Below are 56,462 nucleotides of genomic sequence, written 5' to 3'. Positions count from 1 at the left end.
TTCTCCGCGTTCTTCGAGGGCCTCGACCTGGTCGAGCCCGGGGTCTCGCTCTCCGCCGACTGGCACCCGGAGCTGGGCGAGGTCGTCGAGGTGCCGGGCGACGAGCCGATCCCGGGGTACGCGGGCGTGGCCCGCAAGCGCTGACCGGCCCGGCGGCGGGGGAGCGGCCCGTACCGGGGACAATGGACGCATGTCCCGACGCACCGCACGCCCCCGCAGGCCCGCAGCCCCTCCCGCTCCCCGGATCACGGCCGCCTCACCGTGCCCCTGCGGGCTGCCGTCCTCGTACGCGGAGTGCTGCGGACGGTTCCACGCGGGCGCGCCCGCGCCCACCTGCGAGGCGCTGATGCGCTCCCGCTACTGCGCCTTCGTCGTCCGCGACACCGGATATCTGCTGCGCACCTGGCATCCGGACCACCGCCCGGCCGTCCTCGACCTGGACCCGGAGCAGCGCTGGGAGGGGCTGGAGATCCTGGAGACGACGCAGGGCACCGCCTTCCACACCACCGGGACCGTCACGTTCCGGGCGCGGTTCACGGCCGGCGGGCAGGCGGACGCGCTGTACGAGAAGAGCCGCTTCGTGCGGTACGAGGGCGCCTGGGTCTACGAGACGGCCGTCTTCGCCGGCTGAGACCGGGGCCGGGAGCGGTCCCGTCCGCCCGTCAGGCGGGCGCCCCGGCCGGGGTGACCGGGGCCAGTTCCTGCGCCAGGTCCTCCGCCAGCAGCCGCTTGGCGATCACATCGACGGCGGCCCGCAGCCGGTCGTGGTCGGGGCGGCCGATGTCGTCGTCGCCGAGCTGGTCGTTGAGCCAGGACGCCCAGGCGTCCGTGATCGTCGCGGCCTCCCGGCGGCCCGCCTCGGTGTGGGTGAACAGATGGCCGTCCCCGGTCAGATACCCCTCCTCGATCATCCGGTCGAAGACCGGGACCAGGACCTCCGGCGGGATCCGGTGCCGGGTGGCGATCAGCCGCAGCCCGGCATGGCCGACCATCCGGGTGAACAGCTCCACCTGCATGACCGCCCAGGCCCCCGCCATGTCGAGCCGGGTGTCGGAGGAGGCGACGATCCGGCGCGCGGTGTCCGGGTCCACCCGGCGCAGCACCTTCGCCACGGAGAACTCCAGCAGCCGGGCGGAGTCGCCCGCGCTGGGGGATGCGAAGCCCTCGCCCATGTCCGTGGAGCCGGCCCGGACCGTGTCCCGCAGCTTCACCTCCTTGAGGAAGAGCGCCACCAGGAAGCCGATCAGCGCGACCGGCACCGTCCACAGGAACACGGTGTGCAGGGTGTCGGCGTAGGCCTGGGCCAGCGGCGCGGACTGCGCGTCGGGCAGGTTGTGCAGCCCCTCCGGGCTCTGCGAGGCCTTCGCCAGGACCGCCGGGTCGCCGCCCGCCCGTACCGCCTCGGCGATGCCGTCCCTGAGGTGCGGGCCGAGCGCGTTGGCGTAGATCGTGCCGAACACGGCGGTGCCGAAGGAGCTGCCGAGCGTACGGAAGAAGGTCACGCCCGAGGTCGCGGTGCCCAGGTCCGCGTAGTCGACCGTGTTCTGCACGGCGATCGTCAGCACCTGCATGGACAGGCCGATGCCGAGGCCCAGCACCAGCATGTACAGCGACTCCAGCCAGACCCCGCTGTCCGGGCCCATCCGGGAGAGCAGGAACAGGCCGAGCGCCATGACCAGGGAGCCGACGATGGGGAAGACCCGGTAGCGGCCGGTCTTGCTGACCACGTTGCCGCTGAAGATGGAGGCGGCCAGCAGACCGACGACCATCGGCAGCGTCCGGACGCCCGAGAGCGTCGCCGAGTCGCCGTCCACGTACTGGAGGTACGTCGGCAGGAAGATCATCGCGCCGAGCATCGCGAAGCCCACGATGAAGCTGAGGATCGAGCACACCGTGAAGACCGGATTGCGGAAGAGCCGCATCGGCAGCATCGGTTCCTTCGCCCGGAACTCCACCAGGCAGAAGGCGGCCAGGGCGGCCAGGCCGAGGACGAACAGGCCGATGATGACGCCGGAGCCCCAGGCGTACTCGTTGCCGCCCCAGCTCGTCGCCAGGATCAGCGCGCTCGCCCCGACGGTGACCATGGCGATGCCCAGGTAGTCGATGACGGGGCGGCCCGCAGCCTTCACCGCCGGGATGGTGCGGGCGGCGGCGATGACCACCAGGATGGCGATCGGCACATTGACGTAGAACGCCCAGCGCCAGCTCAGATGGTCGGTGAACAGCCCGCCGAGCAGCGGTCCGACGACCGTGGACACACCGAAGACCGCGCCGATCGCGCCCTGGTACTTGCCCCGGTCGCGCAGCGGGATGACATCGGCGATCAGCGCCATCGAGGTGACCATGAGCCCGCCCGCCCCGATGCCCTGGAGACCGCGCCAGACGATCAGCAGCGTCATGTTGGTCGCGAGACCGCAGAGGAACGAACCGGTGATGAAGATGACCGCGGAGAGCTGGAAGATGACCTTCCGGCCGAACATGTCGCCGAACTTGCCGACCAGGACCGTCGCGACCGTCTCCGCCAGCAGATACGCGGTCACCACCCACGACATATGGGCGGCGCCGCCCAGGTCCGAGACGATCGTCGGCAGCGCGGTGCCCACGATCGTCTGGTCCAGGGCGGCCAGCAGGATGCCCAGCACGATCGTGGCGAAGACGATGTTGCGACGGCGCGGATCGAGCACGGGCGGCGCGGCGGCACTCCGCGCGGCGGGGGCGGTCTCGCTGGCAGTGGTCACCCTTGCACCTTCACACCGCCCCCTGTCACCCGCATGCGGGAGGCGACCGGACGTGTCAGCCCAGCAGTTCCCTCAGCGAGACCGTCATCCGGGCCGCGAACGCCTCCCGCGTCTCCGGTGCCACCCGGTCCAGCGAGAGGTACGGATTCAGGTCCTCCAGCTCGACGAGCAGCAGCTCGCCGGAGGCGGTGCGGCAGGCGTCGACCCGCTGGATGCCGTGGTCGAGGGTGTTCCACTCGATGAACGCGCGGGCGAAGTCCAGGTCGGCGGGGCTCGCCTCGTACGGCTCCAGCACCCACCGCCGGTCCGGGTGCGGCGCGTGCAGCGCGTACTGGAAGTCGTGGTCGACGAAGTAGAAGGACACCTCGTAGCGGAAGTCGATCCGGGGTTGGACCAGCAGCGTGCCGTCCGTGCCGGGCTCCAGTACGGGGGTGTCCGTGAAGCGCAGCCCGACGGAGTCCGCGCCCAGCTTCGGCTTGACCACATAGCCCGCGGCCTCCGGCAGCAGCCCCAGGTCCGCCGCCCGGTCCACGGTCGGTATCACCGGGTACCCGGCCCGGCTCAGATCCACCAGGTACTGCTTGCCCGCCATGTCGCCCCGCCCGGTCAGCGGGTTGTAGACCCGGGTGCCGCGCTCCAGGGCGCGTGCCCGGAAGGCGTCGTACGCCTCCTGGTAGTGCAGCACCGGACCGCTGTTGCGGACGACGACGCCGTCGAAGCCGTCCATCAGGGCCGCCGCGTCGCGCGGATGGCACAGCGCGAGGTCGACGTCCTCCCGCAGCCGCGCGGTGAGCGCGATGTCCTCGTCGCAGTAGCGGCGCCCGCGCGCCTCGTAGGCGAGGTCGGTGACGAACAGGACGGACGGGCGCGGACCGGCGGGCATGGCTCTCCAGGGGTTCGGCGGCGGGGGCGGTCGAGGTCCCGGCATTGTCCCGCCCGGCCCGCCGCCGGTTCGCGCAGGGGTGGTCATTCGATGAGGGCGCAGACGTCGTCCACGGACCCGTGGTGCATGCGCAGGGTGCGGTAGCCGTCGGCGGCGATGTCCAGCGTGTACACCCCGTCCACCCGGTACTCCCCGCGCGGCAGGTTGCCCTGGTGCGCGCCGACGCCGAGGAGGACGGGCCCGACCGCGTGCCAGCGCTGCGAGCCGTCGGTGCGGTGGTCGACGAGCGCGCTGCCCCCGGCGTCCACGTCGGTGTACGCGCCGGTACGGGTGTTGGTGACCCGGATGAGCAGGGCCCCCTTGTAGGCGATCTCGGACGGGGAACCGTCGGGGTGGGTGGCGAGCACCTTCTGGACGACCTCGTCCACGAGCGGTTCGCCGTGAACGGGGGCGTCGCAGCGGGTGCCGGCCGGTGCGTCGAAGGGGGCCGTCGGCGCGGGCTCCCACCCGGCCGGGGCCGGGGCTGCCGAGGCGGGGGCGGCGGTGAGGAGCGAGGCGGCGAGCGCCAGGGCGGTCAGGACGGTGGTCCGGAGCATGCGGTCTCCCGGTGGCGGGGGCACCCGGACGGGCCGTGTGGCCGGTGGCCCCCGTGCACCGGCCGCCCGCTCACCGCACGAGCATGCACCCGCGCGGGGCGCGCGGTCCGGGAGACGCGCGAGGACGGCGTCCGTACGGGTGCGCCGCCCCGGTCAGCGGATGTGGCGTCCCGAGATCGCCCGCGCGATGACCAGGCGCTGGATCTCGCTGGTCCCCTCGAAGATCGTGTAGATCTTGGCGTCCCGGTACATCCGCTCCACCGGGTGCTCCCTGCTGTATCCCGCGCCGCCCAGGATCTGGACGGCCTTCTCCGTGGCGGCCACCGCGAGTTCGCCCGCGCGGAGCTTGGACATGGAGCCCTGTCCGGCGTCGAAGGTCCGGTCGTTGCGGGCCATCCACGCGGCCTGCCAGATCAGCAGCCGTACGGCCTCGATCTCGGTCCGCAGATCGGCCAGGGCGAAGGCGATCGACTGGTTCTCGATGATCGGCCGGCCGAACGCCTCGCGGGTCCCGGCGTACTCCAGCGCGTATTCGTACGCGGCGCGGGCGATGCCCAGCGCCTGGGCGCCGACGGTGGGGCGGCTGACCTCGAAGGTCGCCATCGCGGCCTGCCCCTTGGCGGTGGAGCCCTCGCGGGCGCGGGCGAACCGGGCGTCCAGCTTCTCCTTGCCGCCGAGCAGGCAGTGCCCGGGGACCCGTACGTCGTCGAGGAAGAGGTCCGCCGTGTGCGAGGCGCGCAGCCCCAGCTTCTTGACGGTGCGGCCCGCTTCGAGGCCCTTGGTGCCGGGCGGCACGATGAACGCGGCCTGCCCGCGCGCGCCGAGCGCCGGATCGACCGAGGCGACGACCACATGGACCTCGGCGATCCCGCCGTTGGTGATCCACGCCTTCTGGCCGTTGAGCACCCATTCGTCCTTGGCCTCGTCGTAGCGGGCCCGGGTGGCCATGGCGGAGACGTCGGAGCCGGCCTGCGGTTCGGAGACGCAGAACGCGGCGACCTTGGGGTCGTCCGCGTCGCCGTAGCACTGCGGCACCCACTCGGCGAGCTGGTCGGGGGTCCCGGAGGCGAAGATCCCGGCGACGGCGAGCGAGGTGCCGAACAGGGCCATGCCGATGCCGGCGTCGCCCCAGAACAGCTCCTCGTTGGCTATCTGGAGGGAGAGCCCCGAGGGGTCGCCGTACATGTCGGCCAGCGACTCGAAGCCGTAGAGCCCGATCCGGGCGGCCTCCCGGATGACCGGCCAGGGCGTCTCCTCGCGGGCGTCCCATTCGGCGGCGGCCGGGCGCACCACCTCGGCGGCGAAGCCGTGCACCCAGTCGCGCAGGTCCTGCTGCTCCTCGGTGAGGGCGAGGGAGAAGTAGCTCATCGGCTCACGCCTTCGGGATGTCGAAGTAGCGGGTGAGGCCCGAGGCCAGGCCGACATCGCCGGCCACCTTCAGCTTGCGCATCATGAACATGGTGATGGGGTTGCCGTTGCCCGAGACCAGCTTCAGGAACTCGGTGTCCGCCATGATCAGCGTCGTACGCGGCTCGGCGTCCGAGCGGCCCTCGCTGACGGTGCAGCGGCCGTCCGCGATCGCGGTCTCGTAGACCACGTCGCTGTCACCGGTGATCTTCCAGCGGATGAGCGCCGTGAGCGTGCCGGCTGCCTCGGGGCGGAACTGCTGCTTCATCCGGGCGAAGACCTCGCCGAGCACCCGGGTGCGCAGCTCGCCGTGCATGACCTCGCCGAGCTGCTTGGCGGACAGTCCCTTCACGATCCGCGCGAACTCCGGCGGGGAGACGGCCGCGAAGTCGAGGGCGGCCAGTTCGTCGGTGAGGTTGCCGCTGCTGTTGTCGGCCACGCCAGTTCCTTACTCCGGAGTAAACTTACTTTTGAGTAAGGTAAGGGCAGGGCGCCGCCTCCGCAAGGCGACGGGGTTCGCCGGGTGAGGGAGAGTGCGAGGGGGCTACCAGGCGTCGCCCGGCCGCACCATCAGCCGCGGGTCGTGCGCGGCCAGCACCTTGTTGGCGCGGGCCAGCTCGGCGAGGGCCTGCTCCCGGTCGGCCTGGTCCTCGATGCCGAGCCGCGGGCCGCGGAACCGGCGGACCTCGCGCGCCGCGCACTCCGCGTCGAACTCCGCCTCCAGGATCCGGGCCGGCACACAGGAGCCGATCAGTGCGGCGACGCTGTCCGGGATCGGGACGGGGACGAGCAGATGTGAGGCGGTCATGGGGGGTTCCCTCTCGATGGTGGCCAGAAGGTCGGGCGCCGGGCCGCCGGGTGGGCGGCCGACTCCTCTCCATATAACGGGACGCAGTTCCGTGTTTCTCGTTGAGAACGTCTCCGTGTGGCAACCGTTTGGGAATGACCGGCTATTTCCCCTTACCAGCAAGTAGGTTGACTTCGCGTGAGCTGTTCGTCGGATCGAGGCCGCGTCGCGCTGTTCAGATGGGTGCGTCGTTGCTGCGGGCGCGCAGCTGCATGGCGCGGAGCACGGTCTCCGTCGAGAACCGCGCCTCCGGATCGACCAGTTGATCGCCGAAGATCGATTCCAGATTGCGCATCCGGTAGCGGACGGTCTGGGGGTGGACGTCGAGCAGCTCGCCCATCTGGGCCGCGGTGCCGCGGGTGTCGAGCCAGATCCGCAGCGTTTCGATGAGCCGTTCGCGCCGGTTGACGCTGATGTTCGCCATCGGGGCGAGTTCGCGGCGTGCGAGCTGGTCGAGCAGGACCGGGTCGGAGAGCAGCCACAGGGTGATGAGGTGGTCCTCGCAGAGGATGGCCGGCGCGTCGTCGATGACGCCGGCGTCCACCAGTTCCAGTACCCGCCGGGCCCAGCGGATCGAGTCCGACGCCAGGGAGGCGGGGACCGTCAGGCCGACGGCCGCGCGGACCCCGGGAAGCGCGTGCTCCAGCATGCGTCTTCGCATGTCGTCGAAGGGGCCCGGGATCAGTAAATGCGGCTGCGGATCGGTGAAGTCCACCAGGACGTCCCGGTCGATCGCCAGCCGGTCCAGATCGGGGGACGGCCGCACGGCGACGAGCGTCACCTCGTCCGGCAGCGTCCATCCCGTCTGCTCGCAGAGTTCCGCGATGGCCACCCGGGGCACCGGCCGCCCCGCCAGGATCAGATGCAGCAGCCTGCGCCGCAGGGTGTCCGTGTGGTCGTCGGACGCCGACCTGACCTCCAGATACCCCTCCCGCGACAGCGCCTCCAGCTCGTCCACATAGGAGAACAGCGCGTCCGCGAACGTCAGCATCATCGTGGGGGAGAGGTTGTAGCGCCTGCCGATCTTCTTCGCCCGCCGCAGTGCCACCCGCGCGCCCAGCCGGTACGCCCCCTGCAACTGGTCCATGCTCCGGCCCTCGTAGGCCTCGAACCGGCCGAACCTGCGGCACATCTCGTCGCGCAGCGCGGAGGGCGCGGTCGGCTCGGCCACCTGGTCCACGAAGACCGAGATGCTCTGCTCGACACCGACCCGGATGCCCTGCCCGTACGGGCCGTCGAGGAGTCGCGCGTACTCGGGGTAGGCGCGGGTGACCTCAAGGCCGATCTCCTTGATGAGGCTGGGGAGTTCGGGCCGCACGATGGCGGCGAACTCCTGCGGCAGCGGTCCCAGTGGCTCTCCCAGTTCCGAGGGTTGCGCAACTCCCGGCATACCTCTACCCCTTGCTCTTCGGCGCCCGATGGGGGGTGGGCGGACGGGAGAGCGCTCCCATCCGTCGTCAGGTGCGTAGCGACATCGGCTGTCGAAGATAGTCCACGTCATGTGGCCCTGAACACAGGCAGGACAAGACGAAATGTATGGGGCACGTATCGGCCGGTTTCGGCCAACTGCCCGATCGGTCTCCGCGCTCGGGAACGGCTCGCGAACCACTCGTGCGGTGTTGATCCGGGGGCCCGTATTCCGGTAATGCGGCGGTGGCTCCGGCCGCTGTTCCGGATTCCCCGAACAATGTCGTCCTCGCTCTGCGTCGTGAATTCCACTGCCTACCCGGGCGGAAGTCAAGAGGCCGGCCGGGCGCCGGAGGGCGGGGGTGCGGGTGGTGGCCGAACCCGTACGGCAGGGCTGTGACGTGGGGTGTTGGGCCGGCCTGAGGGGCGTACCGTCATCGGGTGAGCAACCCCCGGCCCCCGTGTCCGGCCGGAAGTACTCACTTCTGGATAAAAATCCGGAGGGCCGTACTCGCCGCGCAGCAAATTTCTCACGGACGGGGCCGATTACGGAGATTCTTTCTGCCTGTGTGTTGCGGAGCGACATTACCCGCCCGTAGCGTCATCGCCGAACGCAAGAGGTCGTGCAGTCCGTCAGGCCGGACTGCCGCATTCCTGTCCTGTGACCCCCGCTCCGGGGGCGCCACTGACCCGGCCGGAAGTGGCCCCCCGGAGCAGGTCACGAACCCCTCGAAGGGAACTGGATCCGTGAACACCCTTGCACGTAGAGCCGCTGTCGTCGCCGCCTCCATCGGAGCGGCGGTCGCCATGACCGTCTCGTCGGCCTCCGCCGGCGTCCTCTCCCCGTGGACGGTGACGCCCTCGGGCGCCTTCACCGCTCACGCGAACGGTCCCACGCTGTCGGTCCCGGCGGCGCTGCTCGTCTGTGACTCGTCCGACGCGTCCGGCACGCTCAAGCCGTCGAGCGCCGATGGTGTCAAGATCGGCACCATCGACGACATCACCTTCACCGACTGCAACGTCGGTGGCATTCCGTTCGACGTGACGATGAACGTGACGCCGTGGTACATCAACGCCATCGCGCCGAACGGGTCGAACGTCGACGGCAGCATCAGCGGCATCTCCGCCCACATCTCGGGTATCGGCTGCACCGCGGACTTCACCGGGACGGTCTACGGGGACTACAACAACAGCGCCGGCACGCTGAACGTCTATGGTCCCACCACGGACCTGGTCGCCTCCAACGCCAGCTGCCTGGGGCTCATCAACGATGGTGACGAGGCCGTGTTCGACGCCTCGTACCTCGTCAAGATGGTCGCGACCGGCACGTCGCCGACCATCACCACGCCGTAAGGCGGCAGGAGCACACGGGTACGGGCCGGCCGCGGAGCCTCTCCGCGGCCAGCCCGGCCTTCTCGTTATGGGCGCCGGCGCGACTGCCATCGTGGCAACTTCCGAGGAGATGCAACCATGGGGACCTTTGTGCGCAGAGTCGTACTTGTTGCAACCGCCGCTGGAGTCGTGGTGGGCATGGCGATGTCTTCGGCTTCGGCCGGAACGGTGTCGTCATGGGCGGTGACTCCGTCCGGGCCCTACACCGCCCACGCGGACTACCCCACGCTGTCGGTTTCGGCTGGGACCTTTGAATGCGCGGCCTCCGATGTGACGGCAGGGTCGTTTCAGTCGGTCAGCCCCGACGGTGCAGAAATCAGCGCCATCGACGCGTTCACTTCGACGGGCTGTGGGGTGGGTGGCATCGATTGGAGCATGACCATGAGCGAAACGCCTTGGAAGATCAATGCTGTTCGGCCGAGTGAGTCCCATGCGAACTGGGTTGACATCACGATCAGCGACTTCTCTGCTCACTTTGGCGGCCTAGCTTGTGACGTGGACGTCAGAGGTCTGCTTCGCGGTCACTACGAGAACGACAGTGGCAAGCTTGTTATTCAGGGAGACATCAGCGATCTGGTCGCATCCAATGCAAGTTGCCTGGGGCTCTTCAACGACGGCGAAGAGGTCGTGTTCGACGCCTCGTATCTCGTGACCATGTCATCGACTGAATCGTGGCCGGTGATCAGTCCCTCGTAGGGCCATCTCCGGCGCCACGCCACTTGACCACTGACCGCATCCCGTGGAGGACACGCCCGATATGCACACCCAGATCCCCATGACCCGTGCGGGGCGTTCCGTCAGGGTCGCCTCCGTCGCCGGCCTCGCCGTGCTGGCCGGCCTCTTGTCCGGCACCGGATCGTCCGCAGACGAAGGCGCGGAGCCGGCCAGTTTCGCATCCGAGTGCGGTGTGAAGGATGCGACCGTGGCTGCCACGATCGACATCTCGGCGGACGTGCCGGCCACCGGTGAGGTCGGGCGGCCGGTGCAGCCGGCGAACGCCACGCTGACGCTCACGCTGGCGCGGGCGGACCTGGACAGTCTGCTGCCCGCACGCACCGATTCGGTGGTGAGTCAGGCCGAGCTCGCCGTGAAGGTGACACAGGGCGGCAAGTCGGCCGAGGCCCGTTGGGCTCTCGCTGCGCCGAGCACTCCTCTGCCTGCCGATGGTGAGGTGCGGCTCGTCCATTCCGGTGAAGTTCCGTACGTCACCTTCGACTCGGCGGGCAAAGTTACCTTTCTCGCAGGGGAGTTGACGGTCGACCTTCTCTCCACTTCGGCCGCGGACGGCGGCACCCCCACGGTCACCACCTTGACGTGCCGTCCCGGGGACGGGCAGGCAGGATCGTTCGCGAACACGCAGGTGGCTGACGTCACCTCTTCCGGGCCCTCCGGCACGCCAGAGCCATCAGCCGGTGCGGAGGACCCGGAGGAGGAGACCGAGCGCGGGATCGCGGTGGAACGCCGGGAGGCACTGGCCGACGACGACAGCAACCCTTGCCCTGTTGACCTGCCCGTAGGTGAGATGGATGCGAGTGAGGCACCCCCGCCGCCGCCGGGAGATCCGGTCAAGGTCTTCGACGTTCCCACGGGTGGGACGTTCGGGTGTGCCTACGCGGTGGGTCTCGCCAATGTGCGCAAGCTGAACGGGGCCATGATCATCAACGATCCCGCACGCAACCCGGCGCTCATCAGCGTACTGGGGGTGAAGCGCACGGCGACTCGCTCACCGACGGCGAAGGGGGGGTACTACCTTCGGATCGACTCCCTCGGAAATCTGAAACTCAGGGACGCCGAGTCGACGTTTCTGACCTTCGGATTCCAGCCGGTGACGGCAAAGGTCTCGTTCGAGAACGGGCCCATCACGATCTCCACGGGCAACATCGGACTCGCTCCGAACCAAATCAAGTTCTCCACCGCCTTCTTTCGGCAGTCCCTGCGCATTCACGATGTCGAAATCAACGGCACCCCCCTCGATGTCGGACCTGACTGTCGGACGTCTAAATCGTTCAAGGTGGTTCTGAACGGTGGCGCCAAGTACACGCACGTATTTGCGGGCGGTTTGCTCGAAGGAGAAGTCGATATCCCTGCCTTCGTTGGATGTGGCACGGCGGGGGAGGACCTGAGTCCGCTGTTCACCGCTTCCCTCTCCGGACCGGGCAACGGCATCTTCATGAACCAGGGCACGACATGTCTCCCGAACACCCCCAATAACGTCTGCCCGCCCACCATGCCGGCCCTGCCCAACGCGAAGAAGCCCTGACCGCCCCCCCTCAGCCACACACCGAAGGGGCCACCCTCCGCAAGGAGAGTGGCCCCATCGCTCTGCGCCGACGGCCCCTACTGCGCCGCCGAGTGCCAGTACTCCGACAGCATCTTGCCCTGGTTCGGCGCGATGATGCGGGGGTTGTTGATCGTCGCCACGTAGGTCTGCGCGTTGTCCAGCGTGACGTTGTTGTTGCCCGAGGCCGACGGCAGGCCCGTCTTCAGGTTGACGGCCCAGTTGAGGGCGCCCAGGAGGCCGCAGCCGTTGGTGCCGGGGACCGCGTACGTCGTGTCGGTCTGGGTGGCGCCCAGGAGGTTGATCCGGCCCAGGGGGCCGGTGGCGTCCGTGGTGCCGTCGCCGGCGAACTTCGTCGTGCTCACGGCCGGCTTGGTGAGGTTCTGCGGACGCAGCAGAATCGGGTCGGAGGAGGAGCCGATGTAGCAGTTGTCACCGAGGATCGGGTTGTCCAGGTGGATGCGCACGGGGAGGGTCACGATCGGTTGCCCGGTGGTCGTGCCCGCCAGGAGCTTGAAGTCGGTCGGGTTGTTGACCGATTCGATGGTCGCCGTCACCCGGTTGAGGCTGACGTCGGTGAGGGTCTTGCAGATGCTGCTGACGACCGGTACGTCGTTGGGGCACATCAGCCCGAGCAGCCCGCCGGGGACGGTGGCCGAGTCCGCGACGAGTGCGCCGCCCTTGGGGGAGACGACGGTCGTTCCGCCGTTCGGGTGGGTGATCACGCCGATCTGCAGATCGCTGGCGCCCACCGGCACGACGGTGTTGCCGAGCTTGATGGAGCCGCTCTCCGAGTGCGAGGCGACACAGGTGGCGCTGTCCACCGCCCCGTCCGCCGCCAGCATCGCCGGGTCGTCGACCGGGCAGCGGCTGAACGGAGCCCAGTTGCCGTTCAGCGTCGTGGCGGCCGTGGCCGAGCCGATCGACGCGACGGCGGCGAGCGCGGTGAAGGAGGCCAGCAGCCCCACACGTACCCGGTTCGAGCCAGTTCTCATGTCTTCCCCTTGTTTGGGATGGGAGGCGGCCGTCGTCGAGGTGCCCGGGTGAGTCCGGAGTACTCGACGGACGGCGGAATTGAGCACGGAACGCAGAAATGCGGAATGCGGGTGCCGGGAGCGCGTCGGACGCGACGGACACGGCCGGTGCGAAATCCCTTTCACCGAGCCGTGAGGTTACTGGCGGGAAACACCGTGACACAATCCCGGCGTATGAGAATCTGGGGGAGGGACCGGCATCTCCTCCGCCGATGAGTACGAGATCCGGCCTTCTTGTCACTTCCTGCGCAGCGCCCCGCGGGTGCCGAGGGCCGTCGCACCGGCCACGTATACGGAATGCCATCCGCCGTTTGTGTATTCGAGCCGGTCCCGAGCGTGTCTCAGTCGCCGGGGCGCGGTTCCGGCGTCCGCCGGCCCGTAGAGGAACTTGTCATCAGGAGACAGGTTTTCCCGGCGCTCTGCTCAACCGGTGCGAAAGAACGGACCGCTTTGCGCTCTCGCGCGAAAACTTGATGACCTGGTATTGCGGGCCAGGTTACCCACCCGTAGCGTCGCCTCCGTCAGCAACGCGTCCGGCGCGCCCGGAGGTTGCTCACCCGTCGGGAGGGATTCCGGACGCATCCCCAGTGTCCGGTTCCCGGATCCAGCAGGGTCTCCCTCTCGGAATCTTCACACCGGCGGAGCTCTTCCTCCGGAACCCCACGGCGCAGGCCCCTCTGGGCCGCGGGGTTCCGGCCTGCACCGACGGACGGGAGTGCGCAGTGCTTCACAAGATCGGGAACGGAATTTGTCATCCGATGACAAACGGGCCGGATCTTTGCGAATGGGCTGTTCAAGGGCTTGTCCTGGCGGTGTCGGTGAACTTAACGTGCGCCCCTCGGTGCACTTCTGTCACTTCGTGAGCGCATGCAGGAGGTGGGATGGGAATCGAAGTAGTGGTCGAAGGCCTCACCAAGTCTTTCGGCAAGCAGAACATCTGGCAGGACGTGTCGCTCACGCTTCCCGCAGGCGAGGTCAGTGTCATGCTCGGGCCCTCGGGCACGGGAAAGACCGTCTTCCTCAAATCCATCATCGGCCTGCTCAAACCCGAACAGGGCCGTGTTCTCGTCAACGGCGTCGACATGGTGAACGGTGCCGAACGGGACATCATGGAAGCGCGCAAACTCTTCGGGCTGATGTTCCAGGACGGTGCCCTTTTCGGGTCGATGTCGCTTTTCGACAACATCGCGTTCCCGCTCCGGGAGCACACCCGCAAGAAGGAGTCCGAGATCCGCCGCATCGTCATGGAGCGGATCGACGTCGTGGGTCTGCTCGGTGCGGAGAACAAGCTGCCGGGCGAGATATCCGGCGGTATGCGCAAGCGCGCCGGCCTCGCCCGCGCCCTGGTGCTGGACCCGCAGATCATCCTCTGCGACGAACCGGACTCCGGCCTCGACCCGGTCCGCACCGCGTACATCTCCCAGCTCCTGGTCGACCTCAACGCGCAGATCGACGCGACGATGCTCATCGTCACCCACAACCTGGACATCGCCTCCACGGTCCCGGACAACATGGGCATGCTCTTCCGCCGCAACCTGGTGACCTTCGGGCCGCGCGAGGTGCTGCTGACCAGCGACCTGCCCGTCGTCTCGCAGTTCCTCGCCGGACGCTGCGAGGGACCCATCGGGATGTCCGAGGAGAAGGACGCCGCCACCCTCGCCGCCGAGGAGCGCAACGGCTACGGCCAGGGCATCAGCTCGGCCAACGCCCCGCGCACCGTCGTCCCCCAGCTGGAGCCCTCCGCCGGACTGCCGGTGCGCCAGGGCGCCCTGCGCCGCCGGGAGCGGGTCATGGCGATGCTCGGGCAGCTGCCGGAGGCGGCCCGTACCGCCATCCTCAACAGCTACAGCCCGGCCGCCGGCGGTGGGCGCCCATGACGGCCCCGATGCCGCTCCTGCCCCCGGGGCAGCCGGCCGACCAACCGTCCGCGCCGGCGGAGAAGGCCGCCCCCGCGGCCCCGCGTCCCAGCAAGGCCCTCGCCCCGCTGCGCCAGACCGGGCAGCTGTTCGCTCTCGCCGGGACCGTCTGCCGCGACACCTTCCGACGGCCGTTCCAGGTACGGGAGTTCATCGAGCAGTTCTGGTTCGTCGCGAGCGTCACCATCCTGCCCGCCGCCCTCGTCTCCATCCCCTTCGGCGCGGTCATCGCCCTCCAGGTCGGCTCGCTCACCCAGCAGCTCGGCGCCCAGTCCTTCACCGGCGGCGCCAGCGTCCTCGCCGTCATCCAGCAGGCCAGCCCGATCATCGTGGCGCTGCTGGTGTCCGGCGCGGCCGGCTCCGCGATCTGCGCCGACCTCGGCTCGCGCAAGATCCGCGAGGAACTGGACGCGATGGAGGTCATGGGCGTCTCGCCCGTCCAGCGCCTCGTCGTCCCCCGCGTCCTGGCCACCATGCTCGTGGCCGTCCTGCTCAACGGACTCGTCTCCGTCGTCGGCACCCTCGGCGGCTACTTCTTCAACGTGATCATGCAGCACGGCACGCCGGGCGCGTACCTCTCCAGCTTCTCCGCCCTCGCCCAGCTGCCCGACCTCTACGTCAGCGAGATCAAGGCGCTGATCTTCGGCTTCATCGCCGGGATCGTCGCCGCCTACCGCGGTCTCAACCCGCGCGGCGGCCCGAAGGGGGTCGGGGACGCGGTCAACCAGTCCGTCGTCATCACCTTCATGCTGCTGTTCTTCGTGAACATGGTCCTCACGGCGATCTACCTCCAGATCGTCCCCGCGAAGGGGAGCTGACCCATGTCGATGCTCGGCTGGCTGGACCGCTCCGGCGACCAGCTCACCTTCTACGTACGGGCCCTGCTCTGGATCCCGCGCACCCTGCGCCGCTACCTCAAGGAGGTGCAGCGGCTGCTGGCCGAGGTCGCCTTCGGCAGCGGCGGGCTCGGCGTCGTCGGCGGCACCATCGGCGTCATGATCGCGATGACGCTGGCCACCGGCACCGTCGTCGGCCTCCAGGGGTACGCCGCCCTCAACCAGATCGGCACCGCCGCCTTCACCGGCTTCATCTCCGCGTACTTCAACACCCGCGAGATCGCCCCGCTCGTCGCCGGTCTCGCGCTCTCCGCGACCGTCGGCGCCGGCTTCACCGCCCAGCTCGGCGCCATGCGGATCAACGAGGAGGTCGACGGCCTGGAGTCCATGGGCGTGCGCTCCATGCCCTACCTCGTCACCACCCGCATCATCGCCGGGGTCGTCGCCATCATCCCGCTCTACGCGATCGGGCTGCTCTCCTCGTACGTCGCCTCCCGCTACGTCACCGTCCTGTTCAACGGCCAGTCCGCGGGCACGTACGACCACTACTTCAATCTCTTCCTCTCCCCGCAGGACGTCCTGCTGTCGGTGCTCAAGGTGCTCATCTTCTCCGTGATGGTGATCCTCGCGCACTGCTACTACGGCTACCACGCCAGCGGCGGGCCCGCCGGGGTGGGCGTGGCCGTGGGCCGCTCGGTGCGCAACGCCATCGTGCTGATCAGCGTCACCGACTTCTTCCTCTCCCTCGCCATCTGGGGCGCCACGACGACCGTGAAGGTGGCCGGCTGATGAGTAACCGGACCACGCGGACCGCGGGCCGCAGAACCGCCGGGATCGCCTTCTTCCTCGTCCCCGCCGTGCTGATCTGGGTCTCGGTCGCCGTCTACGACAAGAAGTTCACCGACGACGCGACCGTCACCGTCCGCGCCTCCAGCGTCGGCAACGAGATGCACGACAACGCCGACGTGAAACTGCGCGGCGTCGTCATCGGCCAGGTCCGCCGGATCGAGGCCGACGGCGACGGAGCCCGCCTCACCCTCGCGATCCAGCCCGACAAGCTCGACCGCGTCCCCGCCGACGTCACCGCCCAGATGCTGCCCACCACGCTCTTCGGCGAACGCTTCGTGGCGCTCGTCCCGCCCGCCGTCCCCTCCACGAAGACGCTGCGGGCCGGGGACGTCATCCCGCAGGACCGCTCCAGCAACGCCCTGGAACTGGAGCAGGTCCTCGACAACGTGCTGCCGCTGCTGACCGCCGTCAAGCCGGAGAAGCTCTCCGCCACCCTCAACGCCGTCTCCGAGGCGCTGAAGGGCCGCGGCGACAAGCTCGGCGACACGCTCACCACCCTCGACGCCCACCTCAAGAAGTTCAACCCCCAGCTCCCCACGCTCAACGAGGACATCAAGCAGCTCGTGAAGGTGAGCACGCTCTACGCGGACGCCGCACCCGACGTCCTGGACGCCCTCACCGACTTCACCACCACGAGCGGCACCCTCGCCGAGCAGGAGGCACAACTGGCCGACGTCTACGGCTCCACCACCGCCTCCGCCCGGGACTTCACCGCCTTCCTCCAGAAGAACAAGGACAACCTCATCCGGCTCGCCGCCTCCGGCAGGCCGACGCTGGAGACGCTGGCGAAGTACTCCTCCGAATTCCCCTGCACCCTGCGCACCGTCGTCGGCTTCGTCCCGGCCATGGACAAGGCGCTCGGCAAGGGAACGAACGAACCGGGCCTGCACGTCACGCTCAAGACCGTGCCCTCCAAGGGGAAGTACGTGGCCGGACGGGACACCCCCGTCTACAACGCCTCCGGCGGACCGCGCTGCTACTCCGTCCCCTACGTCGGTGACACCGTCCCCACCGCCGACGCCCGGACCTCCGCCGAACTGCGCACCTCCGGCGCGGACACCGAAGCGGCCCCGGAGGAAGTGCCCGCCGCGAACCCCTCGCTCGGCATGCCCAACTCCCCGCAGGAGAGCCGGCTCGTCAACGAGCTCGTCGCTCCCTCCCTGAACGTCCGGCCGCAGGCCCTGCCCGAGTGGAGCAGCGTGCTCATCGGACCGGCCTTCCGCGGTGTGGAGGTGAATCTCAAGTGAAGCGCCGCTCCCTCGCGGGACCGCTCGCGAAATCCCTCGTGTTCGTCGTGGTCACGGTGCTGGCCACCACGGTGCTCGGCCTGTCCATCGCCAACACCGGGGTCGGCGACACCCGTTCGTACCGGGCCCGGTTCACCGACGCCACCGGTCTCATCGTCGGCGACAGCGTCCGCATCGCCGGCGTCAAGGTCGGCCAGGTGAAGTCCGTCAGGATCGCCGACCGGCGGGTCGCCGAGGTGTCCTTCACGGTCCAGAAGGGCCGCAGTCTGCCCGCCTCGGTCACCGCGTCGATCAAGTACCTCAACATGGTCGGCCAGCGCTACATCGACCTCGGCCGGGGCACGGGCCCCGTCGGCGAGAGCTTCGCCCCGGGCGCCACCATCCCGCTCTCCCGCACCACCCCGGCCCTGGACCTCACCCAGCTCTTCAACGGCTTCCAGCCGCTCTTCGAAGGGCTCTCCCCGCCCGACGTCAACCAGCTGGCCGGCTCCATCGTCCAGGTGCTCCAGGGCGAGGGCGGCACCGTCGACAGCATTCTTCAGCACGTCGGCTCGCTGACCGGCACAGTCGCCGCCAAGGACAAGGTGATCGGTGAGGTGATCAAGAACCTCAACACGGTCCTGAAGACCGTCAACGACCGCGAGGCGGGCTTCGACGACCTCGTCGACACGCTCCAGGAACTCGTCACCGGCTTCGCCGGCGACCGCAAGCCGCTCGGCCAGGCCGTCACCGCGATGGGCGCCCTCACCACCGTCACCGCCGACCTCTTCCAGGACGGACGGGCCCCGCTCAAGAAGGACATCAAGGAGCTCGGCCGGCTCTCCGAGAACCTGGCCGACAACCAGCCCCAGATCGAGAACTTCCTGACCAGGACCCCGCAGAAGATGGCGGCGATCACCCGCCTCACCTCGTACGGCTCCTGGCTCAACCTCTACCTCTGCGAGGCCAAGGTCAGCGGTGTGACGACCAGCGACGGCAGCACCCCGCCCACCGGCATCGAGATCACCGATCCGGCGAGGTGCACCTCATGAGAATCAAGCCGCTGCGCCACCGCAACCCCGTCGCCGTCGGCGTCGTCGGACTGCTCGTGCTCGCCCTCCTCGGCTACGGCGCCTACCGCGCCGACTCGCTGCCCTTCATCGGCGGCGGCACCACCTACACCGCCGACTTCACCGAGTCCGCCGGACTCGACGAGGGCGACGAGGTCCGCATCGCCGGGGTGAAGGTCGGCAAGGTCACCGGGGTGTCCCTGGACGGCGCCAAGGTGAAGGTCACCTTCGAGGTGAAGGACGCCTGGATCGGGAACGCCAGCACCGTCGGCATCGCCATCAAGACGCTCCTGGGCGACAAGTACCTCGCCGTCGACCCGCTCGGCGAGTCCCCGCAGGACCCGGACGAGCGCATCACGGCGAGCCGCACCACCTCCCCGTACGACGTCACCCAGGCCTTCAACGGACTGGGCGAGACCATCGGGGAGATCGACACCGAACAGCTCGCCAAGAGCTTCGAGACGATCTCCGCCACCTTCAAGGACTCCCCGCCCGACGTGAAGAGCGCCGCCCAGGGACTGTCCGCCCTGTCGAAGACCGTCTCCGAACGCGACGCCCAGCTCGCCACCCTGCTCAAGGGCAGCAAGCAGCTCACCAAGACCCTCGACAGCAAGAAGAGCGGCTTCGAGACCCTGCTCAAGGACGGCAACCTCCTCCTCGGGGAGATCCAGGCCCGCCGCGACTCCATCCATCTGCTGCTCACCGGCACCCGCGATCTGGGCACCCAGCTCACCGGGCTCGTCGCCGACAACAACAAGCAGCTGAAGCCCACCCTCAAGGCGCTCGGCCGGGTCACCGCCGTCCTGAACAAGAACCGCAAGAGCCTGGACAAGGTGCTCTCGCTGGCCGGCTCGTACAACCGGCTGGTCGGCAACACCCTCGGCAACGGGCGCTGGTTCGACAACTACGTCTGCGGCGTCGTCCCGAAGAACTACCTGCCCGCGGACACCCCGCCCGCCACCGGCTGCATGCCTCCCAAGCAGGAAGGCGGGAGCTGAGATGAGACTCACCCGCGTCATCGGGATCGGCGCCGGCCTCGCCGTCGTGGCCGTCGCGGCCACCACCGGGGTCATGGCCCTGGACGAGGAGGGCACCACCACCGTCACGGCCTACTTCGACCGGGCCACGGGCATCTACGCCGGATCCGACCTGCGGATCCTCGGCGTCAAGGTCGGCTCCGTCGAGTCGGTCAAGCCCCGGGGCAAGGAGGTCAGGGTCGTCCTCCGCCTCGACAAGGGCGTCCAGGTCCCCCGGGACGCCCACGCCGTCGTCGTCGCCCCCAGCCTCGTCGCCGACCGGTACGTCCAGCTCACCCCCGTCTACACCGGGGGAGCGGTCCTCGCCGACGGGGCCGAACTGCCCGCCGCGAACAACGCCACCCCCATCGAGGTGGACCAGCTCTACGAGTCCATCACCGAACTCTCCACTGCGCTCGGCCCCGACGGGGCGAACGCCCAGGGGGCCTTCGCCGGACTCCTGGACACCGGGGCGAAGAACCTCAAGGGCAACGGCAAGGACATCGGCGACTCCATCGAGCAGTTCGGCAAGGCCACCAAGACGCTCGACAAGAGCAGCGGCAACCTCTTCGACACGCTCGCCTACCTCCAGTCCTTCACCACCATGCTCAAGGACAACGACGGCAATGTGCGCGCCGCCGAGGACCAGCTGAACACCGTCACCGGCTTCCTCGCCGACGACAAGCAGAACCTGGGCGCCGCCCTCAAGGAACTCGGCACCGCGCTCGCCCAGGTCAAGACCTTCATCAAGGACAACCGGGGCGAGCTGAAGAAGAACGTGGACGCCCTCGTGCCGATCACCCAGACCCTGGTCGACCAGCGCGCCTCGCTCGCCGAGTCGATGGACGTCCTGCCGCTCGCCGCGGGCAACGTCCTCAACGCCTACGACCCGGCGAACCGCACGCTCAACGGCAGGACCGACCTCAACGAGCTCAGCATGGGCCGGCTCCCCGTCCTCCAGGGGCTCGAACCCGTGGACGCGGCACGCCAGGAGGACCTGCCCGTCCTGCCGCTGCCCGCCGTCGGAATGGTCTACGGCACACCGAAGGACGCCGCGGGCAAGAGCGGCGACGACACGAAGGGGGCCACCCGATGAACCGGACCCCGCGCCGGCCCCGGGCCCTGCCGGGGATCACCCTGGTCACCCTCGGCCTGAGCTGCACCCTGCTCCTCACCGGCTGCGGCGCGCCCAGCTTCACCGGCATCGAGGACATCCCGCTGCCCGGCGGCGCCGACCTCGGCGACCATCCGTACGAGATCACCGCCGACTTCGCGGACGTGCTCAGCCTCGCCCCGCAGTCCTCGGTGAAGGTCAACGACGTCGCCGTCGGCCGCGTCACCAAGATCTCCCTCGCCCCGGGCACCTGGCAGGCCCGGGTCACCATGAAGGTCAACGGGAAGATCAAGCTCCCGGCCAACGCCTACGCCCACCTGGAGCAGTCCAGCCTCCTCGGCGAGAAGTACGTCCAGCTCTCGCCCCCCGCCAAGGGCACCGCCGTCGGCACCCTGGCCTCCGGCGACCGCATCCCGCTCGCCCGCACCAACCGCAACCCCGAGGTGGAGGAGGTGTTCGGCGCCCTGTCCATGCTCCTCAACGGCGGCGGCGTCCAGCAGCTCAAGACCATCACCACCGAGCTGAACAAGGCCCTGACCGGGCGGGAACCCCAGGTCAAGTCCATGCTCCACCAGGTCGACACGCTGGTCACCAACCTCGACGACCACCGCGGCGACATCACCGCCGCCCTCGACGGCGTCAACCGCCTCGCCACCACGCTCGCCACCCGCAAACAGGACGTCGGCACGGTCCTCACCAAGCTCAGCCCCGGCATGAAGGTCCTGGAGAAGCAGCGCGGCTCCCTGATGACCATGCTCCGCTCGCTCGACACCCTCTCCGGCGTCGCCGTCACCACCATCAACAAGTCCAAGGCGGACACCATCGCCGACCTGAAGGCCATCGCCCCCACCCTGCGGGCCCTGGCCGACTCCGGCAAGGATCTGCCCGACTCCCTCCAGGTGCTGCTCACCTACCCGTTCACGGACGAGGTGCTGCGCGGCGTGAAGGGCGACTACCTCAACGTGTACCTGGACCTCACCGCCGTACCGGGCACCCAGATCATCCCCGCCTACGAGCCGGACCCGGAGACCCCGGCCGGGGCGAAGACCACGGCGGCCGGTGCCGGCCTGCCGCTGCCGCTGCCCGCCACCACGGCTCCCACCACGTCCTCGGCCCCGGACGGGAGCACCCGATGATCACCCTCGCCATCCGGCTGAAGAACCTCGCCTTCCTGATCATCGCCGTGCTGGTGCTCGGCTTCCTCGGCATCCGCTACGCCGACCTCGGCCACTACGTCGGCATGCGCGACTACTACACCGTCAAGCTGCAACTCCCGCGCACCGGAGGCCTGTTCACCCACTCCAACGTCACCTACCGGGGCGTCTCCGTGGGCCGGGTCGGCCCCATCGAACTCACCGACGACGGAGTCGAGGCCGAACTGCGCATCGACAAGTCGGCACCGGACATCCCCGACGACCTCAAGGCAGTCGTCGCCAGCCTCTCCGCCGTCGGCGAGCAGTACGTCGACCTGCGGCCGGCCCGCAACGAGGGCCCCTACCTCGCGAACGGGTCGGTCATCGAACAGGCCGAGACCACCGTCCCCGCCCCGGTGACCAACGTCCTCACCAGCGTCAACGACCTCGCCTCCTCCGTCGACCTGGAATCCCTGCGCACCGTCGTCGACGAGTTCGGCACCGCCTTCACCGGCCGGGGCGACGACCTCCAGGTCCTCCTGGACACCGGAAGCGACTTCGTCCAGGCGGCCGACGACGCCCTCCCCGTCAACACCAGGCTCATGGAGGACGGCGAGAAGGTGCTGCGCACCCAGGTCGAACAGGGCCAGGCCCTCAAGGGCTTCGCCTCCGGGGCCAAGGAACTCGCCGAGCAGCTCAAGGGCTCCGACACCGATCTGCGCAAGCTCATCGCCGTCACCCCCGACGCCACCGGCCAGATCAGCGGGCTGCTGCGCGATCTCGACCCGGCCTTCGGCGTGGTCGTCGCCAACCTCCTCACCACCTCGGACGTCGCCGTCACCCGGCAGCGCGGACTGGAGGAACTGCTCGTGAAGCTCCCCGCCGTCGTGGCGGCCGGCGCCAGCGCCGTCGACGAGGACGGAGCCCGGTTCGGCATGTCGATCACCTTCTTCGAACCGCTGCCCTGCACCTCCGGCTACGGCGGTACGACCTACCGCAACGGCCTCGACACCTCACCGGGCCCCGCCGTCAACACCAAGGCCCGCTGCGCCTCCTCGCCCGGCACCGGCATCAACGTCCGGGGCAGTGCCAACGCCCCCAAGGGCGGACCGCTGCCCGCACCGGCCAGGCCCGGCACCCTGCCGCTGCCCGGCGACAGCGACCGGCTGCCCGGCGCGCTCGGGGTGACGGCGGACTCCGGCACCCCGGTCGACGGCATGGCCGGACTCCTGGGCCTCGGCACGGGGAGCGGCGCATGAGGGCCGGCGGACGCGCGCTCGGCGGCTGGGCGGTGCTGCTCGTCGCGGCCCTGGTCTGCGGCCTCGGCGGCTGGTCGTACGCCCGCGCCCGGGGCGACGACGATCTGGCGTACGCCAAGAGCCGGGACGCCGCGCTCGCGGACGGCAGGGCGGGACTGGCCCGGCTCAACAGCCTGGACGGCAAGGACGCGGCGAGCGTCGACGCCGGACTCGCCTCCTGGCTGGACTCCTCCACCGGGCCGTTCCACGACCAGCTCGCCCGCACCCGCGCCAAGGACGCCGCCGAGCTGAAGAAGTCCGGCACCACGGCCCGGGGCAAGGTCACCGACGCGGCGCTCACCGAGGTCGACGCGCGCAGCGGCACGGCCCTGATGATCGCCACCGTCGACATCGAGGTCACCCCGCGCGGCGGGAAGCCCGCCACCGAACGCAAACGCTTCGAGGCCACCCTGGCCCGGACCGGCGACGGCTGGAAGGTCAAGGCGCTCACGGCACTCGGCATAGGGAGCGGCGCATGAGCCACAGGAGCGGAACCACGACGGACCTGGCGAAGGCATCGCCGGAGGAGCCCGTCGACGCCCCGGAAGCCGTCGACACGGAGCGGGATCAGGCCGGCGCCGACGGCCCGGACACATCCGAGGTCCCGGAGTCCTCCGACTCCTCCGATGCCGCAGACGTCTCCGAGGCCTCCGAAGTCCCGGACGCCTCCGACGCCTCCGGTGACGACGACGCCGGGGCCCGTCCCCGGCGTCGCTGGACGCGCCCCGTCGGCGCGCTGCTGGCGGTCGTCCTGCTCGCGGCCGGTGCCGTTTTCTACGTCGCGGGACGACAACTGCGCGACACCCCCGCCACGGACAACCTCGCCCTGACCGACAGCGCGGCCACCACCCAGGTCGCCGGCGAGGTCACCAACGCCCTCGGCAAGGTCTTCTCGTACGGCCCCGGCGAGACCGCCGCCACCAAGGAGTCCGCCCAGCGCTATCTGGCCGGCAAGGCGCTCCAGCAGTACGCGGCGCTCTTCGGACAGGTCGAGAAGCAGTCCGCCGACCAGAAGCTCACCCTCACCACCCATGTCGTGCGCGCCGGTGTCACCCGGCTCACCCGCGACAGCGCCCATCTGCTGGTCTTCCTCGACCAGGTCTACGAGCGCAAGGACAAGCCCGCCTCCCGCGCGGCGGCCCAGCTCTCCGTGACCGCCCAGCTCAGGGAAGGGCACTGGACGATCGTCGCGATCGACCCCCGATGACGGACGGGCGCCCTCCGGGGCACGTCAGCACAGACGCACAGTACGGAACGGCCGGCAGGAAGAGGCAGTGATGGCACGGGCACGGATGACGAGGAACCCGCTGACGGCGACGGCGATCGTGCTGACGCTGGCGGCGGCCTGCGCCGCGGGGTGGGGCGGAGTGTCCTGGTACCAGGCGGAGCACGACGACTCCGCCGCGTACGCGCGGGCCCGCGACGAGGCGCTGGCCGCCGGCGAGCAGGCCGTGCAGAACATGAACACGCTCGACCACGCCCGGGTCGACCAGGGGCTCGACGTCTGGGAGGACTCCACCACCGGCGACCTGCACCAGCAACTGGTGGACGGACGCGACGGGTTCGTGAAGCAGATCCAGGAGGCGAAGACGGTCAGCACCGCCAAGGTGCTCTCCGGCGCGGTCACCGAACTCGACGAACGGGCCGGCAAGGCGGGCGTCATGGTGGCCCTGCGCGTCACCGTGACCGCCCCCAAGGGCAAGCCCGCGGTGAAGGAGAGCCGGATGCTGGGGCAGCTCACCCGCACCCCCGACGGGTGGAAGCTCAGCGCCCTCGGCCAGGCACCCGTCGGCAACACCGCCGGCTAGCGGCCGCCGGCACCCCCGCCCGCCACCCCGCACCGAGAGGACCCCCGGACATGTCGACGACCCGTCACCTCGTCAACCGGCAGCGCCGTCTGGCCACCGTCGCCGCCGACCGCGCCGCCGTACCCACCGCCCCGCACCGCCCCGCCGACCCCGGCACCGAGACCGGGGCCGCCACCGACGAAACCTTTGCCGACGCACCGGTCGACCCGGACGCGGCCGACGGCGACGACGAACCCGGGAAGCCCGCTGAGCCCGACGGGAAGGAAGCCGGGGAGAAGGAGATCCGGGAGAAGAGAACCGGACCCGCCCGGCTCTCCCGGCTGCGCGTCACGCTGCCCGCCGTGCTCTGCGCCGCCACCGTGCTCCTCGGGGCCTTCGCCGCCTGGGCGTTCACCGAGTCCGGCAGTCTGCGGGACGATCCGAGCCGGCAGAACACCGCGCTCACCGACATCAGCCGCACCAGCGAGGTGAAGGGCCAGATCACCGAGGCCGTCGGGGCCGTGTTCTCGTACGACTACGCCTCACCGGCCAAGTCCGAGGCGGCGGTGAAGAAGTACCTGACGGGCAAGGCGGTCGGGCAGCACACCGACATGCTCGCCGCCGTCCGGGCCCAGGCGCCCAAGCAGAAGCTGGTCCTCACCACGACCGTCACCGAGAGCGGCGTGGAACTCCTCGACGGCGACCGGGCCCGGCTCCTCGTCTTCGCGGACCAGCGCAACACCCGTACGGGCACGTCGGAGGAGACCACGTACGCGGCGGCCATGTTCGCCGTGGACGCCGTTCGCCGGGGAGGCACCTGGCGGATATCCGCCATCGATACGTTCACCCGGTGACCCGGGGGAGAGGAGAGCACGCATGAGGTTCAACGGCACCATGCGCCGCGGACTCGGCGGCACCGCGGCCGCCGTCGCCGCGATGGCGGCGCTCACCGCGTCCCAGGCACCGGGCACCGCCGCCCACGAGGACACGGCGCGGCGGCAGAACACCGGGACGGACGAGGTCCGCTGGTCCGAGGTCCCCAACGACGACTCGTACCACACCGAACTCCCGCCCCTGAAGAGCCCCGAGCCGCCGAAACCGGGGGCCGGGCAGAACAAGGCCGCCGTCCAGTCGTGGGCCCAGGCGGGCATCCCGTCCACGGTGCTCGCCGCCTACCGGGACGCGGAGAGCCGGCTGCGGCGCGACGACCCCGGCTGCCGGCTGCCCTGGCAGCTGCTGGCCGCCATCGGCAAGGTCGAGTCCGGGCACGCGGCGGGCGGCCGGGTCGACGTCCGGGGGACCACCCTCACCCCGATCCTGGGTCCGGTGCTCAACGGCGTGGGCTTCGCCAACATCCCGGACACCGACGGCGGCGCGTACGACGGGGACAAGACGTACGACCGGGCGGTCGGCCCCATGCAGTTCATCCCCTCGACCTGGGCGCACTGGGCGAGGGACGGGAACGGCGACGGGATCAGCGACCCGAGCAACGTCTACGACGCCTCGCTCGCCGCGGGGGCCTACCTCTGCGCGGGCGGCCGTGATCTCGCGGTCTCCGCCGACCTCGACCGGGCGGTCCTGAGCTACAACCACTCGGACACCTATCTGCGGACCGTGCTGTCCTGGCTGGAGTTCTACCGCGGCGGTGTCCATGCGGTGCCGGACGGCAAGGGCGTCGTACCGAAGAGTCCGGGGGCCGGCGGCCCCACCGAGCCCGAGCACGCGGTGGGCGGCCCCGGCACCGAACCGGCCCAGAGCGGCGGGGGCGGCGGCATCCAGGTCGGCCCGCAGCCCGGCCACTCCACGCGCCCGACCACCCCCGGCACCGTCGACCCGGGCACCGGCCCCTCGCCCGGCACCGAGTCCCCGGAGCCGGGCAACCCCACCGGCCCCGGCACCCCCGACCCCACGGACCCGGGCACCCCGGACCCCACCGACCCCGGAACCCCCGATCCCACCGACCCCGGCACCACGCCCGACCCGGGCACCACCCCCGATCCCGGCACGACGCCCGACCCGGGGGAGACCGGCTGCCCGTCACCCGATCCGACGGACACCACCGGAACGGCCCCCGACCCGTCGGCCGATCCCACCGGAAGCACGGAGCCCTGCCCGACGGAGACGCCCGCTGCCTGAGGACGCGCCGGGCCGCCGTGCTCAGCCCGAGAGCACCGCGGCCAGGTCGTACCGCACCACCTCTTCCAACTGCGCGTAGGTGCAGCTGGAAGGGGTGCGGTCCGGGCGCCAGCGGCGGAACTGGGCGGTGTGCCGGAAGCGGTCGCCCTCCATGTGGTCGTACGCGACCTCGCAGACCCGCTCCGGACGCACCGCCACCCACGTCATGTCCTTCTTCCCGGACCAGCGGCTCGGGGCGCCCGGCATCCGGGAGTGCTCGTGCGCCTCGGCGTCCGCCCACGCGCCCCAGGGGTGGTCGGCCGCGTCCGTCACCAGCGGCTCCAGTTCGGTGACCAGCTCCGCGCGCCGTTTCATCGGGAAGGCGGCGCAGACGCCCACGTGCTGGAGGACGCCCGCGTCGTCGTACAGGCCGAGCAGCAGCGAGCCCACGACCGGGCCGCTCTTGTGGAAGCGGTAGCCGGCCACGACGACATCGGCGGTCCGTTCGTGCTTGATCTTGTACATCGCCCGGGTGTCCGGGCGGTAGGGGAGATCCAGCGGTTTGGCCACCACGCCGTCGAGCCCCGCCCCCTCGTACCGTTCGAACCACTCCCGGGCCACCTCCGGATCCGTGGTCGCCGGGGCGAGGTGCACCGGGGGGCCGGACGCCGCGAGGGCGGCCTCCAGCACCGTGCGCCGCTCCGACTGGCGCATCCCCATCAACGAGTCGTCGCCGAGCGCCAGCAGATCGAAGGCGACCAGACTCGCCGGAGTCCGCTCGGCCAGCAGCCGCACCCGGGAGTCCGCCGGATGGATGCGCTCGCTCAGCCGGTCGAAGTCCAGCCGTCCCTCGTGCGCGACGACGATCTCACCGTCCACGACGCACCGGGGCGGAAGGTGGTCACGGACCGCGGTGACCAGCTCGGGGAAGTAGCGGGTGAGCGGTTTGCCGGTCCGGCTGCCGATCACGACCTCGTCGCCGTCCCGGTGCACGATCGCCCGGAAGCCGTCCCACTTCGCCTCGTACTGCATACCCGGCGGGATCTTCTTCACGGCCTTGGCGAGCATCGGCTTCACGGGCGGCATCACCGGCAGGTCCATGCCCCGATTGTGGACCGTACGGCCACCTGAGTCCTCCGATATGCGGCATATGTGTGCCCGGCCTAGCGTGGCCGACATGGCAGCAGCGGGCAGAGCGGTGGAGCTGGACGCGGCCGGGCGGGCGGTCCGGCTGTCCAACCCGGACAAGGTCTACTTTCCGGCGAAGGGATACACGAAGCGGGACGTGGCGGAGTACTTCCTCGCCGTCGGCCCGGGAATCCTGCGGGCTCTGCGCAACCGGCCCACCACCCTCCAGCGCTTCGTGGACGGCGTCGAGGGCGAGTTCTTCTACCAGAAGCGCGCCCCGAAGAACCTCCCCGACTGGATCCCCACCGCCGAGATCGCCTTCCCCAGCGGGCGCACCGCCCACGAGATCTGCCCGACCGAGGTGGCCGCCGTCCTCTGGGCGGCCAATCTGGGCACGCTCACTTTCCACCCCTGGCCGGTCCGGGCCGACGACACCGACCACCCCGACGAACTGCGCATCGACCTCGACCCGCAGCCCGGCACCGACTACGCCGACGCCGTCGCGGCCGCCCACGAACTGCGCTCCGTGCTGGAGGACCACGGGCTGCGCGGCTGGCCCAAGACCTCCGGTGGACGCGGCATCCACGTCTTCGTGCCCATCGAGGCCCGCTGGACGTTCACCGAGGTCCGCCGCGCGACCATCGCCGCCGGGCGCGCCCTGGAGCGCCGAATGCCCGACCGGGTGACCACCGCCTGGTGGAAGGAGGAGCGGGGCGAGCGGATCTTCGTCGACTTCAACCAGACGGCCCGGGACCGCACGATCGCCTCGGCGTACTCCGTGCGCCCCCGCCCCCACGCCCCGGTCTCGGCCCCGCTGAGCTGGGACGAGATCGACGATGTCGAGCCCCGCGACTTCGACATCCGCACGATGTCGGCGCGGTACGCGGAACGGGGCGATGTGCACGCGGACATGGAGGGGGAGGCGTTCCGGCTGGACGCGCTGCTGGAGCTGGCCGACCGCGACGCGAAGGACCGGGGGCTGGGCGACATGCCCTATCCGCCGGAGTACCCCAAGATGCCGGGCGAGCCGAAGCGGGTGCAGCCCAGCCGGGCCCGCCACGACGAGGACGAGGGCACCGGGGACGCGGGCGCATGAGCGGTCCGGAGCCGGGGGCGGACGCGCGGCACGGCCAGGAGAGCGCCGGCCCCCACGGTGCGCACGGCCGGACGCCGGACGCCCGCCAGCGGTGGGCCTCCTTCAAGGCGTCCCCGTACTTCCCGGCGACGGTCCTGCTGTTCATCCTCGCGGCCGCCGCCGGGCTGTTCGCCGGCTCCTACACGTACGCGATGGCCAACCCCACCCCGCACCGCATTCCCACCGCCGTGGTCACCGATCCGGAGACCGACCGGGGCCGGGAGTTCGTCGCCGGGATGGACAAGGCGCTCGACGCCTCGCTCGTCATCCATGTCTTCGCGACGCCCGAGGCGGCGCGCGAGGCGCTGGAGGAGCAGGAGGTCTTCGCGATCGTGCGGTCCGGTCCGGCCGGGGTCTCGCTCCAGGTGGCCGGGGCCTCCGGCGCGGCCGTCGCCCAACTGCTCGCGGAATCGGCGGTCAAGGTCGGGGGCACGCTGGGACTGCCGGTCGCGGTGACGGACGTCAAACCGCTCCAGAAGGGCGACCCGCGCGGGCTCGCGCTCTTCTACATCTCGCTCGCCGCCGTGATCGTGGGCTTCGTCGGCTCCATCCAGCTCAGCGTGCACGCCCGCGGGCTCCTCCCCGGGGAGCGCATCGCGTTCGCCATCGCCTACTCGATGCTCGGCGCCTTCGCGATCGCGGCGGTGGTGGACTGGCTGCTGGGCGCGGTCGATCTGCCGTTCGCCGAGTCCTGGGCGATCCTCGCCTTCACCATGTTCACCTCCGGCATGGTCTTCACCATGTTCAACACCCTGCTGGGCCGCTGGGCGATGCTTCCGACCTGGGGCGTCATGGTGCTGCTGGGCAACCCCTCCTCGGGCGGTGCGGTGTCCTGGCCGCTGCTGCCCTCGCTGCTCGGGCACATCGGCCGCTGGCTGCCCCCGGGCGCCTCCGTCAACGCCCAGCACACCGCCGTCTACTACCAGGGCCACCAGCGGCTCTTCCCGTTCCTGGTGCTCGCGGGCTGGTGCCTGGCCTCCTGCACCGTCTTCTGGGTGTGGCGCCACCGCCACCCCGGGGGCCGCGACCGCGAACCCGAGCACGCGGCCCCGGCAGGCTGATCCCCGACGACCGTTTCGCGACTCGCCCATGTCCGTTCCGGACGGAAACGGACAGATTCCTTACGGTGGGTGAGCAATGTGCCCCGGGCTGTTCACGGCCCGTCGCGGAACCCCGGGCGTGCCCGCCCGGCAGTGGGGAGTTCGACATGGACCGTAGAAGCTTCAGCCGGCGGATGCTCATGGGCGGCGGCGCGGCCGCGGCGGCCGGGGTGACGTCGCTGGCCCTCCCCCGGACGGAGGCGGCCGCCCGGCCGCACCCGCCCCGGCGGGCGGGCGCAGGCGGAGCGGTCCGGCGGCTGCGGATGTACGTGGAGCAACTGCCCGACGGCCGGATGGGCTACGGGCTGGAGAAGGGGAAGGCGACCGTACCGGGGCCCCTCATCGAGATCGTGGAGGGCGACACCCTGCACATCGAGTTCGTGAACACCCTGGACGTCCCCGCCGGGCTGCACGCCCACGGCGTCGACTACGACACCACGAGCGACGGCACCCGGATGAACCGGAGCACCGTCGAACCGGGCGCCACCCGCACCTACACCTGGCGCACCCACACCCCCGGCCGCCACCACGACGGCAGCTGGCGGTCCGGCAGCGCCGGCTACTGGCACTACCACGACCACGCCGTCGGCTCGGACCACGGCACCGGCGGCATCCGCAAGGGGCTCTACGGCCCGCTCGTCGTCCGCCGCCGGGGCGACCTCCTGCCCGACCGCACCATCGCCATCGTCTTCAACGACATGTCGATCAACAACACCCCGGCCGGCCGCACCCCGGACTTCGACGCCACCCTCGGCGAACGCCTCGAAGTCGTCATGATCACGCACGGCGACTTCTACCACACCTTCCATCTGCACGGTCACCGCTGGGCCGACAACCGCACCGGCATGCTCACCGGCCCCGACGACCCCAGCCGCGTCGTCGACACCAAGATCGTCGGACCGGCCGACTCCTTCGGCTTCCAGGTGATCGCGGGCGAACACGTGGGCCCCGGCGCCTGGATGTACCACTGCCATGTGCAGAGCCACGCCGACCGGGGGATGGGCGGCATGCTGTTCGTGAGGAACCCGGACGGGACGATGCCCGGCCACGAGACGCAGACCGCCCCCGCGCCACCGTCCCCCGAAGCGTCCGCCTCCCCCTCGGGGCACGGGCACTGAGCCCCTCGGGTCAGCCGGCCCCGAGGCGCCGCTGCTCCTCCTCCACGATGCGGCGGGCCAGCGAGGCGTCCGAGACGTCCACCGCGTCCGGCGTCGTCTCGGCGACATCGCTGCGCCGCGCGTAGGCGTCGAACAGCCGCTCCTTGCGGGCCAGGATGTCCAGCATCCGCTGGTCGACGCTCTCCGTCGCGAGCAGCCGGTGCACCTGGACCGTCCGTATCTGGCCCATCCGGTGCACCCGGGCCACCGCCTGGTGCTCCGTCGTCGGCTTGAGCTGCGGCTCGCAGAGGATCACCACCGACGCGGCCTGCATGTTCAGCCCGACGCCGCCGGCCTGGATCTGGCTCAGCAGCACCGCGTGCCCGCGCGCGTCGGCGAAACCGTCGATCAGCCGCTGCCGCCGCCCCGCCTCGACGCTGCCGGTCAGCGGACCGAACACCCCGTCGCCCAGCGCCTCGCGCACGGTGTCCAGCACCTCGCGGAAGTACGAGAACACCACGACCTTCGCCCCGTTCTCCGCGGCCTCCGCGACCAGCTCGCGCAGCCGCTGGAGCTTGGCGGAGCTCTCCGGACGGGCGTAGGCCGCCCGCCGCATTCCCATGAAGTGCCCGGCCTCGACCGCCGCGCGGTAGGCCGCCCGGTCCGCCTCGCTGAACTCCTCCCACTCGTCCACCTGGACCAGCGCCGGGAGTTCGGTGAGCACGTCCTGCTGGTTGCGGCGCAGATAGGCCGGGGCGACGGCGCGGCGGAACGCCTGGGAGCCGGCCGCGCCGTGCGTCGGGGTGACCGCCGGGGCCAGCTCGGGCCGCAACTGGCGGACCAGGCTGCGGAACTCCTCCACCCGGTTCTCCATCGGCGTACCGGTCAGGAACAGCACGTGCTCGGTCCGCCGCGACCAGCCGGCCACCGCCCGGGACCGCCGGGTCTCCGGATTCTTCACGTAGTGCGCCTCGTCGACGACGAGCATCCCGGGCCGCACCCCGCCCGGCTCCAGGGTGTGCAGCCCGTCGAAGGTGGTCAGCGCCACTCCGCCGGACACCCGCCACTCCGCGAACGCCGCCGCGCGCTCCGGCCCGTGCACCGGCAGGGCCCGCAGCGTGGAACGGGCCCGGACCTCCCGCGCCCAGTTGATCAGCACGCTCGCCGGACACACCACCAGGAAGTGCGTCTCCCCGCGCGCCGCCAGATGCGCGAGCGCGGCGATCGCCTGCACGGTCTTGCCGAGCCCCATCTCGTCGCCGAGGATCACCCGCTTCTGCGCCAGCGCGAAACGGGCGCCGAACGACTGGTAACCGCGCAGCGACACCCGCAGCCGGGCATCGTCCAGCCGCAGCCCCCGCACCCGGTCCGCCATGCCCGACGGCAGGAAGCCCTCGGCCGCGTCCCGGTCCGGCCCGGTGCCCGACAGCTCCGCCAGCAGGCTGTAGTACTCCGCCGACCGCAGCTCGAAGTCCACCCACGCGGCGACCGGCGACTCCGGGTCCCGCAGCAGATCGACGGAGACCTGACCGAACAGCAGCGGCAGCTCGCGCTCCCGCGCGTCCGCCACCGCGTCCCGCACCGAGGCCACGGCCTGCAGGGCGCCGGCCCGCACCCGCCGCCGGGCGAAGACCAGCCGCAGCCGCCCCCGCGCCGGAGCGGCGGCCGCCAGCAGCGGGCCGAGCCGGTCGGAGAGCCGGCGCGCCCCGTCCACCGCCCGCCGTACGTCCGGTCCCGCCGCCACCAGCCGGTACACGGCGGTGACCAGGGCCGTCGTGGCGTCGTCCGGAGCGTCCACGTCTATCCGCAGGGCGACGGTGTCCCGGACCGCGTGCGCGATCCGGGCCGCGGCCGCCAGCGTCTGGTCGGCGGTCTGCGCACCGACCCCGGGGATCTGGCGGAGCTCGTAGCGACTGGCCGCGTACACCTGGCCGACCGTCGTGAAACCGGCCTGCTCGACCGCGCCGATCCGCAGCCGGCCCTCCGTGACGTCCTTCAGCCGGGACACCGGGATGGCGGCCAGATCCTGCCGCACCAGCGCGTCCAGCAGCGGATCGAGAGCCGTGCGCACGGCCACGACCGCACGCTCGTGGTCCGCCAGCACCGCACGCGCCGCCGCGAGGAGTCCGTCGGCCCGCGTCAGCAGCTCCCGGGCCGCCCGCCCGGTCGGTGCCCCGCTGTCCGTGGACCCGCCCTCAGCCATGTACGTCCTTACCGTCCCCGCACCTCGTGCCGCCGCCCTGTGCCGGGCGACCGCCCGGAGCGCACATATCGTCCCATGCGGCACGGGCCGGGGCGGCGGAGGCCCGGTCAGCCGGCGGGCGGCCGGCGCTCGCCCGGGGGCAGCAGCAGCACCTCCAGGGCGCGGGCGCAGGACCTGGCCCGCGCCAGGAACCAGTCCCGGCGCGCCTCGGTGATCACCGACGGGGTGGCCCGTACGGCCAGGGCGAAGCGGGCGTACCCGGCACCGTCCAGCACCGGCACCGCCAGCGTCCGCACCCCGTACGCGGACTCCCCGTCGTTGACCGCGTGGGCCGCCGCCCGGACCCGGGCCAACTCGGCCTCCAGTGCGGCGGGTTCGACGATCGTGCGGTCGGTGAACGCGGGCAGCGGAGGCAGCGAGGCGGGTCCGCCCTCGCCCGGCCGCGCCCACGCCAGCAGGACCTTGCCCAGCGCGGTCGAGTGCAGCGGCCGGCGCAGCCCGACCTTCGGCGTCACCGAACCGCCCGCGACGATCACCGCGTGCGGACCGCTGCGCAGAGCCAGATCGGCGGTGGCCCCGGTGCGCCCGGCGAGATCGGCCAGCTCGGGCGCGGCCAGATGCAGACCCCGCTGGTGGTACGAGAGCCGGCCCAGCTCCGTCACGGCCGGACCGAGCCGGTAGCGGGAGGTCCGGGCGTCCTGTTCCAGGAAGCCGGCGCCGAGCAGGGTGCGGGCCAGCCGGTGCGCGGTCGACGCCGAGAGCGAGAGCCGGCGCGCCAGGTCCGACGCGCTCAGATCCGGGCCGTTGTCGTGGAAGCAGTGCAGGACGTCCAGGGCCCGCCGGACCGCCTGCGCCCCGGCGGGCGCGCGCTCTGCCGCGGCCTCGGTCATACGTCACTCTCCGCTCGCGTTCAGGGGGTGGGAAGGTCTCGACCGTGCCATATGGCGGCAGCCGCACCGGGCCGAAACCCCCTGGTGAAACACTGTGTTCACGCCCGGTCCCACATCGTGGGAAGCGAGTTGTGGGCGTGCGCGCCGCCGTGGCAGGCTGCAGCCCGTCACCACCGACGAGCAGAAGGGAGCAGTGCCATGGGCCACCGGTCCGCCTCACCCGCCCGCACCGCTCCGCTCCTCCTCGCCCTCACGCTGCGCCGTCACATCGACCTGGCCCGCGTGTCCAGCGCCGCCTGTCGCTGACCCTTCCCGCACCGCCCCCCGGCCGGTCCCGTCGCCTTCCGCGCCCCGCCGTACGCACCCGCACCCCCGTCTCCGCACCGGAGCGCCGCACCGCGCGCTCCCCGAGGCGACGGTCCGCCGCGCCCGTACGCCGTAGCGCGCCCCGCCGTGCCCGCCGCCGTCCCCGCCCCGCCGAACTCCCGGGAGGACCCATGCCGTCCGCCGCCCTGCCCGACACCCTCTGGTTCACCCGCTGTCCCGTACCCACCGCCACCGGCATCGCTGCCGACCGGCGGTGGCTCACCGAGGAGTTCGCCGCCGACGGCATCTCCGTACGCTCGCTCCAGGACGCCGCCCCCGGCGCCGACCGTGCCGCGCACTTCACCCACGCGCTGCCCGGCCTCTTCCGGGAGGGCGGCAACGTGCCCGCGCTGTGGGCCCGTTCACGCGGGGAGCGCACCCGGCTGATCGGCCTCACCTGGATCGAGGAACGGCAGACCGTCCTGGTCGCGCCCGGCTCCGGAATCCGGGGCGCCGAGGCGCTGCGCGGACGCCGGCTCGCCGTGCCCCGCCACACCCTCGCCATCGACTTCTGGCGCGCCATGGCGCTGCGCGGATTCGAGGGCGCGCTCGCCTCGGCCGGACTCACCCCGGAGGACGCCGTCCTCGTCGACGTGCCCGCCGACGGCCGCCCCGGCCAGTGGGCGGCCGAACTGGAGGCGTTGCGGCGCGGCGACGTCGACGCCGTGTACGTGAAGGGGGCACTGGCCGTCGAGGCGGCCCGCCGGGCCGGGGCCGAGGTCGCCGTGGAACTCGACGCGCTGCCCGACCGCCTCCACCGCGTCAACAACGGAACCCCGCGCCCCATCACCGTCCACCAGCGGCTCCTGGACGAACACCCCGGCCTGGTCGACCGCTTCCTGGCCGTCCTTCTGAAGGCTGCCGACTGGGCGGCGGGACAGCCCGGCGAGGTCGCCCGGATCCTCGGCGCCGAGACCGGGGCCGGCGCCGACGGAGTCGCCGGCGCCTACCGGCCCGGCACCCATCTGACCCTCCACCCCGATCTGTCCGCCGACCGCCTCGCCCTGCTCACCGCGCAGGAGGCCGGGCTGCGCGCCCACGGCTTCCTGCCCGAGCCCGTCGACGTCGCCGCCTGGGCCGACCACGGACCCCTGCACCGCGCGGCCGGGCTCGCCCGCGCCGCCACCGCCCCACGAGACCAGAGGACCCCCTGAATCATGCGTCTGCCCCGATCCCCGCGCACGGCCGCCACCACGGCCCTCCTCACGGTCTCCGCGCTCGTCGCCCTCACCGCCTGCGGCACGTCCGAGGCCGACAGCGCCCAGGACGGACCGGGCGGCCGGGCCACCGTGACCGTCCGCATCCCCGACCCCGGCAACTCCGGAGTGCTCGCCCGAGGCAAGAAGGACGGCAGCCTCGACAAGGCCCTCGCCAAGGTCGGCGCCGAGGTGAAGTGGACCGGCAGCGCGGGCCCGTTCGCCCCCGCCGCCCAGGCGATGAACGCCGATCAGCTGGACATCGCCACCGGCTCCATCACCTCCGGCATCACCTCGCTCGCCCAGCGCCCCGGATTCAAGTTCTTCACCGCCGTCGACCCGGACGCCGCCGGCGAGGGCATCCTCGTGCGCGACGGCTCCGGCATCCGCTCGGTCGCCGATCTGGTGGGGAAGAAGGTCGCCGTCAACCAGGGCGGCACCGGGGAGTACCTGCTGCTCAAGGCCCTCGCCAAGGCCGGGATCCCGGCCGACCGGGTGACCCGGGTCTATCTGCGGCCGGACCAGACGGCGGCCGTGTTCAACGCGGGCAAGGTCGACGCCTGGGCCGTCTGGGCCACCTACGCCGTCGCCGAGATCGGCAGCGGCAAGGCCCACTTCGTCGCCGACGGCGCGGCGATCGGCTCCGACAACTACAGCCTCAACGCCGTCCGTACGGACTTCGCCGAGCAGCACCCGGAGGTCGTCGAGGCGCTCTACCGGTACCTCCACGACGCCAGCGCCGAGGAGAAGCGGAACCCCGCCGCGTACCTCAATGTCTTCACCGACGTCGGCCCCACCGCCGTCACCGGACGGGCCAAGGAGGTCCAGACGGAGTTCACCGCCCAGGGCGGCACCGTGGACCCCATCGGCCCCGAGGACATCACCCGCTTCAAGGCCGTCGCCGCCTTCTACGCCGAACAGAAGGTCACCCGTACCGAGGTCGACGTCGCCGCGCACCTGCTGGACGTGGAGACCCTGACATGAGCGGCCCCGCCATCGGCACCAGGACCGGAACCGGCGTCCTGCCGGGCGGCACCGGCGGCGCGGAGCCGGACGCCCTCGCCGGGCTCGTCCGGCCCCGCCCCCGCACCGGCCGGCCGCGCGGACGCGCCTACGCCCTCACCGTCCGCGCGCTCGGCCCCGTCGCCCTGCTGGTCCTGTGGTGGGCGGCCTCCGCCACCGGGCTGCTCACCCCCGACGTCCTCGCCTCACCCGCCGACGTCCTGCGCGCGGTACGGGAGCTGTGGGGCAACGGACAGCTGCCCGACGCCCTCACCACCTCCCTCACCCGCTCCGGCCTCGGCCTCCTCGTCGGACTCGCCGCCGGACTGACCCTCGGCATCACCACCGGCTTCACCCGCCTCGGCGACGAACTCCTCGACTCCTCGCTCCAGACCCTGCGCACCATCCCGTTCCTCTCCCTGGTCCCGCTGTTCATGGTCTGGTTCGGCATCAACGAGACGGCCAAGATCCTCCTCATCGCCGTCGCCACCACCTTCCCGATGTACGTGTCCACGGCGAGCGGGGTGCGGAACACGGACCCGAAACTCGTCGAGGCCGTGCGCAGCTTCGGGATGGGCCGGCTCGCCCTCGTCCGCGAGGTCGTCCTGCCCGGCGCCCTGCCGTCCCTGCTCGCCGGACTGCGGCTGTCGATGACGCTCAGCGTCATCGCGCTGATCGCCGCCGAGGAGATCAACGCCACCGCCGGCATCGGCTATCTGATGTCCCAGGCCCAGAGCTACGCCCGCACCGACATCCTCGCCGTCTGCATCCTCGTCTACGGACTCCTCGGGCTCACCGCCGACATCGTCGTACGCCTCCTGGAACGCCTGCTGATGCCGTGGCGCACCCGGAAGGGAGCCACCCGATGAGCGCCACCGCCGCATCCGCCGCCCCCGCCGTCCACGTACGGAACCTGCGACGGGTCTTCGACGGCCGGGCCGTCCTCGACGGGCTCCGGCTCGACATCGCCCGCGGCGAGTTCGTCGCCCTGCTCGGCGCGAGCGGCAGCGGGAAGACGACCCTGCTGCGCATCCTCGGCGCCCTCGACGGCGCCGACGGGGGAGAGGTGCTGGTCCCCGAGGCCCGCACGATCGTCTTCCAGGAACCGCGCCTCGTCCCCTCCAAGCGGGTCCTCGCCAACGTCACCGTCGCGCTGCCCCGCGGCCGGGCGGACGACGGGCTGAGGGCCCTGGCCGAGGTCGGCCTCGAACGCCACGCCACGGCCTGGCCGGCCACCCTCTCCGGCGGCGAGGCCCAGCGCGTCGCCCTCGCCCGCGCCCTGGTCCGGGAGCCCGAACTCCTGCTGCTCGACGAGCCGTTCGCCGCGCTCGACGCGCTGACCCGGCTGAAGATGCAGGACCTCGTCGGGGAGCTGTGCCGCCGCCACCGGCCCGCCGTGCTGCTGGTCACCCATGACGTGGACGAGGCCGTCCGGCTCGCCGACCGCGTCGCCGTCCTGCGCGACGGCCGGCTGGTCACCGACGAACCCGTCACCGTCGCACGCCCCCGCGACCCCGGCGACCCCGCCTTCGCGGCCCTGCGCCGCCGGCTCCTCGCCGACCTCGGCGTCGAAACCGCACCGACGGCCCGGCCGCCCGCCGGACCGTCCGCCGCACCACCCGTCCCGCCGTCCCCCGAACGAACCGAAGCCGGAGTGATCTGAATGGCCCTCACCATCGGTGTCCACAGCAGCAACCCGTCCCTCTACTACCTCTACCACCTCTCCCGTCTCGGCTTCGCCCAGGAGGAACTGGCCCCGCTCGGGGAGACCGTCGTCTTCCACCCGTACACCAACGGCGTCCGCACCGGAGAGCTGCTGTCCCGGGGCGTCATCGACTTCGGCGGCACCGGATCCACCCCGCCGGTCACCGCCCAGGCCGCCGGACACGACATCGTCTACACCGCCGTCTCCGCCCCGCGCCCCGAACACGGCGCGCTCCTCGTTCCCGAGGACTCCCCCCTGACCTCGGCCGCCGACCTCAAGGGCACCACCGTGCACCTGGCGATCGGCTCCTGGCAGACCCACCTCGTCGCCAAGGCCCTGGACGACGCGGGACTCTCGTACGCCGACGACATCACCGCCGTCCGCTCCGGCCCCGACAGCGAGCGGCTGCTGCGCACCGGCGAGATCGCCGCCTGGGTCGCCCAGGGCGCCGAACTGGCCGCGGCCCGCCGCACCGGCGGACTGCGCACCCTGATCCGCACCGGCGACGTCATCAGCGACCGCTCCGTCTTCTTCACCCGCCGCGAGCTGGCCGAATCCCGCCCCGAGGTCGTCGAGGCGCTGACCCGGGCGCTGGAGCGCGCCGACGCCTGGGCCGCCGCCCACCCCCGGCAGGCGGCCGAGATCGCCGCCGCGGACCTCGGCGGCCAGGCCGACGACTGGGAGACCGCGCTCACCTCCCTGCCCTGGGCGATCGAACCCGTCGGCGACGCCTTCCTCGCCGAGCAGCAGGAGGCCGCCGACATCTTCCACCGCACCGGATTCATCGACCGCCCGGTCACCGTCGCGCACGCCCGCGCACGGGCCGCCGCCGACAAGGCGGTATGACGACATGGCGACAGAAGTCCTCTGGTACGTCATCCCGCGCGAGGGCGCCTATCCCTGGGAACCCGAGGGCAGACGCCCGGTCGACCTCGGCTATCTGACCCAGCTCGCCGGCACCGTCGAACGGCTCGGCTACAGCGGGGCGCTGCTGGCCACCGACCTCTACGACGTCTGGCCGCTCGGCAGCGCGCTCGCCGCCTCCACCAGCACCCGGTTCAAGCCGCTGCTCGCCGTCCACCCAGGACTGATCGCGCCGACGTTGCTGGCCAAGATGGCCCTCAGCTTCGACACGCTCTTCGGCGGCCGGCTCCGCTTCAACGTGGTGAACGGGTCCACCCAGGCCCTGCGGGAGTACGGACTCCACGTGGAGCACGACGAGCGGTACGAACTGAGCGCCGAGTACTGGTCGATCGTGAAGCGGCTCACGGCCGGCGAGGTCTTCGACCACAAGGGCCGCTTCTACGACCTGAAGAACGCCGGGGCCTCCTTCAGGGAGCTGAAACCCGTGCAGGACGGACCGGTCCCGCTCTGGTTCGGCGGCTCCTCGGACCCCGGCATCGAGATGGCGGCCGAACACGTCGACGTCTTCCTCACCTGGGGCGAGCCGCCCCATCTGCTGAAGGAGAAGCTCGCCAAGGTGCGGGCCAGGGCCGCCGCGTACGGCCGGACCCTCCGCATCGGGCTGCGGCTGCACCTGATCGTCCGCGACACCGAGGACGAGGCGTGGGCCGCAGCCGACCGGCTTCTCGACGTCACGAGCGAGGCGACGTACGCCCGGCAGCTCGGCGACCGGGCCGGCGAGGACGGGGTGGGCTGGCAGCGGCAGTTCCGCCAGCACGGCGGCAGGGTTCCCGCCCGCGCCCGCGAACTGGAGGTCCACCCGAACATGTGGCCGGGCATGAGCCTGTTCCGGCCGGGTCCCGGCACCGCCGTGGTCGGCTCGACGGCCCAGGTCGTGGAGCGGCTGAAGGAGTTCGAGGACCTGGGTGTCGACACCTTCATCCTCTCCGGCAACCCGCTGCTGGAGGAGGCCTACCGGGTCGCGGAGACGGTGCTCCCGGCCCTCGGCGTCACCCGCTGAGCCGCGGCCGGAGGCGCACGGGGCCCACCCGGTGCGCCTCCGGCCCACGGGAGGCCCATCGCCCGTTCCCGGCGACGCGCCATGGATCGTTGATCAGTCGTTTATCGCGGCACGGCACTGTATGGCCCATGCTGATCAACACCGCGGCCGACCCCGCTCGCGCCTGGCAGGAGACGGCGCTGTGCGCGCAGACCGGGCCCGAGTTCTTCTTCCCCGCCCCCGGCAGCTCCACCCGTGAGGCCAAGCAGCTCTGCAACGCCTGCGAAGGACGCCAGGCCTGTCTGGAGTACGCACTCGACAACGACGAGCGCTTCGGCGTCTGGGGCGGTCTCTCCGAGAAGGAGCGCGACCAACTGCGCAGAGTGACCAACGCCTGATCCGCTCCGCCGCGCGCACCGGGCGGGTGTGAACCGCACCCGCCCGTGCGAGACTTCGGCCTTCCGTACATCGTCCCGCGGGTCCCCGGCCGCACCGGCGGCCCGCGACGACCGCGAGGAGAAGCCGAGTTGAGCGAGTACGACTACATCGTCGTCGGAGCCGGATCGGCCGGCTGCGTGCTGGCGGCGCGACTGTCCGAGGACCCCACCGTCCGGGTCGCGCTCATCGAGTCCGGCGGCCCCGACCGCGGCACGGAGATCCGGATCCCCGCCGCCTTCCCCAAGCTCTTCAAGACGGCCTACGACTGGGACTTCACCACGGCCGAGCAGCCCGCGCTCGGCGGCCGGGAGCTGTTCTGGCCGCGCGGCCACACCCTGGGCGGCTCGTCCTCGGTCAACGCCATGATGTGGGTACGCGGCCACCGCGACGACTACGACGCCTGGGCCCGTGCCGCCGGAGCCGAATGGGGCCACGAGGCGTTCGTCCCGTACTTCCGGCGCGCCGAGCACTGGACCGGGCCCACCGGGCACGGCACCGTGTACGGCACCGAGGGCCCGCTCTTCGTCTCACCGCCGCGCGCCCCCTCCGATCTGACCGGCCACTTCCTCGACGCCTGCCAGGACGACGGACTGCCGCTGCTGCCCGAACTGAACGCGCCCGACCACAGCGGCGTGGCCATGACCCCGGTCAACCAGCGCCGCGGCCGCCGCTGGAGCGCGGCGGACGGCTACCTCAAACCGGCCGCCCGCCGCCCCAACCTGGACGTCCTCACCGGCACCCGGGTCACCGCCCTCGCCTTCGACGGCACCCGGGCCGTCGGCGTCCGCACCACGGGCACCGGCCCCGCCACCCTCACGGCCCGCCGCGAAGTCCTCCTCAGCGCCGGCGCCGTCGGCTCCCCGCACCTGCTGATGCGCTCCGGCATCGGCGACCCCGAGGACCTGGGACGGGCCGGGATCGAGGTGCTGGCCGCCTCGCCCGACGTCGGCCGCAACCTCCAGGACCATCTGTCGTACGCGGTGACCCTGCACTGCCCGCGCCCGGTGACCCTGACCGGCGCCGACACCCCGGCCAACATCGCCCGCTATCTGCTGGCCCGGCGCGGACCGCTCACCTCGAACCTCGCCGAGGCCGTCGCCTTCGTGCGCAGCGATCCGGCCCTCGCCGCCCCCGACCTGGAACTGATCTTCGCCCCGGCCCCCTTCATCGAGCACGGGCTGACCGCCCCGACCGAGCACGGCCTCACCATCGGTGTGGTCCTGCTCCAGCCCGGGAGCAGCGGACGCATCACCCTGGACCCCGACGGCGGGGACCGCGGCCCCGGCATCCGGATCGACCCCGGTTACCTGACCGACCCGGCCGACCTGCCCCGGCTGATCGCCGGGGTGCGCCGCGCCGAGACCCTGTTCGCCTCGGGGGCGCTGGCCCCGCACACCTCGGGGCCGATGGCCCCGTACCCCGGACCGGTCGACGACGACCGCCTCGCGGAATCGATCCGGGAGGCCGCCCAGACCCTGTACCACCCCGTGGGCACCTGCCGGATGGGCGAGGACGACGCGGCGGTCACCGATCCGCGGCTGCGGGTGCGCGGGGTGGACGGGCTGCGGGTCGTGGACGCCTCGGTGATGCCGCGCATCACCCGCGGCCACACCCACGCCCCGACCGTCGCCCTCGCCGAGAAGGCCGCCGAACTGATCCGGCAGGACGCACGGGCCTGAGCAGCGGCCCGGCCGGGGCCGGATCAGGACGGGAGGCGGAACGTCTCGCCGTACACCTTCCAGGTCAGCGGCGTCTCCAGGGACAGGTTCCCGTCGTCGAGGAACGCGCGCTGGGCGGTGTCGATGCGCGAGGTGTCCTGCTGGTGCTTCTTCGACTTCATCACGGCACGCGCCGCGTCGAGGAACGCGTCCAGGTACACCGACTCGTCGCCGCCCTCCTCGACCGTGTCCGCCTCGGCGAGGGCGGCCTTGCGGATGCCGTAGAACTCGTCGGGCCCGGCGCCCGGCCCCTGGAGGACCATCGCGTCGAAGTAGATGTACTGGCCCAGGGTGCCGAGCCCGTCGAGCTTCGCCAGCCGGACCGCGGGGACGAAGTAGTCGTGCTCGCGCACCTGGTCCTGCGCGGCGCGGAACTCCGGGTCCTCGGCCGACTTCTTCCAGGCGGCCGTGAACCCGGGGTCGAGACCCTCGTGCGAGGCGGTGCCGTCGACCTTCCGCAGCGCCGGGAGGAACGGCGCCAGCGGACTGTCCGGGTGGTCCTTCGTGAACGACTCGACGAACGCCAGCATGTCGTGGGTGCCGGAGCAGAAGCCGACGATCCCGGCGTTGTACCCGGTCCCGTCGTTGTTGTCCTCGATCGTGGCGTACTGGCTGCGCCAGTCCAGCGTGGAGCCCTCCGCACTGGCGAACAGCTTCCAGGCGATCTCCCGCTCCTTCGGCGCGGCCAGCCCCGCGGGCATCTTCGCGACCCGCGCGTCCATCTCCGCGCGCTCCCCGTCGTCCGCGGCGGCGTACGGATCGGCCGGCTCCGCGGACGCGGCGGCCGACGATTCGGCGGTGGGGGAGTCCTCCGGCAGCCCGGAGTCGCTGCCGCTGTTGAAGAGGATCGAGGCGGCTATCGCTATCGGTATCCCGAAGAGCACCACGCGGGTCACAGGTTTCACCCGCCACAGCGTACGGTCCGTAAAGCGCTGGGGAGCGCCCGCCCCCGCACGGCACAATCGCCCCCATGACCGAAGCCCTGCTGAACGCGCTCGATCCGCTTCCGTACCCCGCGCGCATGCGCGAACTCGCGGTCCGCGCGCGTGCGCTGTCCGCCTCGGGAGAGCCGCGCGCCGTGCTCGACGCGCTGGACGGGGGCGGCCCCTACGAGCGGGGGACCGCCGTCGTCGCGGCCGCCGTCGGCGGGGACACGGAGTGGATCGGCGCCCGCGTCGGCGACCCGGACCCCTTCGTCCAGGGCCACGCGCTGAGGGTGGCGCGGAGTCTCGGCGTCCCGGACGAGGCGTACGAACGGGCCCTGGACGACCTGCCCGCCACCGCGCGGCGCCGGCTGCTCCGGGCCGTCGTCACCGACGGGCGCGGCGCGCTCGCCGCCCGGCTGATCGACCGGGTGCGCGCGGAGTGGGGCGACGAGGCGGCCACCCTGCTGCTGCCGGCCTGCCCGCCCGCGACGGCCGCCGCCCTCCTGCCGGACCTGCTCCACGCGGTGGCCGGCTGGAGCGCCCTCGTCCGCAGCCACCCCGACCTCCTGCTCGACGTCGTCGACGCGCAGCTCGCCGCCCTCGCGGCCCCCCAGCGCGCCCTGCGCTGGCAGCGCGACGCGCCCGGCATCGCCGCCTGCGCCCACGTCCGGCCGGACCGCGTCCTCGACCTCCTCGAACGCCTCGGCCCCGACGTCCTGCCGCGGCCCCTGCTCCTCGCCGCCGGCACCCTCGCCGCCGCCGACCCCGCCCGCACCCTGCGCCTGCTGCTGCGCCCCGGCACCCGGCCGCTGCTGACGGGCGGCGCGCCCGTACTCGGCCGCGGCACTCTGGTCCGGCTGGCCCGCACCGCGCCCGACGGGCTCGTCGTGGAACTGGCCCGCGCGCTGGCCCAGGACTCCGGCGCTCTGGCCCGCCTGCTCGCCGCCCTGCCGCCCCGCCGCCGCACCGCCCTGTACGCCTCGGTGACCGAGGGGCAAGGACCGGCCCGGCGCGGCGTGGACCCCGTCGTGCTGGACGCGCTGCCCCGCGCAGGGGTCGCGGACGTGGCCCGCCGCGCCGCCGAACGGGCCGAACGGCAGGGCGAGGCCTGGTCCACCGTGCTGCTCGCCCGCTCCTACCTGCCGGTGGCCGAGGTCTGGGACGACCTGCTCGCCGCCACCCGCCGGCCCCTGGCCGCCGACCGCGCGTTCGCCTGGCCGCTGCTGGTCCGCAACGCCGCACGCACCGGGGAGCCCGGCCCCGTCGCCGTCCTCCTCGACGACATGGCCCGGCTGCGCAACGAACAGGACCCGGTCCGCTCGGCCGCGCTCACCGCGCTGAGCACGGTACCCGCGCCCCTCTTCACGGAGGCCGCGGCACCCGCCCTGGACCGGATCGCCACCGACGCCGTCGAGGCCCGCGACTCCTCGTACACGACCCGGCAGGCGCTCACCGCCCTCGCCGTGCGGCTGCTGCGCGAGCACACCGTCACCGGCCGGCCCGCCCTCGTCAGCTGGGCCCTGCGCACCCTGGTGCGCATCTCCGGGAACACCGGGGGCGCCGACCTCGGACGGCTCGACCGCACCCTGCGCCGGGGCCAGGAGCACGCGGTGTTCGACGCGCTGCGGCCCTGGCTGGAGGCGGGCGCGGAGAAGAGCGACTACGGGCTCGTGTTCGCCCTGACCCGGGCGCTCGGCCGGCGCGCCGCCGGGCTGCCCGAACTCCAGGACCTGCTGTGGCAGGCGGTCCGCTTCGGCACCGCCGCAACCGCCCGGACCGCCGTCGCCCTCTGGCTGGAGCCGGCCGCGACCCGGTCCGAGCGGGTGGAGCGGCTGCTCGCGCTCGACGCCTCGGCCGGCACCGTGCCCGAGGTGCTGCGCGTCCTCACCCGCGTCCGCACCGACCTGCTCGATCCGCTGCTCGCCACCCCGCCGCCGCACGGCCGCTTCCTCGCCCCCGGCGCTGCCTGGACCGTCCGCCCGGGACCCGAGGCGCGCCGCTGGGTGCCGCGCCAGCACCGCGCCGCCGCCCGCGCGCTGCGCCGCGCCGCCCGCGACGAGAAGCTGCCGCTGTACGGCCGCGCCGCCGCGATCGGAGCCCTGGCCTCCATACCCGCGCTCGGCACCGACGCCGTACGGGAGTGGGCCGCGTCGGACGACGTCGTGCTGGCCGAGGCCGCGCTGACGGCCCTCGGCCGCACCGACCGGGCCACCGACGTACTTCCGGAACTGCTGGCGCTGAGCGGGGACGACCGCGCCCGGGTCGCCGTCTTCGCCGCCGGACGGGCCTCCCGGAACGTCCGGCCCTCCGTGCTGGCACCGCTGCTGCGGGCCCGGCTGGCCCCCGGCACCGGAAAGGTGACCGCGCGGAAGGAGGCCGTCCGCCTTGCCGTGGTCCGGCTGCCCCTGGAGACCGCCGCCGATCTGGTCGCCGAGGCGTACGGGGCGCCCGGACAGCACGAGGACGTGCGGGCCGCGTGTGTGGCGGCCGCCGTGGACCTGCTGGGCGACGCACGGATGTGGCGGATGCTCGCCGAGGCCGCGTCCGGCCCCGCCGTGCTGCGCGCCGCCGTGCTGGACGTGTGGCCGTTCTGCCTCCCCGCGGCGCACCGCGCCGGATACGCGCGCCTGGTCCGCGAGGTGTGCGCGACGGACGACGAGGAGCTCGCCGCGTCCGCCCACGGGGTCGCCGCCCACTGGATCCCGTGGGAACCGGCGCTCGGCGCGGTCCTGGCGGACGCCGTCACGGATCTGGGGCGCCGCTCCTGGCAGGCGGCGGCCGGCGCGCTCGCCAGGGCCGCGTCCGCAGACTCCGGGGAGGCCGCGCAGGCCCTTCTGGGGGCCCTCGCGACGCTCTCGGACGCGGTGGCCGTGGAGGACGCGGACAGCGACCGCGACCGGCCCGCCCGGCAGCGCGCCGTCCACCTGGTCAACCGCCTCGTCCTGGGCGCGCGGACCCCCCTCGGCGCCCCGGACCGCACCGTTCTGACCGCCGCCGGCGAACTGCTCGCCCGCCACCGCGACCACGTACCGCAGGCCGCCGCCCTGCTGGTGGAGGCCGTGGATCCGCAGAGCGGACCCGAGGAGCTGTACACCGCACTGGACCGGCTGGCCGGGCTGCACACGGGCCGGGCCGCCCTCGCGGCGCGCACCGCCGCGCGTTTCGGCGCGCGTGCCCGGGTGCCCGGGGGCGAGGACGGCGCGGCCGGTCTGCTCCAGGTGGCGGGGCGGCTCGCCGAGGACGGGCGGCTCGCCCACGGGCTGCTGGCGGTGAGCCTGGTCGCGGCGGGCGGCCGGCACACCGGCTGGACCGGTCCCTGGCGCACCCAGCTGCGGCTGCTGCGGCGCCACCGGGAGGCCGAGGTGCGCGACGCCGCGTACGCGGAGGTCACCGCGGAGGAATGAGCCGAGGGGCCCGTGCCCGGCCGGGCACGGGCCCCTCGGGGGTGTCCGGGGTCAGCCCTGGGCGCGGGCCGCCATCCGGGCCTTGCGGGCGGCCAGCTTCTCGTCGAACTTGGACGCCTCGCCGTCCAGCCCGTTCATGTACAGCCCCAGCTCCTCCTGGGCCCGCAGGCCGTCCGGGCCGAGGCCGTCGATGTCGAGCACCTTCAGATAGCGCAGCACCGGCTGGATCACGTCGTCGTGGTGGATCCGCAGGTTGTAGATCTCGCCGATGGCCATCTGCGCGGCGGCCCGCTCGAAGCCGGGCATGCCGTGTCCGGGCATCCGGAAGTTCACCACGACATCGCGCACGGACTGCATCGTCAGGTCCGGGGCGAGCTCGAAGGCCGCGCCCAGGAGGTTGCGGTAGAACACCATGTGCAGGTTCTCGTCGGTGGCGATACGGGCCAGCATCCGGTCGCAGACCGGGTCGCCCGACTGGTGGCCGGTGTTGCGGTGCGAGACCCGGGTGGCCAGCTCCTGGAACGCCACGTACGCCACGGAGTGCAGCATCGAGTGGCGGTTGTCGGACTCGAAGCCCTCCGCCATGTGCGCCATGCGGAACTGCTCCAGCTTGTCCGGGTCCACGGCGCGGGAGGTGAGCAGATAGTCCCGCATCACGATGCCGTGGCGGCCCTCCTCGGCCGTCCAGCGGTGCACCCAGGTGCCCCAGGCGCCGTCGCGGCCGAAGAGCGAGGCGATCTCGTGGTGGTAGCTGGGGAGGTTGTCCTCGGTGAGCAGGTTCACCACCAGGGCGATCCGGCCGATGTCCGTGACCTTGGACTGGTCCGTCCGCCAGGCCTCGCCGTCCTCGAATACGCCGGGGAAGTTGCGTCCGTCGGAGAACGGGACGTACTCGTGCGGCATCCAGTCCTTGGCGACCTTGAGATGGCGGTTGAGCTCCTTCTCCACCACTTCTTCCAGCGCGTACAGCAGTTGGGCGTCGGTCCACGCCGGTGAACTGCCGAGGTGGGCAGAGGTGATCGTCACGGGGAGCTCCTGGGGACGGGAGAATTACCTACGGCTTCGTAGGTTACGAAACCGTAGGTTAAAGCCGGGGTAAGGCTCTGGCCAAGCCCATCCCGGCGACCGCTCCTCACGCGGTGTCATCGTCCCAGGTCAGCTGTGTACGGGGAGTGTGCGGAGGCCGGGCCGGCCCCCAGTGGCGGGAAGCTCCGAACAGTCGGCGTACTCGGAGCGCGGGCGCACGGGGGGCGCGGTCGGGCGGGCCGGATCAGAGCAGATGGTCCGCCGCTCCGGACTTCACGGCGGAGATCAGTGCCCGCAGGGCCTCCACCGAGTCGCTGACGTAGGCGGCGGTGTCGGTGGTCGAGCCGATGTAGGCCCGGCCGTGGTCGTCGAGGCCGAACCGGAAGCAGTTCGCTCCCTCGCTGCAGAAGGCCTCGTCCCAGCAGATGTCGTTCATGCTCTCTCTCCTCATAGGTCCTGCGCTATGCGCCGGATGAAGTCGCGCGACTCCTCCACGGGCAGCGCGAGTGCCCGCATCCGTTCCAACAGGCCGCGGTAGCGCCTGAGTTGCATGTCCGCGTCCAGCAGGATCGAGCCGTGCGACGAATCGAGCTGCACGGTATCGAGCTGCGGGACGGCCGCGCCGACATAGGTGAACGACTGACCGGCCCCGGGGAAACCCCCCGCCGCGAACGGGATCGCCCGGACCGTGATCCGGTCGCGCTCGGACTGCTGGAGGATGTGCTCCAGCTGGGCCCCGCTCACCTTCGGCCCGCCGAACTGCATGCGCAGCGCGGCCTCGTGGATCAGCGTCTCGTACAGCGGCGGGCGGTCCCGTTCCAGCACCTCCTGGCGGCGCAGCCGCAGCGAGAGCCGGGCCATCAGATCGGGTCGGGGCAGCGGGGGGACGGCGGTGTCGAAGACCGCGCGCGCATGCTCCTCGGTCTGCAGCAGGCCGGGGATGTGCGTCGTGGTGGCGGTCGTCAACTCCACGGCGTGGTATTCGAGTTCGGCGATGTCCAGCAGGCTCGGCAGCAGCAGTCCGCGGTGCTCCTCCCACCAGCCCCTGGCCCGTTCCGTCGCCATCTCGGCGAGCAGGTCGACGAGCCCGGCGTCCGGGCAGCCGTAGTTGAAGGCCAGGGTGCGGACCCGTTCGGCGCTGATGCCGAAGCGGCCCGACTCGATGTTGGGGATGCGGGTGCGGTCCACGCCTAGCAGCGCCGCTGCCTGCTGTGCCGTCATCCCCGACTGCTCGCGCAACTTGCGTAGTTCGTACCCGAGTCGTTGTTGTCGTGCGGTAGGTGTACTTCGGGGTGGCACGGTGTGATTCCTTCCGGGGCGGGAGTGGCGAAATGCCGGAACCACACAAGTAGTAGCACTGTGCTCCGGTCGTACGCTACGGTCGGTAGTGCCAGTCTCACACGGGGCGACCGCGCCTCTGTGTGATCGTCACCACACGTATGAGAAAGACGAGTCCCCCTTGATGAAAGGCGCATTGCGTTGCCTTCCGGCCCCCGCGCCGGCGGGCCCCACCCCGCCGGAGGCGGACAACCTGAGTTATTCCTTCGCTCTGCCCGGCGGCGCCTTCTGCGCCGGTCTCGCCCGCCGCTCCGTGAGCGAACTGCTCACCCGGCACGGCCTGGACGAACTGCGCGAGACTGCGGTGCTCGCCGCCTCCGAACTGGTCGCGGCCGCCTACCGGTTCACCCCCGACCGCGAGATGCTGCTGCGCGTCCACTGGCAGTTCGACGCGCTGCGGATCATCCTCTACGACCAGCATCCGGCCCACGAGTCGCCGGAGCGGTCGGAGGAGTGCCGCGAACACCGCAGCGCCAGCATGTGGCTGCTGGCCGCCGCGGTGGACGCGCACGGAGGGGACTGGGGGCTGACTCCCGCGCTGACGGCCTCCGGCGGCACCAAGGCCTGGGCCTTACTCCACCGGTGACCGCGACCGCGTCCGGGTCCTGAGCCCCCGTCCCCGTACCGCCCCTCACATCCCCGAGCGCACCTCCTCGGCCGACGTGGTCCGCAGTCCGTCGTCGAGCAGCAGCCAGCGCGTGATCCCCAGCGATTCGAGGAAGGGCACATCGTGGCTCGCCACGATCAGAGCCCCCTCGAACGCGTCGAGTGCCGCCGTCAGCCGGCGCACGCTCGCCATGTCCAGATTGTTCGTCGGCTCGTCCAGCATCAGCAGCTGAGGCGCCGGCTCCGCCAGCAGCAGTGCGGCCAGAGCGGCACGGAACCGCTCGCCGCCCGACAGCGTCCCGGCGGCCTTGTCCGCGCGCGTCCCTTTGAACAGGAAATGGGCCAGTCGCGCCCTGATCCGGTTGTTCGTGGCCTCCGGGGCGAACCTCGCCACGTTCTCCACCACGCTCAGCCTGTCGTCCAGCACATCGAGCCGCTGCGGCAGAAACCGCGCCGGCACCTGCACACACGTCGATCCGGACACCGGCGCCAGCTCACCGGCCAGGGTCCGCAGCAGCGTCGTCTTGCCCGCGCCGTTGCGCCCCACGAGGGCGATCCGCTCGGGGCCGCGGACCTCGAACCAGCCCGGGACCCGCGCCCCGTACAGCAGTTCCAGCTCCGTCGTCCTCAGCACCTCGCGGCCCGGGGGGACCTTGGTGTGCGGCAGCTCCACCCTGATCTCCTCGTCCTCCCGCACCGCTTCGACGGCCTGGTCCAGGCGCTCCCTGGCCTCGGCCAGCCGTTCGGCGTGCAGGATGCGGTGCTTGCCCGCGGACTCCTGGGCGGAGCGCCTGCGGGCGCCCATGACGATCTTCGGTTCGCGTTTGTTCTCCTGCATCTTCTGCCCGTAGCGCTTGCGCCGGGCCAGTTTGACGCCGGCCTCGGCGAGTTCGCGCCGCTGGCGGTGGACATCGGCCTCGGCGACCCGCACCATGCGCTCGGCCGCCTCCTGCTCCACAGCCACCGCCTCCTCGTACGCGGAGAGGTTCCCGCCGTACCAGGTGACGGAGGAGTCCCGCAGATCGGCGATCTGGTCGACCCGCTCCAGCAGTTCGCGGTCGTGGCTGACGACGAGGAGCACCCCGTGCCAGGCGTCGACGGCCGCGTGCAGCCGGGCGCGGGCGTACAGATCCAGATTGTTCGTCGGCTCGTCCAGCAGCAGGACGTCCGGCCGGGCCAGCAGCAGCGCCGCCAGCCGCAGCAGCACGCACTCGCCGCCGGACATCTCGCCGACCGTGCGGTCCAGCCCGAGACGACCGAGGCCGACCTGGTCGAGCATGGCCCGCGCCCGCTCCTCCACGTCCCAGTCGTCGCCGACGGCGGCGAACGCCTCCTCGCCGGTGTCACCGGCCTCGATGGCGTGCAGCGCCGCCCGCGTACCCGCGATGCCGAGGGCCGCGTCGACGCGCAGCGCGGTGTCCAGGACCAGATTCTGCGGCAGATAGCCGATTTCGCCGGCCGTGGTGACGCGGCCGTCCAGCGGCGCGAGTTCCCCGGTGACCAGCCGCAGCAGCGTGGACTTGCCCGAGCCGTTGAGCCCGATCAGTCCGGTGCGGCCGGGGCCCACGGTGAGGTCGAGGCCGTCGAACACCTGGGTGCCGTCCGGCCAGGAGAAGGAGAGGGAGGTACAGCTGATATGGGTGAGAGGGGTTGACACGAGGAATCTCCCGGTTGCGTGGAAGGGGCGTGGGCAACGGGACGAGACACCGGCCACGGGCCTTCCACGGAAGGGATGTTCCTACGGTGGAGGGAGAAACCCAGGTCGCGGAGGACGGCTCGAAGAGCTGAGGTCACACTCGGGCACGCGGACATGAGGACATGGCACGGCGTGCGACACGGTGTCTCGGGACCTCAGACGAACAACGTCCTGCTCCGATCGGCGACGACAGGGACGCGTACGACGGTACGGACGCGCCGGGGGCGGGGCAACCGATTTGAGCGGCCGGCCTCCGCGCGCACCGCTCAGCGCGGTCCGTCCAGCAGCCGCGCCAGATCCCGGTCCAGTTCGAGGAAGCGGTGCTCGTCCCCGGCCGGGACCAGTTCCTGCGCGCGCCGCAGGAACCGGCGCACCTCGTCCGTCCTTACGTGCACCATCGCGATGCCCTCCGCCGCGTGGAACTCCAGCACCGTGCGGTCGTAGCCGAAGGGTCGCACCCGCACGTCGCCCAGCCCGGCCGGGGTGTCCATTCCCGCCGCCAGCAGCTCCCGGGAGAATTCCCAGAGCACCGCCGTGCCCTCCAGCGTCGCCGGCGCGGGGAACGCCATGCGCACGGCGAACGGATCCGCCGGGTCGTAGCTCAGCACGGCGGGAAGCGTCTCCATCCGCGGAGCGGATGCGACCATGCGGGCCTGTACGGACTGCTCGATAACGGTGGACACGACCTGCTCCCTCTGGCGACCGGACGGACGGTTCCCGGCACTGATACAGACGACCGAACACGCGGTTCCGTGCACCGGGGCGCGGCGTGAGCTGCGTCACCGCGCACCGCACGCCGCTGACTGCTCGGGTGCCCCGATCCGCGCCCCGCACCCTGAACGGGGCACGGCTCGTGGGTCAACAGGCCCCAGCTTCCAGCGCCATGAGGGCCAAGGGGAAGACGCGACGACCGATGTCTCCGGGCATGTGCGGGGCGGCGCTCGCGACCGTCGATCGCCGCACGGGCGTTCGTCGGACGAGAAGCGGTCAGGCCCGCTGACGGTACGGTGCCAGCGCGTCCGAGGTCTTCGTCGCGATGAACTCCGTGACCCGGTACGCGCAGACGCCGTGCACGGCGAACGGGTCCGTCTCCGTGAGCCGGACGATCGTCTCCCGGTCGTCCCCCACGGCGAGGATCACCCCGCCGTCACGCGGGTTCTTCCGCCCCGACGCCACGAACACCCCGGCCGCGTACTGCGCGTCGAGCCAGGCGACATGCTCCGCCATGACCGCGTCGACACGGTCGAGCGGGGCGGTGTAGGACAACTCCAGTACGAACATGATCACCACGGTACGGGAGCGTTCCGCCCGCCCAACCGGAGCGCTCCGGACAGCCCTTAGTGTGGTCGTCACCATGACTGCTTTCCGGATGCCCGCGGACGAGGCCGAGGCCCGTGCCGTCCAGGACGATCTGCGTACCCGTGTCGTGCTCGACGAGCCGGGGCCCGAGCCGGGCACCGGCCGGGTGACGGGGGTCGACGTCGCCTACGACGACGAGCGGGACGTGGTCGCCGCCGCGGCCGTTGTCCTGGACGCCGCGACCCTGGAGGTGGTGGCCGAGGCGACCGCCGTCGGCCGGGTGACCTTCCCGTACGTGCCCGGACTCCTCGCCTTCCGTGAGATCCCCACCGTGCTGGCCGCCCTGGAATCCCTGCCGGCCGATCCCGGGCTCGTCGTCTGCGACGGCTACGGCCTGGCGCACCCGCGCCGTTTCGGCCTCGCCAGCCATCTGGGCGTGCTGACCGGACTGCCGGTCATCGGCGTCGCGAAGAACCCGTTCACCTTCACGTACGAGCAGCCGGGGCCCCGGCGCGGGGACCGGTCACCGCTGCTCGACGGCGGCGAGGAGGTCGGCCGGGCACTGCGCACCCAGGACGGCACCAAACCGGTGTACGTTTCGGTCGGACACCGCACCGGCCTGGACAACGCCTGTGCCCACACCCTGCTGCTGGCCCGGGACTTCCGCCAGCCGGAGACCACCCGCCGCGCCGACGCGCTGTGCCGGCGGGCGCTGCGCGAGGCCACGGCCTGAACGCCCCGGGGCGGCCGGCCGGTCAGGCCGGTGAGAAGACGTGGTTGCTGATCAGGCGCGTGGCGCCCACGACCCCGGCGACCTGGCCGAGTTCGCCCAGCACGATCGGGAGGTTCCCGGTGGCCAGCGGCAGCGACTGGCGGTAGATCTGGGTGCGGACGCTGGCCAGCAGATGATGTCCGAGTCCGGTGAGCCCACCGCCGATGACCACCAGACCGGGGTTGAAGAAGCTGACGAGCCCCGCGATCACATGGCCCGTGCGGGTGCCGCCCTCGCGGATCAGGTCCAGCGCCTCGGTGTCCCCGGCCGCCGCGGCCGCCGACACGTCCTCGGCGCTCAGCGTCCCCGCCGCCGCGAGCCGGGCGGCCAGCGGCTCCGAACGGCCCGAGCGGGCCAGCTCCGTCGCGTCCCGCACCAGCGCGAGCCCGCTGAAACACGCCTCCAGACACCCCGTGTTGCCGCACAGGCACCGCGGCCCGTCCGCCACCACCTGGATATGGCCGATGTCCCCGGCGCTGCCCGTCACACCCCGGCGCACCTCGCCGTCCACGACGATGCCGCAGCCGATGCCCGTCCCGAGCTTCACACAGAGGAAGTCCCGCACCGAACGGGCCACGCCCGCCTGCTGCTCGCCCAGCGTCATCAGGTTCACGTCGTTGTCGACGAGGACCGGGCAGCCCAGTTCGCGGCTCATCTCCTCGCGGACCGGATAACCGTTCCACCCCGGCATGATCGGCGGCGCCACGGGAACGCCCTCCGGGAACCGGACCGGCCCCGGAACACCGATCCCGGCACCGTCGAAGTGCTCCACCGACGTGGTCCGCCGCAGCTCGGCGACCAGCTCGCGCACCTGCGCGAAGACCGCGACCGGCCCGTCGCGCACATGGAGCGGGGCGGCGAGATGGCCCAGGATCTCCAACTCCGCGTTGGTCACCGCGACATCGACCGAGGTCGCCCCGATGTCCACACCGAGGAAACGCATCGACGGGGCCACCCGCACGTTGTACGAACGACGGCCCCCGCGCGAGGCGGCCAGACCGTCGGGGACGATCAGTCCGGCCTCCATCAGCCGCTCGATCTCGAACGCGAGCTTCGAGCGCGACAACTCCACCAGATCGCCCAGCGCGACCCGCGACTGCGGTCCGTGGTCGCGCAACAGGCGCAGCAGCCTGGCCTGATGCAGATTGGCCGGTCGGACCGTGGAACTCCTCACACCGCCCCCGTCGAGGTGAAAGCCGCCCGCCACGCCCGGCGTTCGGGCTCGGCTTCCGTCGGACCGTAGCACTGTGTCTCCGCTGGGTAAAAGAAACTTATGCGCCGAGTGGGCGGGACTTTTCTCCGGACCGGGACAAACGCCACGCTCCGCACGCGCCGCCCCGTGTCCGCCGCGGCGGCGCCCGGTTCGCACACGCCCCGGGCCCGGCGGGGGGAGTCGTCGGACTCTCCGCCCCGCCGGGCCCGGTGCGAGGAGCGCGACTCAGCGGGCGTCGGATCCGTGACCCGGCGCACCGACGTCGGACCGTGCGGCGGCCTTCTTGATGGCCGCGGACTCGCGCTGGTCGATGACGCCTTCCTTCCGCAGCGCGTTGACGACGTCGCCGACGTGGTTGACGAAGGCGCCGTGGTTCTTCCAGGCCCGGTGGTCCTCGATCAGCTGGTTGATCGTGCAGCCGTCGGCCGTGACGAGGTTCGGGACCCCGGTGTTGACGAGACCGGTGAACACGGTGGCCCGGTCGTCCGTCTCCGGGCAGTTCGCCGGCGGGTTGCCGTCCACCACGGTGAGCGACAGCGACTGCGCGGCGGACGTGTTGCCCGCCTTGTCGGTGGCCCGGTAGAGCACCGTGTGGCTCCCGGACCGCGAGATCGCCACCGGTCCGCCGTACGCGAGGTACGGTCCGCCGTCCAGTGAGTACTCGATCCCGGCCACGCCCGACTCCGCGTCCGTGGCCGTCACGGTGACGGTCGCGCCGCCCACGTACTCCCCGGCGTCGTTCTTCGTCCCGGACACCGACGCCGAGACCTCCGGCGCCGTCCCGTCCTCCGGCGGAGCGGCGGCGACGGTGAACGTCACCGACTGCGCGACCGAGGTGTTCCCGGCCTTGTCGGCCGCCCGGTAGAACATTTCGTGCCGACCGGTGGCGCTCACCGAGACCGGTGCCGTGTACGGCTGGTACGCGGCGCCGTCCAGCGCGTACTCGATCCCCGCGACCCCCGACTCGGCATCCGACGCGGTGATCGTGACGGTGGCCGTGTCCACGTACTCCCCGGCCCCGTTCCTGACCCCGGTCACGGTCGCCGAGGTCTCCGGAGCCGTGCTGTCCTCCGGCGGCTCCGGAGCGGCGACGGTGAAGGTCACCGTTTTGGTGGTGGAGGTGTTTCCGGCTTTGTCGGTGGCGCGGTAGGTGAGGGTGTGGGCGCCGGTCGTCTTGACGGTGACGGGGGTGGTGTACGCCTGGTAGGCGGCGTCGCCGAGGGTGTATTCGATGCCTGCGACGCCTGATTCGGTGTCTGTCGCGGTGAGGGTGACGGTGGCGGTGTCGATGTATTCGCCGGCGTCGTTCTTGGTTCCGGTGACGGTTGCCGAGGTCTCCGGGGCGGTGGTGTCCTTCGG

At 71.8% G+C, this 56,462-nt stretch carries 54 protein-coding genes (1 of these 54 only partly in view); 34 read left to right on the top strand and 20 right to left on the bottom strand.

The window, feature by feature from the left end:
- Positions 1 to 144 carry the 3' portion of an SAM-dependent methyltransferase gene (locus ACFVDM_RS14990; RefSeq protein WP_383638463.1) on the top strand. The gene continues 663 nt to the left of window position 1, outside the view, so the window shows 144 of its 807 coding nt (coding positions 664-807); the start codon falls outside the window, past its left edge; its stop codon occupies positions 142 to 144.
- A 46-nt stretch (positions 145 to 190) separates the two neighbouring features.
- A complete protein-coding gene (locus ACFVDM_RS14985; protein WP_383638460.1) occupies positions 191 to 631 on the top strand; it encodes a YchJ family protein in 441 nt (146 codons plus the stop codon).
- A gap of 31 nt (positions 632 to 662) precedes the next feature.
- On the opposite strand, the gene ACFVDM_RS14980 is transcribed toward ACFVDM_RS14985, so the two are convergent.
- The 7 genes from ACFVDM_RS14980 to ACFVDM_RS14950 form a co-directional block, all read right to left on the bottom strand.
- Positions 663 to 2,738, bottom strand: a complete 2,076-nt coding sequence (locus ACFVDM_RS14980; protein ID WP_383638457.1) for an MDR family MFS transporter — start codon at positions 2,736 to 2,738, stop codon at positions 663 to 665.
- 55 nt (positions 2,739 to 2,793) lie between these two features.
- A complete protein-coding gene (locus ACFVDM_RS14975; protein ID WP_383638454.1) occupies positions 2,794 to 3,621 on the bottom strand; it encodes a hypothetical protein in 828 nt (275 codons plus the stop codon).
- An 83-nt stretch (positions 3,622 to 3,704) separates the two neighbouring features.
- Positions 3,705 to 4,217 (bottom strand): hypothetical protein, encoded by a 513-nt coding sequence (locus ACFVDM_RS14970; RefSeq protein WP_383638451.1) that lies wholly within the window; start codon positions 4,215 to 4,217, stop codon positions 3,705 to 3,707.
- A 153-nt stretch (positions 4,218 to 4,370) separates the two neighbouring features.
- Entirely contained in the window at positions 4,371 to 5,585 is a 1,215-nt protein-coding gene (locus ACFVDM_RS14965; RefSeq protein ID WP_383638448.1) for an acyl-CoA dehydrogenase family protein, read from the bottom strand.
- A 4-nt stretch (positions 5,586 to 5,589) separates the two neighbouring features.
- Positions 5,590 to 6,063 (bottom strand): SCP2 sterol-binding domain-containing protein, encoded by a 474-nt coding sequence (locus tag ACFVDM_RS14960; RefSeq protein WP_383638445.1) that lies wholly within the window; start codon positions 6,061 to 6,063, stop codon positions 5,590 to 5,592.
- 105 nt (positions 6,064 to 6,168) lie between these two features.
- Complete coding sequence (locus ACFVDM_RS14955) at positions 6,169 to 6,432, bottom strand: hypothetical protein (RefSeq protein WP_383638442.1); 264 nt, start codon at positions 6,430 to 6,432, stop codon at positions 6,169 to 6,171.
- A gap of 214 nt (positions 6,433 to 6,646) precedes the next feature.
- Positions 6,647 to 7,861 (bottom strand): helix-turn-helix domain-containing protein, encoded by a 1,215-nt coding sequence (locus tag ACFVDM_RS14950; RefSeq protein ID WP_383638439.1) that lies wholly within the window; start codon positions 7,859 to 7,861, stop codon positions 6,647 to 6,649.
- A 764-nt stretch (positions 7,862 to 8,625) separates the two neighbouring features.
- On the opposite strand from ACFVDM_RS14950, the gene ACFVDM_RS14945 reads away from it, so the two are divergent.
- The 3 genes from ACFVDM_RS14945 to ACFVDM_RS14935 all read left to right on the top strand — a co-directional run bounded on the left by ACFVDM_RS14945 (position 8,626) and on the right by ACFVDM_RS14935 (position 11,530).
- Entirely contained in the window at positions 8,626 to 9,231 is a 606-nt protein-coding gene (locus ACFVDM_RS14945) for a hypothetical protein (RefSeq protein ID WP_383638436.1), read from the top strand.
- 117 nt (positions 9,232 to 9,348) lie between these two features.
- Complete coding sequence (locus ACFVDM_RS14940; protein WP_383638433.1) at positions 9,349 to 9,966, top strand: hypothetical protein; 618 nt, start codon at positions 9,349 to 9,351, stop codon at positions 9,964 to 9,966.
- 61 nt (positions 9,967 to 10,027) lie between these two features.
- Positions 10,028 to 11,530, top strand: a complete 1,503-nt coding sequence (locus ACFVDM_RS14935) for a DUF6801 domain-containing protein (RefSeq protein WP_383638430.1) — start codon at positions 10,028 to 10,030, stop codon at positions 11,528 to 11,530.
- Between the two features lie 77 nt (positions 11,531 to 11,607).
- On the opposite strand, the gene ACFVDM_RS14930 is transcribed toward ACFVDM_RS14935, so the two are convergent.
- Positions 11,608 to 12,543, bottom strand: coding sequence for a hypothetical protein (locus ACFVDM_RS14930; RefSeq protein WP_383638427.1), 936 nt, complete (start codon positions 12,541 to 12,543; stop codon positions 11,608 to 11,610).
- Positions 12,544 to 13,463: 920 nt separating this feature from the next.
- Between ACFVDM_RS14930 and ACFVDM_RS14925 the strand changes: the two genes are divergently transcribed.
- The 14 genes from ACFVDM_RS14925 (at position 13,464) to ACFVDM_RS14860 (ending at position 26,963) form a co-directional block, all read left to right on the top strand.
- On the top strand, positions 13,464 to 14,459 hold the full coding sequence (locus tag ACFVDM_RS14925; RefSeq protein WP_383638424.1) for an ABC transporter ATP-binding protein: 996 nt from the start codon (positions 13,464 to 13,466) through the stop codon (positions 14,457 to 14,459).
- On the top strand, positions 14,456 to 15,316 hold the full coding sequence (locus ACFVDM_RS14920; RefSeq protein WP_383638421.1) for an MlaE family ABC transporter permease: 861 nt from the start codon (positions 14,456 to 14,458) through the stop codon (positions 15,314 to 15,316). The genes ACFVDM_RS14925 and ACFVDM_RS14920 overlap by 4 nt, the downstream gene beginning before the upstream one ends.
- A 3-nt stretch (positions 15,317 to 15,319) precedes the next feature.
- Positions 15,320 to 16,123 carry an MlaE family ABC transporter permease gene (locus tag ACFVDM_RS14915; RefSeq protein ID WP_383638418.1) on the top strand — a complete coding sequence of 268 codons (804 nt, stop codon included), beginning with the start codon at positions 15,320 to 15,322 and terminating at the stop codon, positions 16,121 to 16,123.
- Positions 16,123 to 17,430: an MCE family protein gene (locus ACFVDM_RS14910; RefSeq protein WP_383638416.1), complete on the top strand. Its 1,308-nt coding sequence runs from the start codon at positions 16,123 to 16,125 to the stop codon at positions 17,428 to 17,430. The genes ACFVDM_RS14915 and ACFVDM_RS14910 overlap by 1 nt, the downstream gene beginning before the upstream one ends.
- The gene (locus ACFVDM_RS14905; RefSeq protein WP_383638413.1) at positions 17,427 to 18,461 is read left to right on the top strand and encodes an MCE family protein; all 1,035 of its coding nucleotides are present in this window, start codon (positions 17,427 to 17,429) and stop codon (positions 18,459 to 18,461) included. The genes ACFVDM_RS14910 and ACFVDM_RS14905 overlap by 4 nt, the downstream gene beginning before the upstream one ends.
- Positions 18,458 to 19,477 carry an MCE family protein gene (locus ACFVDM_RS14900; protein ID WP_383638410.1) on the top strand — a complete coding sequence of 340 codons (1,020 nt, stop codon included), beginning with the start codon at positions 18,458 to 18,460 and terminating at the stop codon, positions 19,475 to 19,477. The genes ACFVDM_RS14905 and ACFVDM_RS14900 overlap by 4 nt, the downstream gene beginning before the upstream one ends.
- A gap of 1 nt (position 19,478) precedes the next feature.
- Positions 19,479 to 20,591 (top strand): MCE family protein, encoded by a 1,113-nt coding sequence (locus ACFVDM_RS14895; protein ID WP_383638407.1) that lies wholly within the window; start codon positions 19,479 to 19,481, stop codon positions 20,589 to 20,591.
- A complete protein-coding gene (locus ACFVDM_RS14890) occupies positions 20,588 to 21,745 on the top strand; it encodes an MCE family protein (protein ID WP_383638404.1) in 1,158 nt (385 codons plus the stop codon). The genes ACFVDM_RS14895 and ACFVDM_RS14890 overlap by 4 nt, the downstream gene beginning before the upstream one ends.
- Complete coding sequence (locus ACFVDM_RS14885; RefSeq protein WP_383638401.1) at positions 21,742 to 23,001, top strand: MCE family protein; 1,260 nt, start codon at positions 21,742 to 21,744, stop codon at positions 22,999 to 23,001. Before ACFVDM_RS14890 ends, ACFVDM_RS14885 begins: the two co-directional genes overlap by 4 nt.
- Positions 22,998 to 23,519 carry a hypothetical protein gene (locus tag ACFVDM_RS14880; RefSeq protein ID WP_383638398.1) on the top strand — a complete coding sequence of 174 codons (522 nt, stop codon included), beginning with the start codon at positions 22,998 to 23,000 and terminating at the stop codon, positions 23,517 to 23,519. Before ACFVDM_RS14885 ends, ACFVDM_RS14880 begins: the two co-directional genes overlap by 4 nt.
- Complete coding sequence (locus ACFVDM_RS14875; RefSeq protein WP_383638395.1) at positions 23,516 to 24,247, top strand: hypothetical protein; 732 nt, start codon at positions 23,516 to 23,518, stop codon at positions 24,245 to 24,247. Before ACFVDM_RS14880 ends, ACFVDM_RS14875 begins: the two co-directional genes overlap by 4 nt.
- Before the next feature lie 70 nt (positions 24,248 to 24,317).
- A complete protein-coding gene (locus ACFVDM_RS14870; protein WP_383638392.1) occupies positions 24,318 to 24,848 on the top strand; it encodes a nuclear transport factor 2 family protein in 531 nt (176 codons plus the stop codon).
- 50 nt (positions 24,849 to 24,898) lie between these two features.
- Positions 24,899 to 25,681 carry a hypothetical protein gene (locus ACFVDM_RS14865; protein ID WP_383638389.1) on the top strand — a complete coding sequence of 261 codons (783 nt, stop codon included), beginning with the start codon at positions 24,899 to 24,901 and terminating at the stop codon, positions 25,679 to 25,681.
- Between the two features lie 22 nt (positions 25,682 to 25,703).
- A complete protein-coding gene (locus tag ACFVDM_RS14860) occupies positions 25,704 to 26,963 on the top strand; it encodes a lytic murein transglycosylase (RefSeq protein WP_383638386.1) in 1,260 nt (419 codons plus the stop codon).
- A gap of 21 nt (positions 26,964 to 26,984) precedes the next feature.
- Here ACFVDM_RS14860 and ACFVDM_RS14855 read toward each other — a convergent pair whose 3' ends face one another.
- A complete protein-coding gene (locus tag ACFVDM_RS14855) occupies positions 26,985 to 28,043 on the bottom strand; it encodes an ATP-dependent DNA ligase (protein ID WP_383638383.1) in 1,059 nt (352 codons plus the stop codon).
- Positions 28,044 to 28,140: 97 nt separating this feature from the next.
- Here ACFVDM_RS14855 and ligD point away from each other — a divergent pair, with 97 nt between their 5' ends.
- The 3 genes from ligD (at position 28,141) to ACFVDM_RS14840 (ending at position 31,423) form a co-directional block, all read left to right on the top strand.
- Positions 28,141 to 29,166, top strand: a complete 1,026-nt coding sequence (gene ligD / locus ACFVDM_RS14850; RefSeq protein ID WP_383639153.1) for a non-homologous end-joining DNA ligase — start codon at positions 28,141 to 28,143, stop codon at positions 29,164 to 29,166.
- Positions 29,163 to 30,266 (top strand): ABC transporter permease, encoded by a 1,104-nt coding sequence (locus ACFVDM_RS14845; protein WP_383638380.1) that lies wholly within the window; start codon positions 29,163 to 29,165, stop codon positions 30,264 to 30,266. The genes ligD and ACFVDM_RS14845 overlap by 4 nt, the downstream gene beginning before the upstream one ends.
- A gap of 146 nt (positions 30,267 to 30,412) precedes the next feature.
- Positions 30,413 to 31,423, top strand: a complete 1,011-nt coding sequence (locus tag ACFVDM_RS14840; RefSeq protein ID WP_383638378.1) for a multicopper oxidase domain-containing protein — start codon at positions 30,413 to 30,415, stop codon at positions 31,421 to 31,423.
- Positions 31,424 to 31,433: 10 nt separating this feature from the next.
- Here ACFVDM_RS14840 and ACFVDM_RS14835 read toward each other — a convergent pair whose 3' ends face one another.
- Together ACFVDM_RS14835 and ACFVDM_RS14830 are read right to left on the bottom strand one after the other, a co-directional pair.
- On the bottom strand, positions 31,434 to 33,605 hold the full coding sequence (locus ACFVDM_RS14835) for a DEAD/DEAH box helicase (RefSeq protein ID WP_383638375.1): 2,172 nt from the start codon (positions 33,603 to 33,605) through the stop codon (positions 31,434 to 31,436).
- 107 nt (positions 33,606 to 33,712) lie between these two features.
- Positions 33,713 to 34,495: an IclR family transcriptional regulator gene (locus tag ACFVDM_RS14830; protein ID WP_383638372.1), complete on the bottom strand. Its 783-nt coding sequence runs from the start codon at positions 34,493 to 34,495 to the stop codon at positions 33,713 to 33,715.
- Positions 34,496 to 34,693: 198 nt separating this feature from the next.
- Here ACFVDM_RS14830 and ACFVDM_RS14825 point away from each other — a divergent pair, with 198 nt between their 5' ends.
- From ACFVDM_RS14825 to ACFVDM_RS14785, 9 genes are all read left to right on the top strand, one after another.
- On the top strand, positions 34,694 to 34,801 hold the full coding sequence (locus ACFVDM_RS14825) for a putative leader peptide (protein ID WP_383638369.1): 108 nt from the start codon (positions 34,694 to 34,696) through the stop codon (positions 34,799 to 34,801).
- Positions 34,802 to 34,992: 191 nt separating this feature from the next.
- A complete protein-coding gene (locus tag ACFVDM_RS14820) occupies positions 34,993 to 36,015 on the top strand; it encodes an ABC transporter substrate-binding protein (RefSeq protein ID WP_383638366.1) in 1,023 nt (340 codons plus the stop codon).
- Positions 36,016 to 36,018: 3 nt separating this feature from the next.
- Positions 36,019 to 37,041: an NrtA/SsuA/CpmA family ABC transporter substrate-binding protein gene (locus ACFVDM_RS14815; protein WP_383638363.1), complete on the top strand. Its 1,023-nt coding sequence runs from the start codon at positions 36,019 to 36,021 to the stop codon at positions 37,039 to 37,041.
- Entirely contained in the window at positions 37,038 to 37,928 is an 891-nt protein-coding gene (locus ACFVDM_RS14810) for an ABC transporter permease (protein ID WP_383638360.1), read from the top strand. The genes ACFVDM_RS14815 and ACFVDM_RS14810 overlap by 4 nt, the downstream gene beginning before the upstream one ends.
- Positions 37,925 to 38,722 (top strand): ABC transporter ATP-binding protein, encoded by a 798-nt coding sequence (locus ACFVDM_RS14805; protein WP_383638357.1) that lies wholly within the window; start codon positions 37,925 to 37,927, stop codon positions 38,720 to 38,722. The genes ACFVDM_RS14810 and ACFVDM_RS14805 overlap by 4 nt, the downstream gene beginning before the upstream one ends.
- The gene (locus ACFVDM_RS14800) at positions 38,723 to 39,610 is read left to right on the top strand and encodes an ABC transporter substrate-binding protein (protein ID WP_383638354.1); all 888 of its coding nucleotides are present in this window, start codon (positions 38,723 to 38,725) and stop codon (positions 39,608 to 39,610) included. It begins immediately after the preceding gene.
- Between the two features lie 4 nt (positions 39,611 to 39,614).
- Positions 39,615 to 40,688: an LLM class flavin-dependent oxidoreductase gene (locus ACFVDM_RS14795; protein ID WP_383638351.1), complete on the top strand. Its 1,074-nt coding sequence runs from the start codon at positions 39,615 to 39,617 to the stop codon at positions 40,686 to 40,688.
- A gap of 128 nt (positions 40,689 to 40,816) precedes the next feature.
- Positions 40,817 to 41,065 (top strand): WhiB family transcriptional regulator, encoded by a 249-nt coding sequence (locus ACFVDM_RS14790; protein ID WP_383638348.1) that lies wholly within the window; start codon positions 40,817 to 40,819, stop codon positions 41,063 to 41,065.
- Between the two features lie 129 nt (positions 41,066 to 41,194).
- Entirely contained in the window at positions 41,195 to 42,784 is a 1,590-nt protein-coding gene (locus tag ACFVDM_RS14785) for a GMC family oxidoreductase (protein WP_383638345.1), read from the top strand.
- 23 nt (positions 42,785 to 42,807) lie between these two features.
- Here the strand turns inward: ACFVDM_RS14785 and ACFVDM_RS14780 are convergent, their stop codons facing one another.
- Positions 42,808 to 43,719, bottom strand: a complete 912-nt coding sequence (locus tag ACFVDM_RS14780) for a chitosanase (protein WP_383639150.1) — start codon at positions 43,717 to 43,719, stop codon at positions 42,808 to 42,810.
- 74 nt (positions 43,720 to 43,793) lie between these two features.
- Here ACFVDM_RS14780 and ACFVDM_RS14775 point away from each other — a divergent pair, with 74 nt between their 5' ends.
- Complete coding sequence (locus ACFVDM_RS14775; protein WP_383638342.1) at positions 43,794 to 47,153, top strand: hypothetical protein; 3,360 nt, start codon at positions 43,794 to 43,796, stop codon at positions 47,151 to 47,153.
- A 51-nt stretch (positions 47,154 to 47,204) separates the two neighbouring features.
- Here the strand turns inward: ACFVDM_RS14775 and ACFVDM_RS14770 are convergent, their stop codons facing one another.
- The 3 genes from ACFVDM_RS14770 to ACFVDM_RS14760 form a co-directional block, all read right to left on the bottom strand.
- Complete coding sequence (locus tag ACFVDM_RS14770; protein WP_383638339.1) at positions 47,205 to 48,179, bottom strand: acyl-ACP desaturase; 975 nt, start codon at positions 48,177 to 48,179, stop codon at positions 47,205 to 47,207.
- Between the two features lie 244 nt (positions 48,180 to 48,423).
- Positions 48,424 to 48,615 (bottom strand): hypothetical protein, encoded by a 192-nt coding sequence (locus ACFVDM_RS14765; protein ID WP_383638336.1) that lies wholly within the window; start codon positions 48,613 to 48,615, stop codon positions 48,424 to 48,426.
- An 11-nt stretch (positions 48,616 to 48,626) separates the two neighbouring features.
- The gene (locus tag ACFVDM_RS14760) at positions 48,627 to 49,478 is read right to left on the bottom strand and encodes a helix-turn-helix transcriptional regulator (protein WP_383638333.1); all 852 of its coding nucleotides are present in this window, start codon (positions 49,476 to 49,478) and stop codon (positions 48,627 to 48,629) included.
- 175 nt (positions 49,479 to 49,653) lie between these two features.
- Between ACFVDM_RS14760 and ACFVDM_RS14755 the strand changes: the two genes are divergently transcribed.
- The gene (locus ACFVDM_RS14755) at positions 49,654 to 50,103 is read left to right on the top strand and encodes an ATP-binding protein (protein ID WP_383638330.1); all 450 of its coding nucleotides are present in this window, start codon (positions 49,654 to 49,656) and stop codon (positions 50,101 to 50,103) included.
- A gap of 45 nt (positions 50,104 to 50,148) precedes the next feature.
- Here ACFVDM_RS14755 and ACFVDM_RS14750 read toward each other — a convergent pair whose 3' ends face one another.
- The 3 genes from ACFVDM_RS14750 to ACFVDM_RS14740 form a co-directional block, all read right to left on the bottom strand.
- Positions 50,149 to 51,780: an ABC-F family ATP-binding cassette domain-containing protein gene (locus tag ACFVDM_RS14750; RefSeq protein WP_383638327.1), complete on the bottom strand. Its 1,632-nt coding sequence runs from the start codon at positions 51,778 to 51,780 to the stop codon at positions 50,149 to 50,151.
- 305 nt (positions 51,781 to 52,085) lie between these two features.
- Positions 52,086 to 52,502 carry an SsgA family sporulation/cell division regulator gene (locus tag ACFVDM_RS14745; RefSeq protein ID WP_383638324.1) on the bottom strand — a complete coding sequence of 139 codons (417 nt, stop codon included), beginning with the start codon at positions 52,500 to 52,502 and terminating at the stop codon, positions 52,086 to 52,088.
- Between the two features lie 304 nt (positions 52,503 to 52,806).
- On the bottom strand, positions 52,807 to 53,100 hold the full coding sequence (locus ACFVDM_RS14740; protein ID WP_383638321.1) for a YciI family protein: 294 nt from the start codon (positions 53,098 to 53,100) through the stop codon (positions 52,807 to 52,809).
- Positions 53,101 to 53,173: 73 nt separating this feature from the next.
- Here ACFVDM_RS14740 and ACFVDM_RS14735 point away from each other — a divergent pair, with 73 nt between their 5' ends.
- The gene (locus ACFVDM_RS14735) at positions 53,174 to 53,851 is read left to right on the top strand and encodes an endonuclease V (RefSeq protein ID WP_383638318.1); all 678 of its coding nucleotides are present in this window, start codon (positions 53,174 to 53,176) and stop codon (positions 53,849 to 53,851) included.
- 22 nt (positions 53,852 to 53,873) lie between these two features.
- Here ACFVDM_RS14735 and ACFVDM_RS14730 read toward each other — a convergent pair whose 3' ends face one another.
- Positions 53,874 to 55,064, bottom strand: a complete 1,191-nt coding sequence (locus ACFVDM_RS14730; RefSeq protein ID WP_383638315.1) for an ROK family protein — start codon at positions 55,062 to 55,064, stop codon at positions 53,874 to 53,876.
- A gap of 264 nt (positions 55,065 to 55,328) precedes the next feature.
- Positions 55,329 to 56,462 (bottom strand): OmpL47-type beta-barrel domain-containing protein (locus tag ACFVDM_RS14725; RefSeq protein ID WP_383638312.1); only part of this gene is annotated, 1,134 nt, incomplete at its 5' end.

Origin of the sequence: Streptomyces sp. NPDC057682 (genome assembly GCF_042799575.1) — a bacterium.
Lineage (GTDB): Bacteria > Actinomycetota > Actinomycetes > Streptomycetales > Streptomycetaceae > Streptomyces.
This window is presented reverse-complemented; position numbering and strand designations above follow the sequence as displayed.

Coding starts and splice junctions, on each gene's coding strand:
- ACFVDM_RS14820 (WP_383638366.1), top strand. CDS start 34,993: ATGCCGTCCGCCGCCCTGCCCGACACCCTCTGGTTCACCCGCTGTCCC.
- ACFVDM_RS14790 (WP_383638348.1), top strand. CDS start 40,817: ATGCTGATCAACACCGCGGCCGACCCCGCTCGCGCCTGGCAGGAGACG.
- ACFVDM_RS14940 (WP_383638433.1), top strand. CDS start 9,349: ATGGGGACCTTTGTGCGCAGAGTCGTACTTGTTGCAACCGCCGCTGGA.
- ACFVDM_RS14860 (WP_383638386.1), top strand. CDS start 25,704: ATGAGGTTCAACGGCACCATGCGCCGCGGACTCGGCGGCACCGCGGCC.
- ACFVDM_RS14830 (WP_383638372.1), bottom strand. CDS start 34,495: ATGACCGAGGCCGCGGCAGAGCGCGCGCCCGCCGGGGCGCAGGCGGTC.
- ACFVDM_RS14910 (WP_383638416.1), top strand. CDS start 16,123: ATGAGTAACCGGACCACGCGGACCGCGGGCCGCAGAACCGCCGGGATC.
- ACFVDM_RS14965 (WP_383638448.1), bottom strand. CDS start 5,585: ATGAGCTACTTCTCCCTCGCCCTCACCGAGGAGCAGCAGGACCTGCGC.
- ACFVDM_RS14815 (WP_383638363.1), top strand. CDS start 36,019: ATGCGTCTGCCCCGATCCCCGCGCACGGCCGCCACCACGGCCCTCCTC.
- ACFVDM_RS14855 (WP_383638383.1), bottom strand. CDS start 28,043: ATGGACCTGCCGGTGATGCCGCCCGTGAAGCCGATGCTCGCCAAGGCC.
- ACFVDM_RS14845 (WP_383638380.1), top strand. CDS start 29,163: ATGAGCGGTCCGGAGCCGGGGGCGGACGCGCGGCACGGCCAGGAGAGC.
- ACFVDM_RS14925 (WP_383638424.1), top strand. CDS start 13,464: ATGGGAATCGAAGTAGTGGTCGAAGGCCTCACCAAGTCTTTCGGCAAG.
- ACFVDM_RS14975 (WP_383638454.1), bottom strand. CDS start 3,621: ATGCCCGCCGGTCCGCGCCCGTCCGTCCTGTTCGTCACCGACCTCGCC.
- ACFVDM_RS14865 (WP_383638389.1), top strand. CDS start 24,899: ATGTCGACGACCCGTCACCTCGTCAACCGGCAGCGCCGTCTGGCCACC.
- ACFVDM_RS14835 (WP_383638375.1), bottom strand. CDS start 33,605: ATGGCTGAGGGCGGGTCCACGGACAGCGGGGCACCGACCGGGCGGGCG.
- ACFVDM_RS14885 (WP_383638401.1), top strand. CDS start 21,742: ATGATCACCCTCGCCATCCGGCTGAAGAACCTCGCCTTCCTGATCATC.
- ACFVDM_RS14935 (WP_383638430.1), top strand. CDS start 10,028: ATGCACACCCAGATCCCCATGACCCGTGCGGGGCGTTCCGTCAGGGTC.
- ACFVDM_RS14880 (WP_383638398.1), top strand. CDS start 22,998: ATGAGGGCCGGCGGACGCGCGCTCGGCGGCTGGGCGGTGCTGCTCGTC.
- ACFVDM_RS14775 (WP_383638342.1), top strand. CDS start 43,794: ATGACCGAAGCCCTGCTGAACGCGCTCGATCCGCTTCCGTACCCCGCG.
- ACFVDM_RS14840 (WP_383638378.1), top strand. CDS start 30,413: ATGGACCGTAGAAGCTTCAGCCGGCGGATGCTCATGGGCGGCGGCGCG.
- ACFVDM_RS14895 (WP_383638407.1), top strand. CDS start 19,479: ATGAGACTCACCCGCGTCATCGGGATCGGCGCCGGCCTCGCCGTCGTG.
- ACFVDM_RS14930 (WP_383638427.1), bottom strand. CDS start 12,543: ATGAGAACTGGCTCGAACCGGGTACGTGTGGGGCTGCTGGCCTCCTTC.
- ACFVDM_RS14870 (WP_383638392.1), top strand. CDS start 24,318: ATGGCACGGGCACGGATGACGAGGAACCCGCTGACGGCGACGGCGATC.
- ACFVDM_RS14985 (WP_383638460.1), top strand. CDS start 191: ATGTCCCGACGCACCGCACGCCCCCGCAGGCCCGCAGCCCCTCCCGCT.
- ACFVDM_RS14765 (WP_383638336.1), bottom strand. CDS start 48,615: ATGAACGACATCTGCTGGGACGAGGCCTTCTGCAGCGAGGGAGCGAAC.
- ACFVDM_RS14735 (WP_383638318.1), top strand. CDS start 53,174: ATGACTGCTTTCCGGATGCCCGCGGACGAGGCCGAGGCCCGTGCCGTC.
- ACFVDM_RS14800 (WP_383638354.1), top strand. CDS start 38,723: ATGGCCCTCACCATCGGTGTCCACAGCAGCAACCCGTCCCTCTACTAC.
- ACFVDM_RS14955 (WP_383638442.1), bottom strand. CDS start 6,432: ATGACCGCCTCACATCTGCTCGTCCCCGTCCCGATCCCGGACAGCGTC.
- ACFVDM_RS14875 (WP_383638395.1), top strand. CDS start 23,516: ATGAGCCACAGGAGCGGAACCACGACGGACCTGGCGAAGGCATCGCCG.
- ACFVDM_RS14900 (WP_383638410.1), top strand. CDS start 18,458: ATGAGAATCAAGCCGCTGCGCCACCGCAACCCCGTCGCCGTCGGCGTC.
- ACFVDM_RS14795 (WP_383638351.1), top strand. CDS start 39,615: ATGGCGACAGAAGTCCTCTGGTACGTCATCCCGCGCGAGGGCGCCTAT.
- ACFVDM_RS14825 (WP_383638369.1), top strand. CDS start 34,694: ATGGGCCACCGGTCCGCCTCACCCGCCCGCACCGCTCCGCTCCTCCTC.
- ACFVDM_RS14970 (WP_383638451.1), bottom strand. CDS start 4,217: ATGCTCCGGACCACCGTCCTGACCGCCCTGGCGCTCGCCGCCTCGCTC.
- ACFVDM_RS14810 (WP_383638360.1), top strand. CDS start 37,038: ATGAGCGGCCCCGCCATCGGCACCAGGACCGGAACCGGCGTCCTGCCG.
- ACFVDM_RS14950 (WP_383638439.1), bottom strand. CDS start 7,861: ATGCCGGGAGTTGCGCAACCCTCGGAACTGGGAGAGCCACTGGGACCG.
- ACFVDM_RS14805 (WP_383638357.1), top strand. CDS start 37,925: ATGAGCGCCACCGCCGCATCCGCCGCCCCCGCCGTCCACGTACGGAAC.
- ACFVDM_RS14920 (WP_383638421.1), top strand. CDS start 14,456: ATGACGGCCCCGATGCCGCTCCTGCCCCCGGGGCAGCCGGCCGACCAA.
- ACFVDM_RS14915 (WP_383638418.1), top strand. CDS start 15,320: ATGTCGATGCTCGGCTGGCTGGACCGCTCCGGCGACCAGCTCACCTTC.
- ACFVDM_RS14740 (WP_383638321.1), bottom strand. CDS start 53,100: ATGTTCGTACTGGAGTTGTCCTACACCGCCCCGCTCGACCGTGTCGAC.
- ACFVDM_RS14890 (WP_383638404.1), top strand. CDS start 20,588: ATGAACCGGACCCCGCGCCGGCCCCGGGCCCTGCCGGGGATCACCCTG.